General features: G+C 58.9%; 35 protein-coding genes, 17 pseudogenes and 1 riboswitch (1 of these 53 running past the window's edge). Of the genes and pseudogenes, 22 read left to right on the top strand and 30 right to left on the bottom strand.

Features of this window, described 5'->3' with window-relative positions:
* Positions 1–33, bottom strand: a riboswitch (SAM riboswitch) (it extends 87 nt beyond the left edge of the window).
* Between the two features lie 210 nt (positions 34–243).
* Positions 244–1,342, top strand: a pseudogene (locus MUBE_RS18125) (NADP-dependent isocitrate dehydrogenase); the annotation flags it as partial.
* A 67-nt stretch (positions 1,343–1,409) separates the two neighbouring features.
* On the opposite strand, the gene MUBE_RS10510 reads toward MUBE_RS18125, so the two are convergent.
* Complete coding sequence (locus tag MUBE_RS10510) at positions 1,410–2,204, bottom strand: alpha/beta fold hydrolase (RefSeq protein ID WP_165849817.1); 795 nt, start codon at positions 2,202–2,204, stop codon at positions 1,410–1,412.
* 213 nt (positions 2,205–2,417) lie between these two features.
* Here MUBE_RS10510 and trpS point away from each other — a divergent pair, with 213 nt between their 5' ends.
* Both trpS and yhjD read left to right on the top strand, forming a co-directional pair.
* On the top strand, positions 2,418–3,440 hold the full coding sequence (gene trpS, locus MUBE_RS10505) for a tryptophan--tRNA ligase (protein ID WP_116540483.1): 1,023 nt from the start codon (positions 2,418–2,420) through the stop codon (positions 3,438–3,440).
* A gap of 20 nt (positions 3,441–3,460) precedes the next feature.
* A complete protein-coding gene (gene yhjD / locus MUBE_RS10500) occupies positions 3,461–4,504 on the top strand; it encodes an inner membrane protein YhjD (RefSeq protein WP_116540482.1) in 1,044 nt (347 codons plus the stop codon).
* Between the two features lie 62 nt (positions 4,505–4,566).
* On the opposite strand, the gene MUBE_RS18120 is transcribed toward yhjD, so the two are convergent.
* The 5 genes and pseudogenes from MUBE_RS18120 to MUBE_RS10475 all read right to left on the bottom strand — a co-directional run.
* Positions 4,567–4,803 carry a hypothetical protein gene (locus MUBE_RS18120; RefSeq protein ID WP_243632995.1) on the bottom strand — a complete coding sequence of 79 codons (237 nt, stop codon included), beginning with the start codon at positions 4,801–4,803 and terminating at the stop codon, positions 4,567–4,569.
* Positions 4,804–4,936: 133 nt separating this feature from the next.
* Positions 4,937–5,071 (bottom strand): hypothetical protein, encoded by a 135-nt coding sequence (locus tag MUBE_RS19055; RefSeq protein ID WP_279386713.1) that lies wholly within the window; start codon positions 5,069–5,071, stop codon positions 4,937–4,939.
* Between the two features lie 1,264 nt (positions 5,072–6,335).
* Positions 6,336–7,751 carry a sugar porter family MFS transporter gene (locus MUBE_RS10490; protein WP_116540481.1) on the bottom strand — a complete coding sequence of 472 codons (1,416 nt, stop codon included), beginning with the start codon at positions 7,749–7,751 and terminating at the stop codon, positions 6,336–6,338.
* Between the two features lie 147 nt (positions 7,752–7,898).
* The gene (gene dacB1, locus MUBE_RS10485) at positions 7,899–9,137 is read right to left on the bottom strand and encodes a D-alanyl-D-alanine carboxypeptidase DacB1 (RefSeq protein WP_116540480.1); all 1,239 of its coding nucleotides are present in this window, start codon (positions 9,135–9,137) and stop codon (positions 7,899–7,901) included.
* Between the two features lie 667 nt (positions 9,138–9,804).
* Positions 9,805–11,123: pseudogene (locus MUBE_RS10475) on the bottom strand (aminotransferase class III-fold pyridoxal phosphate-dependent enzyme); the annotation flags it as partial.
* An 80-nt stretch (positions 11,124–11,203) separates the two neighbouring features.
* On the opposite strand from MUBE_RS10475, the pseudogene MUBE_RS10470 reads away from it, so the two are divergent.
* Positions 11,204–12,025, top strand: a pseudogene (locus tag MUBE_RS10470) (sigma-70 family RNA polymerase sigma factor family protein).
* Between the two features lie 1,701 nt (positions 12,026–13,726).
* On the opposite strand, the gene MUBE_RS10460 reads toward MUBE_RS10470, so the two are convergent.
* Genes MUBE_RS10460 through sdhC form a run of 4 tightly spaced genes read right to left on the bottom strand, consistent with a single transcriptional unit; the run spans position 13,727 to position 17,126 of the window.
* On the bottom strand, positions 13,727–14,518 hold the full coding sequence (locus MUBE_RS10460) for a succinate dehydrogenase iron-sulfur subunit (RefSeq protein ID WP_116540478.1): 792 nt from the start codon (positions 14,516–14,518) through the stop codon (positions 13,727–13,729).
* Positions 14,518–16,272, bottom strand: a complete 1,755-nt coding sequence (sdhA, locus tag MUBE_RS10455; protein ID WP_116540477.1) for a succinate dehydrogenase flavoprotein subunit — start codon at positions 16,270–16,272, stop codon at positions 14,518–14,520. Before sdhA ends, MUBE_RS10460 begins: the two co-directional genes overlap by 1 nt.
* A 36-nt stretch (positions 16,273–16,308) precedes the next feature.
* Complete coding sequence (locus tag MUBE_RS10450; RefSeq protein ID WP_116540476.1) at positions 16,309–16,791, bottom strand: succinate dehydrogenase hydrophobic membrane anchor subunit; 483 nt, start codon at positions 16,789–16,791, stop codon at positions 16,309–16,311.
* Positions 16,788–17,126, bottom strand: coding sequence for a succinate dehydrogenase, cytochrome b556 subunit (gene sdhC, locus MUBE_RS10445; protein WP_243632994.1), 339 nt, complete (start codon positions 17,124–17,126; stop codon positions 16,788–16,790). The genes MUBE_RS10450 and sdhC overlap by 4 nt, the downstream gene beginning before the upstream one ends.
* A gap of 366 nt (positions 17,127–17,492) precedes the next feature.
* Here sdhC and MUBE_RS10440 point away from each other — a divergent pair, with 366 nt between their 5' ends.
* The gene (locus MUBE_RS10440; protein ID WP_116540474.1) at positions 17,493–18,581 is read left to right on the top strand and encodes an adenosine deaminase; all 1,089 of its coding nucleotides are present in this window, start codon (positions 17,493–17,495) and stop codon (positions 18,579–18,581) included.
* Between the two features lie 280 nt (positions 18,582–18,861).
* Here the strand turns inward: MUBE_RS10440 and satS are convergent, their stop codons facing one another.
* Positions 18,862–20,130 (bottom strand): protein export chaperone SatS, encoded by a 1,269-nt coding sequence (gene satS / locus MUBE_RS10435; protein ID WP_116540473.1) that lies wholly within the window; start codon positions 20,128–20,130, stop codon positions 18,862–18,864.
* A 69-nt stretch (positions 20,131–20,199) separates the two neighbouring features.
* Positions 20,200–20,979 (bottom strand): annotated as a pseudogene (locus MUBE_RS20390) (alkaline phosphatase family protein).
* 179 nt (positions 20,980–21,158) lie between these two features.
* Here MUBE_RS20390 and MUBE_RS10425 point away from each other — a divergent pair.
* Positions 21,159–21,707, top strand: coding sequence for a uracil phosphoribosyltransferase (locus tag MUBE_RS10425; RefSeq protein ID WP_165849813.1), 549 nt, complete (start codon positions 21,159–21,161; stop codon positions 21,705–21,707).
* 12 nt (positions 21,708–21,719) lie between these two features.
* Here the strand turns inward: MUBE_RS10425 and MUBE_RS10420 are convergent.
* A pseudogene (locus MUBE_RS10420) lies at positions 21,720–23,305 on the bottom strand (phospho-sugar mutase).
* Positions 23,306–23,313: 8 nt separating this feature from the next.
* Positions 23,314–24,120, bottom strand: coding sequence for a purine-nucleoside phosphorylase (locus MUBE_RS10415; RefSeq protein WP_116540471.1), 807 nt, complete (start codon positions 24,118–24,120; stop codon positions 23,314–23,316).
* A 144-nt stretch (positions 24,121–24,264) separates the two neighbouring features.
* On the opposite strand from MUBE_RS10415, the pseudogene MUBE_RS10410 reads away from it, so the two are divergent.
* Positions 24,265–25,421: pseudogene (locus tag MUBE_RS10410) on the top strand (zinc-binding metallopeptidase family protein).
* A pseudogene (locus MUBE_RS19485) lies at positions 25,418–26,594 on the top strand (M20/M25/M40 family metallo-hydrolase). The pseudogenes MUBE_RS10410 and MUBE_RS19485 overlap by 4 nt, the downstream one beginning before the upstream one ends.
* 874 nt (positions 26,595–27,468) lie before the next feature.
* Here the strand turns inward: MUBE_RS19485 and MUBE_RS10395 are convergent.
* Positions 27,469–27,948, bottom strand: a complete 480-nt coding sequence (locus tag MUBE_RS10395) for a gamma-glutamylcyclotransferase family protein (RefSeq protein ID WP_116540470.1) — start codon at positions 27,946–27,948, stop codon at positions 27,469–27,471.
* A 134-nt stretch (positions 27,949–28,082) separates the two neighbouring features.
* Between MUBE_RS10395 and MUBE_RS10390 the strand changes: the two are divergent.
* From MUBE_RS10390 to MUBE_RS10375, 5 genes and pseudogenes are all read left to right on the top strand, one after another.
* A pseudogene (locus MUBE_RS10390) lies at positions 28,083–29,571 on the top strand (FAD-dependent oxidoreductase).
* Positions 29,572–29,579: 8 nt separating this feature from the next.
* Positions 29,580–31,325 (top strand): glycerol-3-phosphate dehydrogenase/oxidase, encoded by a 1,746-nt coding sequence (locus MUBE_RS10385; RefSeq protein ID WP_424399082.1) that lies wholly within the window; start codon positions 29,580–29,582, stop codon positions 31,323–31,325.
* A 51-nt stretch (positions 31,326–31,376) separates the two neighbouring features.
* Positions 31,377–32,182 (top strand): annotated as a pseudogene (locus MUBE_RS10380) (pseudouridine synthase).
* Positions 32,183–32,350, top strand: coding sequence for a hypothetical protein (locus MUBE_RS15920; protein WP_165849812.1), 168 nt, complete (start codon positions 32,183–32,185; stop codon positions 32,348–32,350).
* Positions 32,347–33,261, top strand: a complete 915-nt coding sequence (locus MUBE_RS10375) for an extracellular catalytic domain type 1 short-chain-length polyhydroxyalkanoate depolymerase (protein ID WP_116540468.1) — start codon at positions 32,347–32,349, stop codon at positions 33,259–33,261. Before MUBE_RS15920 ends, MUBE_RS10375 begins: the two co-directional genes overlap by 4 nt.
* Before the next feature lie 541 nt (positions 33,262–33,802).
* On the opposite strand, the gene MUBE_RS20385 is transcribed toward MUBE_RS10375, so the two are convergent.
* The 4 genes and pseudogenes from MUBE_RS20385 to MUBE_RS20380 form a co-directional block, all read right to left on the bottom strand.
* The gene (locus MUBE_RS20385) at positions 33,803–34,162 is read right to left on the bottom strand and encodes a PPE domain-containing protein (protein ID WP_424399081.1); all 360 of its coding nucleotides are present in this window, start codon (positions 34,160–34,162) and stop codon (positions 33,803–33,805) included.
* 463 nt (positions 34,163–34,625) lie between these two features.
* The gene (locus MUBE_RS10365) at positions 34,626–34,820 is read right to left on the bottom strand and encodes a hypothetical protein (protein WP_116540466.1); all 195 of its coding nucleotides are present in this window, start codon (positions 34,818–34,820) and stop codon (positions 34,626–34,628) included.
* A 160-nt stretch (positions 34,821–34,980) separates the two neighbouring features.
* Positions 34,981–35,141: pseudogene (locus tag MUBE_RS15915) on the bottom strand (DEAD/DEAH box helicase); the annotation flags it as partial.
* A 95-nt stretch (positions 35,142–35,236) separates the two neighbouring features.
* Positions 35,237–35,375 (bottom strand): annotated as a pseudogene (locus MUBE_RS20380) (hypothetical protein); the annotation flags it as partial.
* A 720-nt stretch (positions 35,376–36,095) separates the two neighbouring features.
* On the opposite strand from MUBE_RS20380, the pseudogene MUBE_RS10350 reads away from it, so the two are divergent.
* Positions 36,096–36,692, top strand: a pseudogene (locus MUBE_RS10350) (sigma-70 family RNA polymerase sigma factor).
* A 5-nt stretch (positions 36,693–36,697) separates the two neighbouring features.
* Here the strand turns inward: MUBE_RS10350 and MUBE_RS10345 are convergent.
* The 6 genes and pseudogenes from MUBE_RS10345 to MUBE_RS10320 all read right to left on the bottom strand — a co-directional run bounded on the left by MUBE_RS10345 (position 36,698) and on the right by MUBE_RS10320 (position 42,523).
* The gene (locus tag MUBE_RS10345) at positions 36,698–38,494 is read right to left on the bottom strand and encodes an acetyl/propionyl/methylcrotonyl-CoA carboxylase subunit alpha (RefSeq protein ID WP_116540463.1); all 1,797 of its coding nucleotides are present in this window, start codon (positions 38,492–38,494) and stop codon (positions 36,698–36,700) included.
* Between the two features lie 98 nt (positions 38,495–38,592).
* Complete coding sequence (locus MUBE_RS10340) at positions 38,593–39,012, bottom strand: SufE family protein (protein WP_116540462.1); 420 nt, start codon at positions 39,010–39,012, stop codon at positions 38,593–38,595.
* A gap of 10 nt (positions 39,013–39,022) precedes the next feature.
* Positions 39,023–39,913: a sulfurtransferase gene (locus MUBE_RS10335; protein WP_116540461.1), complete on the bottom strand. Its 891-nt coding sequence runs from the start codon at positions 39,911–39,913 to the stop codon at positions 39,023–39,025.
* 95 nt (positions 39,914–40,008) lie between these two features.
* Positions 40,009–40,650, bottom strand: coding sequence for a Maf family protein (locus MUBE_RS10330; RefSeq protein WP_116540460.1), 642 nt, complete (start codon positions 40,648–40,650; stop codon positions 40,009–40,011).
* Positions 40,647–40,865 (bottom strand): annotated as a pseudogene (locus MUBE_RS10325) (acyl-CoA carboxylase subunit epsilon); the annotation flags it as partial. The pseudogene MUBE_RS10325 and the gene MUBE_RS10330, both read right to left, overlap by 4 nt.
* A gap of 8 nt (positions 40,866–40,873) precedes the next feature.
* The gene (locus MUBE_RS10320; RefSeq protein WP_116540458.1) at positions 40,874–42,523 is read right to left on the bottom strand and encodes an acyl-CoA carboxylase subunit beta; all 1,650 of its coding nucleotides are present in this window, start codon (positions 42,521–42,523) and stop codon (positions 40,874–40,876) included.
* 60 nt (positions 42,524–42,583) lie between these two features.
* Between MUBE_RS10320 and MUBE_RS10315 the strand changes: the two genes are divergently transcribed.
* A complete protein-coding gene (locus MUBE_RS10315; RefSeq protein ID WP_116540496.1) occupies positions 42,584–43,396 on the top strand; it encodes a biotin--[acetyl-CoA-carboxylase] ligase in 813 nt (270 codons plus the stop codon).
* Positions 43,397–43,506: 110 nt separating this feature from the next.
* A complete protein-coding gene (locus MUBE_RS10310; protein ID WP_116540457.1) occupies positions 43,507–44,025 on the top strand; it encodes a PH domain-containing protein in 519 nt (172 codons plus the stop codon).
* Here MUBE_RS10310 and MUBE_RS10305 read toward each other — a convergent pair.
* Positions 43,980–44,666 (bottom strand): annotated as a pseudogene (locus tag MUBE_RS10305) (GtrA family protein). The gene MUBE_RS10310 and the pseudogene MUBE_RS10305 overlap by 46 nt on opposite strands.
* Before the next feature lie 98 nt (positions 44,667–44,764).
* Between MUBE_RS10305 and MUBE_RS10300 the strand changes: the two are divergent.
* The 3 genes from MUBE_RS10300 (at position 44,765) to MUBE_RS10290 (ending at position 47,860) form a co-directional block, all read left to right on the top strand.
* Positions 44,765–46,063, top strand: coding sequence for a 5-(carboxyamino)imidazole ribonucleotide synthase (locus MUBE_RS10300; protein ID WP_116540456.1), 1,299 nt, complete (start codon positions 44,765–44,767; stop codon positions 46,061–46,063).
* Positions 46,060–46,575: a 5-(carboxyamino)imidazole ribonucleotide mutase gene (purE, locus tag MUBE_RS10295; protein WP_116540455.1), complete on the top strand. Its 516-nt coding sequence runs from the start codon at positions 46,060–46,062 to the stop codon at positions 46,573–46,575. The genes MUBE_RS10300 and purE overlap by 4 nt, the downstream gene beginning before the upstream one ends.
* Before the next feature lie 115 nt (positions 46,576–46,690).
* Positions 46,691–47,860 carry an acyl-CoA dehydrogenase gene (locus MUBE_RS10290; protein WP_116540454.1) on the top strand — a complete coding sequence of 390 codons (1,170 nt, stop codon included), beginning with the start codon at positions 46,691–46,693 and terminating at the stop codon, positions 47,858–47,860.
* A 1,245-nt stretch (positions 47,861–49,105) separates the two neighbouring features.
* Here the strand turns inward: MUBE_RS10290 and MUBE_RS18105 are convergent.
* Positions 49,106–49,648: pseudogene (locus MUBE_RS18105) on the bottom strand (ATP-binding cassette domain-containing protein); the annotation flags it as partial.
* 378 nt (positions 49,649–50,026) lie between these two features.
* On the opposite strand from MUBE_RS18105, the gene pstS reads away from it, so the two are divergent.
* Together pstS and MUBE_RS10275 are read left to right on the top strand one after the other, a co-directional pair.
* Positions 50,027–51,142 (top strand): phosphate ABC transporter substrate-binding protein PstS, encoded by a 1,116-nt coding sequence (gene pstS, locus MUBE_RS10280; protein WP_116540453.1) that lies wholly within the window; start codon positions 50,027–50,029, stop codon positions 51,140–51,142.
* A 238-nt stretch (positions 51,143–51,380) separates the two neighbouring features.
* Complete coding sequence (locus tag MUBE_RS10275) at positions 51,381–53,360, top strand: serine/threonine-protein kinase PknD (RefSeq protein WP_116540452.1); 1,980 nt, start codon at positions 51,381–51,383, stop codon at positions 53,358–53,360.
* 11 nt (positions 53,361–53,371) lie between these two features.
* Here the strand turns inward: MUBE_RS10275 and MUBE_RS10270 are convergent.
* Both MUBE_RS10270 and MUBE_RS18100 read right to left on the bottom strand, forming a co-directional pair.
* Positions 53,372–54,584: pseudogene (locus tag MUBE_RS10270) on the bottom strand (CoA transferase).
* A 490-nt stretch (positions 54,585–55,074) separates the two neighbouring features.
* Complete coding sequence (locus MUBE_RS18100) at positions 55,075–55,251, bottom strand: class I SAM-dependent methyltransferase (protein WP_243632992.1); 177 nt, start codon at positions 55,249–55,251, stop codon at positions 55,075–55,077.
* 540 nt (positions 55,252–55,791) lie between these two features.
* On the opposite strand from MUBE_RS18100, the gene MUBE_RS10260 reads away from it, so the two are divergent.
* Entirely contained in the window at positions 55,792–56,403 is a 612-nt protein-coding gene (locus tag MUBE_RS10260; RefSeq protein ID WP_116540495.1) for a cation efflux transmembrane domain-containing protein, read from the top strand.
* Between the two features lie 13 nt (positions 56,404–56,416).
* On the opposite strand, the pseudogene ctpC reads toward MUBE_RS10260, so the two are convergent.
* Positions 56,417–57,671, bottom strand: a pseudogene (ctpC, locus tag MUBE_RS10255) (manganese-exporting P-type ATPase CtpC); the annotation flags it as partial.

Here is a 57,671-nt window from a genome sequence, read left to right as displayed (position 1 = left end):
GCAAGCCGGGGCTTGACGCTGGCACTCATGACCACTTTGCAGCCTATCGCATGGCACCGATCCGACGTCAACTATGATGGTCTTAGTTGGCCGTTTAACGGCCTTACTAGCCCCTCCACCCTAGCTAGTAGGCTGGTTGTGACAGGCATTAGCTGACACGGCCGGAGGATTCGAACCTAAGCATGTCCGGTGAACTCAAGATCTAAAGTCAAAGGTCTGGTAGTAGAGTTCGATGGTGATGAGATGACCCGCGTCATCTGCAAGCTCATCTAAAGATGTGCTGATCCTGCTGCCTCCGGACATCAACCTGGACTATCTATGACCCTGGGTATCGAGCCGCGTGATTGCACTGACGGCCAGGTAACGATCGACGCCGCCCATGCCATTAATGAAGCACGGTGTGGGTGTTAAGCGCCCGACAATCACCTCCGGCGAGGTCCGCGTTCAGGAATTTAATCTGAAGAAGATAGAATTGCCGCACAACGAAGTTGTAGGAAACATCTTGGTAAGTAAGGTATTCTGCGAATGATATAATTATATCCAATGCCCCGCTAATAGTTCTGTTCTGAGCGAGTCTAATCGTCATCGGTTGCAAAGCTTTTGGTAACCAATACTGGGTGATCAACTTCAATGTCGGCTAAACTGTAACGCTTACAAAGACTTGCATCCCTATCGATGGCGGTGAGCCAGTCGTGCACGATGTGGTGTTCCTCCGTCTAAGGTAGCGGTGTCGTGATGGGTATGTACAACTCCAAGGAATTCATCCGCGGTTTTGCGCGCGCCATTCTCTTACGGTCTGAAGGTTAAGTGGCCAGTGTACCTGTCGACCAATAACATCATCCTCAAGGCCTACGACGTCATGTTCAAAGACAAGTTCTAACGCATCTAAGACGAGGAATTCAAGGACAGGTTCGAAACCGCCGGGCTAACCTACGGGCATCAGCGAATCGATGACATGGTCGGCCGCCTGCCTCAAGTGAGAGGGTAGCTACGTGTGGGCCTGCAAGGACTACGATGGTGACGTGTAATAGGACACTATTGCGCAGGGCTACGGTTCGTTGGGGCTGATGATGTCGGTACTGATGACGGCCGACGGTAAGATGGTCGAGGTCGCGCACGGCACCGTCACCCGGCATTTACGGCAGTAGCAGGCCAGCAAACCGATCTCAATAAATCCGATCGCCGCGCTCTTCGCTTGGACGCTTGGCCTGCAGCACCGCGGCAAGCTGGACGGCCTTCGAGAAGTGGTCGACTTCAACCGAGACACTGGAAGGGGTGGTCATCGGCACGGTCATAGAGTGGGACGACGACCAAGGACCTGGCCATCCTCATCGTTTCAGAGTAAGATTGACAAAATAGTGAGGAATTTCTCAAATTTGATCGTCGACAACCTCAAGTAAAGCGTTCGGCTAACTCGCCGGGCTAGCAGTCTCAGTTGGCTTGCTACATTTGTCGACGAAGTTGGTGATAAGCTTGGCTATTATCTCGGGCGCTTCGAACATCGGAACATGCCCCATGCTGTTAAGCATGGTGACCTGGGTGTCTTCGGGCAGGCGGTCGGTGAAATAACGGCTGTATCTTGACGGGGGGAGCACTCGGTCTTTTTCGCAGAGCACCAACTGAGCGGGTACAGTGATCTGCACCAACTCCTGTAGCCCAGGCTGCAGCAGCGCTTTGATCAGCAGTAGGAAGTAGGCCGGGCATTGCCTAGCATCCTCGATGATGTCGTGCAGCTGGTGTTCGGTGAGCTCTCCGGGCGATCCGGTCAGCGGCAGGCTGGTCAACCGGCGGCTGAGCGGTAAGGATAACGCCCGTGAACCGAGCCCCTTGGCCACCGCCACCAAGGGCATTCCGGCGACGAACTTAGCGATCACCTCGAACTTGACCAGGCTCCAGCGTTCCCAACCGCCTGCCGGGGCGATGCCAGTGACGCTGCGTGCTCGTCCACGCCGCTCGAGTTCGAAGACAACCCAGCCGCCGAGCGAGTTGCCGACCAGATGGGCGGTCTCCCAGCTCAGTTCGTCGAGTTGCTGCTCGACGCGGTCGGCTAGCGTAGAGACGCTCATTAGCCAGCTACTCGGGGATGGTCCACCGTGGTGGGCAGCCATTGTCGGAGCGAATACTTCGTACCGGCCGGTGTTGGCCAACTGCGAGGCCACGGTTTCCCACACTATTTGGGACATCATGAACGGGTGTAACAGCAGGACCGGCTCTCCAGCACCAAGGTGAATCGGTGGTCGACACGAAGAAGACGACGGCGGGTGAGCGGAGTTCACGAGTACGTAGTCGAGTAGACGTCGCATGCTACTGACACTAAAGGTGATACCGGCGGTACCGCAAGCGACTGCTGGCTTATCTCGCCGGTGTTGACCAGGCCGACACGGGTGCAGAGGCTCACGTGAAAAGATCGGGACATAATGAGCACCACTACTGGATCTAGCCGGATTTTCTCCGGCGTGCAGCCTACTTCTGATTCGCTTCACCTCGGTAACGCACTGGGTGCCATTTCCCAGTGGGTCGCGCTACAGGATGACCATCCGGATGAATACGAAGCGTTTTTCTGTGTGGTCGATTTGCACGCTATCACCGTTGTGCAGGATCCTCAGGCATTGCGGCGCCGGACTCTGGTGACCGCCGCGCAATACCTGGCCCTAGGCATCGATCCTGGGCGCAGCGTAGTGTTTGTGCAAAGTCACGTGCCCGCCCACACACAGTTGGCGTGGGTGCTGGGTTGTTTCACCGGCTTCGGGCAAACGTCGCGGATGACACAGTTCAAAGACAAATCACTGCGACAGGGCGTTGACAGTACCACCGTCGGTCTGTTCACCTACCCGGTATTGCAGGCTGCTGACGTGCTGATCTACGACACCGATCTGGTGCCTGTAGGTGAAGACCAGCGGCAGCACCTGGAATTGGCGCGTGATGTGGCGCAACGGTTCAACAGCCGCTTTCCGAACACTTTCGTGGTTCCTAATATGCTTATCCCCAAGTTTACCGCCAAGATCTACGACTTGGCGGACCCGAAATCAAAAATGAGTAAATCGGCGGCCAGTGATGCTGGGTTGATTAACCTTCTAGACGATCCGGCGTTGTCTGCCAAGAAGATCCACTCAGCGGTGACCGACAGTGAACGGGAGATCCGATACGACCCGGATGCTAAGCCGGGGGTGTCGAACTTGCTGCGTATCCAGTCCGCGGTTACCGGGGTCGACGTCGACACCCTTGTCCAGCGCTACGCTGGCTACGGCTATGGAGACCTGAAGAAAGACACTGCCGAAGCCGTTGTCGAGTTTGTCAACCCGATCAAGGCCCGGGTCGACGAATTTATGGCCGACCTTACCGAATTGGAGGTCGTACTTGCGGTCGGAGCGCAGCGCGCTCAAGATGTGGCTAATAAGACGATGCAGCGGGTCTATGACCGGCTGGGCTTTCTTCCGTAACGAGGGTAAGGCGTACCACCATGACGGAACCGGCCAACACAGGTATCGTTAATAGGTTGCGATCCCGGTTCGGGTGGCTCGGCCATGTCGTGCGTGCCTACCATCGCTTCGATGAGCACAATGGTGGCTTTTTCGCGGCCGGCCTTACCTACTACACGATCTTAGCGCTATTTCCGTTGCTGATGATCAGTTTTTCGGTGGTTGGGTTCGTGTTATCCCGTCGGCCGGAGTTGTTGACCACAATTGACGAGCACATTCGGTCCGCGACACCTGGTCGGCTTGGGCAGGAGCTGGTCGACTTGATGAATCGGGCGATCGATGCACGCGCGTCTGTCGGCGTCATCGGTCTGGCTACTGCGGCGTGGGCAGGCCTGGGTTGGATGTCGCATCTACGTTCGGCGTTGACCGAAATGTGGTGGAAGCATCGTATCGATTCACCTGGTTTTCTACGTAATAAACTGTCGGATCTCTTGGCGATGGTGGGGACATTCGTGGTTATCCTGACCACTCTCGCGCTCACCGTTTTGGGCCATCGGGCGTCGATGACGACGATACTGAGATGGTTTGGAATACCTGATTTTTCAGTGTTTGGCGTGGTCTTTCAGGGTACTTCGATATTGGTGTCGACGCTGGTGTCGTGGCTGTTGTTCACTTGGATGATTGCTCGGCTGCCACGGGAGTCCGTCAGTTTGGCTGCTTCGGTACGAGGCGGGTGGATAGCCGCTGTTGGGTTCGAACTTTTCAAGCAAGTGGGATTAATCTACCTGCAGATTGTGCTACGCAGCCCGGCGGGCCGCGCGTTCGGGCCGGTGCTTGGCGTTATGGTGTTCGTTTATATTACTGCGTATGTGGTCCTGTTCGCGGCCGCATGGGCGGCGACAGCGGCAGCGGAGTCCCCAGCGAAGCCCGTCGAGCGTTCCGCTCCTGTGGTGATTTTTCCTCGGGTAGCGGTGAATGCGGGTCTGCGCACAAGCCAAGCGCTGGCCGCGGTGGTCGTGGGAGTCGTTGGTGCGCTGGCATGTTCCCGGCTAGTCCACAGAGCGCTCGGTTCACGGTTACCGTGACAGCGGCCAGGTGTGGGTGGCTATCAGCCTCAGTCGCCAGTTGCCGTGCACCATGACAGCTGTCATCTGCAAAGCACTATAAGACTGGCGTCTAAGTCTGCCTGTAGCCGGCTCACGCTGTCGGATCCGAGGGGCCGGGCCGGTGTCGCTGCGGTTATCTGGACCGCGGCAGCCAGTGCCGCATCAAAGTCCGAGCCTGACGCTGAGCCGAGCTGGAGAACACTGCGGAAGAACTGACCCATGACGGCAGTGCTGCCGGTGATTGTTGACGTGCCCTGAACTCGCGTTACATCGTACACGGGAACTGCTCCAAGCCGAAAAGCTCCATTGAGACAGCCGGACGCGGCGATTACATTTGGTATGACGACGACCCGATTAGGGTCCGTGGCCTGGATAACAGTGTGCATTGCGGTAAGATGGCATACATATAGTTTAGATTATGTGCTTACCGGTGACACCTGAGTCGGCTAGCAACGACAGCATCGCGTTGAACAGATGGGTGCCGGCGGTTACGTCCAGGTCGAGGGTTTGTTTTGTCTGCTCGCACTCCGCATTCGTATGTACCACGGCGACAACAACACCTGCATCACGAAAGCACTAAGTCACTGCATCGCTTACGCGTTGCTCGGGCACCAGCGTGACCATCTGTATCACGCTTACGTCGGCAGCGAACACGGTGTCGATGTAGGCGAGGCCTGGATCACATAGCTACGTGCGTTGGTGTGCTCCGCACTGGGCCGTGATCAACCACGGCCCCTCCGGGTGGATGCCTGCCACGATGTCCTGGTGTGCCATTGCGGCGAGTATCTTGTACCGAGCCTGCGAGTTCTTCAGGTGTGGTGGTGACCAAACTGGCCAGCGTCGTTGTGGTGTCGTGCCGCAGGTGTAATGCGGTGGCTTTGGCCGCCTTTTAGCGGTTTACGTTGGCGTACAATCCGCTGTCCGCCGTGTATGTGTATGTCGATAAAGCCAAAAAATACAATATAAATCATTAGGGAGATCACTGTTGTCTGGCCGGGGAGGTGCGCTGGTCCCGCAGGCTAAGATCTGTCGGCAGGTTTTCTGGAGCCAACTTAATCGGCAGATTTGTCCGTCGATGGCTACTGTTCCGGCACTGACCAGCGTCATAGAGTCCGAATTATCTTGTGCAGCCTGTGCGGACTATTGGGATCCTCGCCGCGGGCAATCGCTAGGTGGAGTGCGAGCTGCCGCAACTGTAAGGGTTTTCAGCAACGGCGAAGTGCGTCGGGCAGCCTGGCGGGAGACGCGATCTGACCTGCCACGTGTCCGGGTGCGGGGCCAGCGTCGATCACGAAAATGTTGGTCCATTGTTTTGTTAAGCGGGGCAACATCGACAGTATCATTCGGTCGCTATCGCCCTTGGGAACGATGGCCAACGCCGGCATCTGGGTGGTCTACTGCGGTAAGCGGGCCGTGTAGCAATTCGGCACACGAAAATTCCTGAGTAGAAAGGTGACACGTCTCCATCAGTTTGAGTGCTACCTCGCAGGTGGTGGGATAGGAGTAGCCGCCTCGGTAATGATCAGCCGCTGAGCGAACCGGTAGCGCTGAGCGAGGTGCTGACATCGGATGGCCGGTACGTGTTCACCCACTTCCGACAGCTGAGTCGGGTGTGCACCGCGGGAAACACGCTGCTGACCGAACAGCTAATACAGCACTAGCAACTCGGCTGTATCTGACTTGGTTGCGGCAACCAAATGCTCCGTCCCGGCGAGCACGTCTATGTGGATTTTGGCGCCGTCAGATAATAGCTGTCGTCACACCGTAGTTTGCTCGGAGATCTCTGTGGTCATCAGCCGACCCGAAGCGGTCACAATCGATTATTTGTTGCGGCGGGTGTCTCGTCAGGCCAGCGTCCGCCGGTTTCCCAGAAGTGCTGGATCTCCTCGAGCTGGCGACCTTTGGTCTCTGGTGCGTGCCGATAAACAACGGCGAAAGCAATCGCCGCAAATAGTCCAAACACCGCGAAAGCTCCTGCGACGCCGAGTGAGTGCAACATCGTCAAGAAGCAGGCAGCGACGATCGCGTTGGCTACCAGATTGGAGGTGATCATGGCGCTTGACCCCATCGACCGCAGCCGAGTTGGAAATGCCTCGCCAGCGTACACCCACACTAGTGAGCCGAAACCGAAGCGGAAGCCGATGCTGAACAGTAGCACGCCGCCGAACCCTAATATCGGCCCAGCGCCGCCGAATCCTTGGGTGAACACAGCAATCAGCACGACGTCGGCGGTGATCATGGCCGCGATGCCGGCTAACAGGATTGGGCGCCGTCCCCGCCGGTCGACCAGAACCAGTGCGGTACACACCGCCGCCAAACCAGCGAACTGCACCAGTGCCGGCAACGCCAGCAGCGCGAAGTTGCCCTGAAAGCCCATGGCCGCAAATAGCCGGGGGCTATAGTAGACTATCGCGTTAATGCCGGTGATTTGGGCTAGAAAGCCCAGAGTAATCACGAAAATGGTGGCCCACCGATATGGCCGTCGTAGCATTTCGGACACGCCACCGTTTCCTTCGTTGAGGACACGGGCGATCTCGGCAAGCTCTGTGTTGACGCGGTCAGGGGGCTCTACTCGCTTCAGTGTCCGGCGGGCGTCGGCGACCCGACCCTTCAACAGGTACCAGCGGGCAGTATCTGGCATGCGCGCCAACATCGGCAGCAACAGCACTGCGGGCACGACAGCGAGCCCCAGAATCCACCGCCAGCTGTGCGTACCGGCCAACAGGTAACTGGTCAGGTAGCCAAGGATGGCCCCACTGACGATCACCACTTGATAGGCGGTTAGCAACGATCCACGCACCGCAGCTGGTGCCGATTCCGCGACGTATACCGGTACGATCACCACGGTCACGCCGATGGTCAAGCCAATCAGCAGTCGCGCCACCAGGAGCATAGGCAACGAGACTGAGAGCGCACCCATCAGCGCGAATATCGCATAGCCGACGGCGATCAGCACCATTGACTTCTGACGTCCGATCGCATTGGCAAGCACGCTGGCACCGGATGCTCCGACGATCTGGCCGATCACCGCGATTGTGGTCAGCAGTTCTTGTTGCTGTGTGGTCAGGCCGAATTGGTCGGTGATGAACAGCAGCGCGCCGGCCATGCCGGAAAGGTCGTAACCGTAGATGACGCCGACGCTAGCCGCGGTGAGCCCAAGCAGTAGTCCGCGCTGCGACGAACGAGTCGGCTGACCGGCATCCGAGCGCTGCGCATTTAATGACACGGTCGGAGCACTCGGGGATAGTACACATCGAACATCAGAACACCGTGTCCGGGTTAAGGGCCTTCATCACGTCAGAGACGCTGCCACAGTTAAATATGGTGGGTCAAACTAAATATGGTGGGTCAAACCCGGATCGTGCAGTCCCATTCAGTGTTGCAGTCGGCGGTTTAACGAACGTGCAACCAGGATCAGCCCGAACACGATCAACGTGCCGACGATCGCCACGCCTACCCGAACCGGTAGTGCGTCGTTCGACGGCATTAAGCCCGCGGCGTCAAAGTGCCGACCCGCGGGACCGTCGTGCTTAGCGGCTACCGTGGGATCGGGTTCGATCAGTGTGCCGATCTGGGTACCGGCTGCGGTGCCAAAGCCATAGTCCAGCAAGTGCGCCGCTTGTTCCCACGGCGCAATCGGTTGCCGTGTCCCATGCAGCAGCACCGCCATCAGCCGTCGGCCGTTGTGGTTGGCGGCGCCCACGAATGTCTGACCGGCGTCGTCGGTGTAGCCGGTCTTGCCTCCCAGCGCGCCTGGGTAATTATAGAGCAGCTGATTGTCGTTTTCCAGTTGGTAGCCCGGGTTCTCGCCGTGACCGGGGAAGTTGAAGGTCCGGGTCGCGACGATGTCGCTGAACGAGGGGTTCTGCCAGGCGTACCGGTAGAATAAGCTGATGTCGTAGGCCGACGTGCTCATGCCCGGCCCGTCCAGTCCCGATGGTGTCGCCACTCGCGTATCCCGGCCGCCGAGCTTGGTGGCCAGTATGTTGATCTTTTCCAGCGCCTGCTGTATTCCGCCGAGCTGCATGGCCAACGCGTGCGCGGCGTCGTTGCCCGAGTGCATCAACAACCCGTGCAACAGTTGGTTGATGGTGTACGTGCCGCCGTCGTTGATGCCGACCTTGGTGCCCTCGACGGCGGCGTCCTCGGCAGTTCCGACGACCGATTTGTTGAGGTTGAGCGTGTTGATCGACGCCATGGCGACTAGCACCTTGATGGTGCTGGCTGGGCGGTGCCGGCCGTGTGGATCGCGGGCGGCAATGACGGCACCGCTGTCCAGATCCGCCACTAGCCACGCCTCAGCGGAGACGTCACCTGGCACTGGAGGTGTGTCGGGAGCGGTGATAATACCGCAGCTGCTCAGAGCCTCACCGCCGACCGGTTTGGGAGGCACCGCCAGTGGTATCGGTGGGTCCCCGGCCTGGGGGACCTCCGACGAGTCCACCGCCGGCGGAGTAGACACCTGGTACGGGCACGTTGCTGGACCGGCGTTGGGTCCGGCATTCGGCTCGGCATGTCCGACTGGTGCGGCGGTCGGCAGGCTCAGCGCAACTGGTCCAGCGAACATCAAAACCACTGCTGCCAAGCATGATACGGAACGTAAAAGAGACATCGTGGGTGCAGAATAGGTGATTGAGCGCCCGAATTCCCTAATGCCACGCTGTGACTGATAGGGCAGAAGTTGTACGGTGTAGCTAATCCACTTGGGGAAGGCGATAGACGGAAACGTGCGAACGGGACTCCACGTTAAACGTGGCGCCCTACCAGTCTGCGTGCCGACTCGCCAACTGGAGTCTGGTGAGTTGCGCCATCAGGTCAAGCTTGACGGGCCAGATATAGATGAGGTGTGGACTACGCAACCGGTGAGCCTGGTTACCCTCGTCGAAACGAAAGTGATGCAAGCCCTACCGGCTGGTGCAGGACGTTGCAGATGTCCAGGCTGATGTAGCCAGGTTCGCAACCGCACACCGTCGCCTGCTGTCCGGGCGGGAGCGTGCGCAACTCGGGTACCCACAGCTCGATCCCGGTAACTGACACACCGTGCTCGGTTAGCGGGATGCCTACTCGGGGCGAATTCCAGCGTCTGGTTATCGACCGCGAGGTCGACGAAGAGCTGCTCCAGTACCCCAGGCTCGAACATGCCGGTGCCTAGGGTGTCATACTGCTGGGCTGCGTCAGCCGCCCCAAATTTTCTGCTGGAGCACGGCGCTGATTCTGCCGGGCCGGCCCATCGCGACGTCCAGCGATGGCCGTGTGCGCCTTACAGTCGCTTGCACGCCTTCGGTGAGTATGCCGCGCAAGATGGATTCGATGGTGTCGAACCTAATCCGGCCACTTAGCAGCGGCGACGACTAGACGAGACGGCATCGCTGCGGTCGTCGGTGCGACAATACAGCCCGGTCACAACACAAAGAGCGCCGACGATACGCTGCCCAGCAGCGAGCGGCGTTCCTCACCGGTGAAGGCCTGACTGGTCGCCTAGCCCTTGACCAGTTCGGTGCCGAAAAAATATCCTTCGTCGCAGACACCACCAACGATTGGCAGATTGCACAATTTCTCCACGGTAGCTCGCAAGGCGAGCCAGTGCTGTTTAGTCTGGTTGTTGAGACTCTCGTGTTCGAAGATGTCGAGATTGGCCAGCGCGACGGCCGCCAACACCGGGTAGCCGCCGAGCGTGTGGCCATGCTCGAACAACGCCATAACGTTGTTGAACGGTTCGAACAGCCAGTTGCTGGCGAGCGTAGTGCTCAGCGGCGAGTAGCCCGATGTCAGCTTTTAGCGCAGGTGGTCATGTCGGGCACGTAGCCGAAGTCGTCACAGCCGAACGTCGACCCGATCTGGCTGAACGCACAGGTCACCTCGTCGACAACCAGGAGCACGTCGTACTCGTCGCAGATCTGGCGGACCTGCTCGAAATAGCCGAGGGAGGAGGCATGGAGCCGCCCGCGTTCTGCACTGGTTCCAAGAACACCGTGGCGATGGTATTCGGGTCTTCGCACTCGATCGCCTCGACGGTCCGGTGGTCGGCTCACTGTCTGAAGGCCTTGATATTGGTGTCGAATGGTTTCGGTGCGCGGTAAAAATGCGTGTTGGACACCCGGCAACTGCCGGGTGCCACCGGTTCGAAAGATGCCGTGAATAAGCAGTAGCCTGATAATAACCAGTGCCTCTTGTATGGCGCCGTGGTAGGTGATCGAGCGGGAAATGACCTTATGTTTTTTAAGTCTTATGTTTTTTAAGTATTACATGGCCAGTTTCCACGTGGCTTCGATCGCTTAGGAGCCGCCGGTGGTAAAGAACACCCAAGTTCAAGTCGCCCTGCGCTTAGGGAGCGGGCGGCTCAGTGAGTTCGATCGTTGGCGGGATAGCGCGTATCCCCACAGTGGAAAGAAAACCCCAGTGTGCCGACTTGCCGAGCGGCTGTCTCGGCGAGCTCGGCGCGGCTGTGGCTGACCTACACCACGAACAGCCCGGACAGCACGTCGAAGTAGGTCTTACCGCGGTCATCGAAGATGGTCACACTCTCACCACGAGTGATGATAGGCAGCTTGATACCAACGCCGTGCTGGGCGAAATGCGGCCAGAGATTGTCAGTCATGTCATTCGCGAGCCTAACGCTAGGCTGGCGATATGATCTTAATGTAGGTCGCCGAATTTTAGGAACTGCGATCACAGCTCATGCCAGTCGCTTACCGGTTAAACCGGAACTGTGGCCGACGCCGAGACCGTGATCGAGGATTGCAAGGCCTGGCTGATCACGATGGCAAGCAGGCTCGACCTCGACCGACTGCGATCGGCTGACGCACCGGCGCGAGAAACTGGCTGCCTGAGCTCGTGATCGTCAGTTTGGACGGTGTTCACGGCATCGATCCGTTGTTCGCCGTGGTGGCCTAAGTAGGGACGCGTGGTTTGTGGCGATGGTGGTGCCGGAGCAACTCAGCCCCGATCGGCGGGTTGCTTTCGTGCTGCATGACGGGTTCGCTGTACTGTTCGCCGACATCGCCGGACTAGTTGCTGGGAATCAACGAGGCCGCCGCGCGACAGCTGGCCCCGTGGGCCCGTAAAGCTATTGCCACAGAGTTGCAGCTGGGACCCGATCTCTCTCATAACGAGGTGGTCAGCCAGCTGATGGCAGTCATGGCCGCAGGTGGCCTGGAAGCTGTGGTGTCGCTGCTTCATCCCGATGTACCTTCATCGGAGGGTCAAACGGCAAGGTGACTAACATATTTCATGTCGTTAGCGGAGCTGACAAGGTAGCTTGGTTCATATTCGGCCTGGCCCGCTGCTATGGCTCGGCGTTCTTTACCGTCAATCAGCTGGCACTATTCAACGGTGATCTAGGCGCCTACATCGAAGGCCGACCCGGCGTCGATAGCTATCCGAGAGATGACCCCGCGGATCACCGTGATGACGGTACACAATGGGGAAGTTTGTGCTCTATGGTCTATTAGCAATCCATATAAATCCATCGGCTCCTCGTTGCGGCATATTCTTCAATAATTCACTGAATCTATCCTTCTTCAACGCAATTGATGCTTTGCATCGGTGATGGCTAACGCGGTGTAGATGCGTGCCCGTATATTCTCGATGCCGATCTGTTAGCTCAGTTCGATCACGTCGGTGTCGCTGACGTGGGCGTGTCGGTCACCAAGCACGGGTCGGTGGTTATTGCGTTGGTGTATGCGCTGGCAGTGTGATTGCCGTCGGTGAAATACGCATATGTTGTAGAATCATTCACGTCCTGCAATCGCTCGCTGTCCATGACGTTAAAAACTATGGTGCAATGCTGAAGTTGACATACCACAAGCAACTGACGGTGCGGGCGATACATTACACGACTAGCCTACGAACACTGGCCGTTGGCTTGCGTGACGCCTGTTCTAGAGCGGTTTCATAGATGGTGCTAGTATAAGGCTCGATCGGGATTATGCGCATAGACGGCAAAAGGTTCGGGTACCTCGCTGTAGCGTCGTTTGACGATGCGGTATTCAACCGGACAATAAGCGGTGCGTTCTGCGAGGGCAGCGGCTCGATGCGAATTTTGTGTCATGCCCATGGGCCTAAGACATTCTGCTACAACGTGATTGCCTAATGAGAGAGCACGAGTTCGGATGTTAGAAAGCAATTTCGTTACAGCTCTCCGTTTCTCCTTCAGTGTGTTTGTGGTAAAGCTATTCGGCACATTCGTCGCTTCCTGGTAGCATGCCTAAAAGCGTTGTTAAGAAGTCATTTTCGCCGCTGATCGCCTTGGAGTGCCGTCGTCGTTTTCACTCTGGTTGTATCCGACGCGGCGACTAGAGACTGGGTACGGGTTGGCGCTTTGGTGCTCAACACTGGGTTCTGGGGCCCTATATTGCTAGTTCGCGGTATCGTCATTCGATGTTTTGACAAACGGTCGTTTGGACGTCGGTCTGAGCAGCAGACACATGAAATGGGAATACGACGAGGACCAACATCGGCTTTGACGCGTTCGCTGCCCGAGCGCGATGGCTACGCGCAACCATCGATAAACTTATCCGCCAGTTCGGCTTTGACGGCTATCCGCAACATAGTGAAATGTGAGCGACACGTCACATTCCCGTCCTTCGGCTGACTCAACGTCGCGGCTTCAACGGTTCCGGACTGCCGCTAATTACCGGCGGCATTGGCAACCGGATGCTGCAGCTGGTCGCCGAGCGCGTCGATATCGCCGGCATATACCACATCCACGGTCAGGACCAGGGTCGATGCGACTCGCTACTCTCGCCGAGATCGATGACCGCATTTCATACGTCCGCAACTGCGCCGTTTACCGTGCCGATCAACTCGAATGGTGCACCTTGGTTCAAGCCGTGGTGCCCATCGAAGATCGCCACGGTGCAGCCGAAAAGATCGTCCGGCAACACGGCAACTGCGTGATAACAGATAGAGATATTGCAGCTGTCCCAGATTCCTACGGCACCGTTCCTCAGATGGCCCAACACCGACGCTCCAGTTGCGATCGCTACGGATACCACGCACTACACCATTCACCAGCCAAACCTGGACAGCTTTGCCCGAGTCATCCAGCACACGGCCTGCCGATAGCAGCGCGAGCCTTAGCCTGCAGATCGACAGGTGACCTTCGAATGCGATATTGCATGCGTCGGTCGTGTGGCGGTGTTCGCAGCTTGGCACTCCTGAGGTGCATGTTGCTGCAGGGACCGTCAAGCGTCAGCGCGATTAACGTGAGAACATTAACGCGCGCTTGACCTCCTGGATCGCCTTGGTTACCTCGATGCCACGTGGGCAGGATTTGGTGCAGTTGAACGTGGTTCGGCACCGCCACACTCCGTCGACCTCGTTGAGGATGTTGAGGCGCTCACCGGCGCCTTCGTCGCGGCTGTCGAAGATGAAGCGATGCGCGTTGACGATCGCGGCTGGACCATAATAGGTGCCCTCATTCCAGAACACCGGGCAGCTGGTGGTGCAGCATGCGCACAAGATGCACTTGGTGGTGTCGTCGTAGCGGGTGCGGTCGATCGGGCTTTGGATGCGTTCTCGGGTAGGCGGGTTACCGCTGCTGATCAGGTAGGGTTTCACTGCACGGTAGGCGTCGAAGAACGGCTCCATGTCGACCACGAGGTCCTTCTCCACCGGCAACCCGCGGATTGGTTCGACTATGATGGTTAGCGGTTTGCCCGGCTTTTTGGGCAGCAGGTCGCGCATCAGCACTTTGCAGGCCAGCCGATTGACACCGTTAATCCGCATGGCATCGGAGCCGCACACCCCGTGCGCGCAGGATCTCCGGAAGGAGAGCGTACCGTCTAGGTAGCCCTTGATGTAGATCAGCAGGTTCAGCAGCCGGTCGTTGGGCAGGCACGGCACCCGGAAGCTCTGCCAGCCACCGGTTTCCGCGAATGCCTCAGGGTCGTCCGGGTTGAACCGTGCGATTTTCGCGGTCACCATCACTGCGCCATCCGGAATCGGCGGCAAGGGCGGATCTCCGGGTGTGACCTCGGTCTCAACAGTCATCAATACTTCCGTTCCTTGGGTTCATAACGAGTTTGCACGACGGGTTTGAAATCCAGCGCGATATCGCTGAGCAGATCAGTACCCTGCTTGTAGGCCATGGTGTGGCGCATGTAGTTGGCATCATCCCGGTGCGGATAGTCTTCGCGAGCATGCCCGCCGCGGGATTCCTTACGGTTCAGCGCGCCGACCACCGTTACCTCGGCTAGTTCCAGCAAGAAGCCTAGCTCGATGGCTTCCAACAAGTCGCTGTTGAAACGTTTTCCTTTGTCGTGCACGGTGATTCGTGAGTATCGTTTTTTGAGCGCGTGAATGTCGGTGAGCGCCTGATTGAGCGTTTCCTCGGTACGAAACACCGCGGCATTTTTGTCCATCGTCTGTTGCAGCGCGCCACGAATATCGGCGACGCGCTCATTGCCGTGCTCGGAGAGGATGTCGGCCACCCAGCTTACGACCATTCCCGCTGGGTTCGGCGGCATGTCGACGAAGCCGTGGGCTAAAGCATAATTGGCGGCTGCGATGCCGGCTCGGCGGCCGAAAACGTTGATGTCCAGCAGCGAGTTGGTGCCCAGCCGGTTGGCGCCGTGTACGGACACGCACGCACACTCCCCAGCTGCGTACAGGCCGGGGACGGTCGAGGTGTTGTTCCGTAACACCTGCCCGATCACGGTGGTCGGGATGCCGCCCATTACATAGTGACACGTCGGGTAGACCGGGACCAGTTCGTGCGCCGGGTCCACGCCCAGGTATGTGCGGGCGAACTCGGTGATGTCGGGCAGTTTGGACTCCAGCACGTCTTCGCCGAGGTGACGGACGTCGATATAAACGTAGTCCTTGTGCGGGCCCGCACCGCGGCCTTCTAGGACCTCGAGCACCATTGAGCGGGCGACGATGTCACGGGGCGCCAAGTCGACGATCGTCGGGGCGTAGCGCTCCATGAACCGTTCGCCCTCGCCGTTGAGCAGCCGTCCGCCCTCGCCACGCACCGCCTCGGAGATCAAGATGCCCAGGCCGGCCAGGCCGGTCGGGTGAAACTGGTGGAATTCCATGTCCTCTAACGGAAGTCCCTTACGGAACACAATACCGATGCCGTCGCCGGTCAGCGTGTGTGCGTTGGAGGTGGTCTTGTACATCCGGCCCGAACCGCCAGTCGCGATCACGACGGCCTTGGCGTGGAAGACATGAATATCGCCGGTCGCCAACTCGTAGGCGACCACCCCGGTGGCCACCGGAGTGGTCGGGGTTTGGGTAAGGGCCAAGTCGAGTGCGTAGAACTCATTGAAGAACTCCACGTCATGCTTGACGCAGTTCTGGTAGAGTGTCTGCAGGATCATATGGCCGGTGCGGTCGGCCGCGTAGCAGGCCCGGCGAACCGGAGCCTTGCCATGGCCGCGGGTGTGACCGCCGAAGCGACGCTGATCGATGCGGCCTTCGGGGGTGCGGTTAAACGGCATCCCCATCTTCTCTAGGTCAAGCACTGCGTCGATGGCTTCTTTGCACATGATCTCCACAGCGTCCTGGTCCGCGAGGTAGTCGCCACCCTTGACAGTGTCGAAGGTGTGCCATTCCCAGTTGTCGTCTTCGACATTGGCCAGCGCTGCACACATGCCGCCTTGGGCGGCACCGGTGTGGCTGCGGGTCGGGTAGAGTTTCGTCAAGACCGCGGTTCGCACCCGGGGGCCGGCCTCGACGGCTGCCCGCATACCGGCACCGCCCGCGCCGACGATCACCACGTCATATCGGTGTTGCTGGATCAAAGCTTGCCTTTCGCCGCTGTACTGGAGATATTCGGGTCAGGAGATGTTGGGGTCGAATGACAGCAGTACGTAGCTGCCCAGCATCAACGTGAACCCCATCGATAACAACAGCAAGCTATTGAGCCAGAACCGTGTGCGGTCTTTGCGGGTGTAATCGTCGATGATGTTGCGCAGACCGTTGCCGCCGTGGACTTGCGCCAGCCACAACAGCGCCAGATCCCAGAACTGCCAGAACGGCGACGCCCAGCGCTGCGCCACAAAGTTGAAGTCGATACGGTAAACGCCGTTGTCCCATATAAGCATGATGAATAGGTGCCCGATCACCAGGAAGATCAACGCGACGCCGGAGAATCGCATGAACAGCCAGGCGAACTTCTCGAAGTTGGGGATACCGGCGCGTCGGCGCGGCGAGCGAGGGCTGTCCAGGCTGGCTGGGCGAGTGTAGCTACGCTGCCGCACCGGGGCTAGTGGACCTCGTTGAAATTGAGGGCTGAGCTGAAGATTGGGGCTGCTGCTCATCGGAAGTGCTCCCACATGTGGATGCTAATTACCACCCCGGCCGGCACCAAGAGCAGCAAGAAGATGACACCGACGGCCCACAACATCAGCCGCTGGTAGCGGGGGCCTTCGGACCAGAAGTCGATCAGGGCAATCCGGATCCCGTTTAATCCGTGGAATCCCACCGCGGCCACCAGACCGTACTCCATCAAGCCGACGATCGGGGTCTTGTAGCTGGAAAGCACCGCGTTGTAGGTCTGTGGGTTCACTCTCAGCATCGTGGCGTCCAGCACGTGGACGAATAGGAAGAAAAAAATGGTTGCGCCGCTGATGCGATGCAACACCCACGACCACATACCAGGATCTCCTCGGTACAGGGTGCGAGGTGGTCGCCGCTTGCGTGCTGATTCCCCTACTGGCCTCGATACAGTCGGATCCGCGGGTGTTGCCGTTGTCCTCACCTCTTTAAATACCGCCATTTAATACCGCCATCAAAGTAGCTAGTTGGGCAACCGAGCTTAACGTGGCGAGAATGTGCACGGTACCAACAGACCGATTCATACCCGTGTGTGTGTGGAAAATGTCTCATCTGAGCGGGGTCTTCGTAAGGGCGAGGATCTGTGTGCTTGAGTGCAAGCTGCAAAGGCTGAGCTGCAGTGCGGACGTAACGTTGGTGGCACACCGCCGGCGCGGCGGCTGTTGGCCATCGATAGAGTCGCCCGATGAGTACGCCATTGCACCTGGAGAACATCAAGCAAGCGCCGAAGGCCTTGCTGCATGACCATCTTGACGGCGGGCTGCGCCCGGCGACTGTGCTGGATATTGCCGGTCAGGTGGGCTACGATCGGCTGCCTGCCACCGATGTTGAGTCACTGGCGATCTGGTTTCGCACCGCGTCGCATAGTGGCTCGTTGGAGCGCTACCTGGAGCCGTTTTCGCATACTGTCGCGGTGATGCAGATGCCAGAGGCGTTGCACCGGGTTGCCTACGAGTGCGTGGAAGACCTCGCCTCCGATTCGGTGGTCTACGCCGAAGTCCGGTTCGCTCCGGAGCTGCACATTGACGAAGGGTTGTCGTTTGATGAAGTCCTCGACAGTGTGCTGGCAGGTTTTGCTGATGGTGAAAAGGCTTGTGCCGCGAAGGGCCACTCCATTACAGTACGCTGCTTGGTCACCGCGATGCGACACGCGGCAAGGTCGCGGGAAATCGCCGAGCTAGCGATCCGGTTCCGGGACAAAGGGGTAGCTGGATTCGACATCGCCGGCGCTGAGGCTGGGTACCCTCCGACCCGGCACCTTGACGCTTTTGAGTACATGCGTAGTAGTAACGCGCGCTTCACTATTCATGCGGGTGAAGCGTTCGGACTGCCATCCATTCACGAGGCGATCGCGTTCTGCGGTGCTGACCGGTTAGGTCACGGGGTGCGGATCGTCGATGACATCGACGTCGATCCCGATGGTGGCATCCGGTTGGGCCGCTTGGCCTCGATCCTGCGCGACAAGCGAATACCGCTGGAGCTGTGCCCCAGTTCGAACCTGCAAACCGGTGCGGTGGCAAGCATCACCGAGCACCCGTTCGATCTGCTGGCCCGGGCTCGCTTCCGGGTGACCGTCAACACCGACAACCGGCTGATGAGTGACACGTCGATGAGCCTCGAGATGCACCGCTTGGTGGAGGCGTTTGGCTATGGCTGGAGTGATCTCGAACGGTTTACCATCAATGCCATGAAGTCAGCGTTCATTCCATTTGATCAGCGGTTGGCGATAATCGATGAGGTGATTAAGCCGCGGTTCGCGGTTCTGGTCGTGTAGCGGCAGCAGCGGAACGCCCTTGGCGGACATGAGGCTATGCGGTCTGAGGGTATAGACATGAGGTCGCTCTTGTTGGGTCTAATGTCGCTCTGAAGTTAACTCACCGCCGGAGTGCGTCAGTTCGGTGATGAGAGGCGGTGAAGGCCCGTCGCCCGCGCGGATCTTCTTGGTGTTTGACGGCGTTGAAAAGGTACTGCTAGACCTCAAGTACCGTAGGGGGTTTCCTAATTTGGCCGACGATCAACCTGTTGGCGGACGCTGCTGTCAACAGAACTCGCTATCATTCGCGCCGTAGCCGTGACTCTATGAACTGCTCCAATTTCTCCCATTCCCGTACCGCCGCGGAATGCGGGGTGACTGGCTTGCCAACTGAGCCGGGGTCCAACACATGGGCCACCAGCTTGCCTAGCGGTCGGTCCGTTTGCAGCGCCATGTCTACCGTGCTTTCCCCAGAGTACTCGCCAATATCGCGGAGCAGCTCGACGGCCAGGTCCAGCTGGTCACGATCCACGGAGTCCGGCCCATCGGCCAGGTCCTCGCTTAACCCGGTGAGTACGTAGATGTTGTCGTCGGTGATGTCAACTGCCAGCGAGCCATCTGTAGCGGCGGTACGGATTTCGTCGTAGGTGCTCAGATCGGACAAGTCATGGTCGTGTTCGTCGGCGAGGTAGCGGGCCAGCGCCCGCTCCGAGCTGAACACGCTGATCCGACCGTTGCGGCCCAGGAAGATCGGGCGATCGTCCAGGTAGCAGCGTAGTGTGTAGAACGTGCCGGCCGCCGTCATGATCCGGACCGGGTCGATACCCACCTTTAGCCAGAAGTCTTCGTCATTGCCTAGCACGACGCTATCGTCGGCCTCACGGGCCTCGTTTTCGTTGTCGGTGTTGTCAGAGTAGTCTGCCTGAACGGTCGCGCTGTCCTCGTCGTCTGGCTCTGTTTCCGCTTCGACGGGCTCCTCGGCTAGCTCGTCGACGACCTTGGCCGACATCGCGGCGTTGACCTCTGGGGTGCTGATGACCTTGTCAATTGCGTTTAGCACGTCGTCCCAGCTTCGTCCGATGACTTCGGCGATCGAATTCCAGCGTTTCTGCCCGCCTCTGCCGGTGAAATGTTCAATTCCGCCTGAAACCATACCCAGGCTAGGGTTACTGTTGAAGAATTTCGATACCGCGGGTAGCTCACATACCGATCCGATGGAGGCCACGACTGACAGCGTCGCTGCCAACGTGGTCACCGACTCGGCGGTGGGTTTCTCAGCGACCAGTTCCTCAACAGCGACCAGATCGAATTGCTTGTCTTCGCCAGGATCGAGGTTGTGTGCGTGCGTGACGGTCAGGTCTTTCCACGCGGGGTGGTCAACCAGATCGTTGTCGGAATCGGTGCGTACAAATGCGACCAGGTCAGCGACTGTCTCAAAGGCATAAAGGTCGTCGTCCTTGCCTAAAAACGCCTCCCATTCATCGCCGGCGTCGCGCCAGCGAGGCGCCCACACGGTGTAGCGATCACCAGCGGGCAGGCTCAAGCGTATGGGCACGAGATCTGCAACCATGCGGCACAGAATAGCGACGGCCTGCTGTGGCTTTGGATCTAGTACACGGGTAACGTAGACCGCCGGTGACTACTCAACCCAAATGTCGATGATTGCCGCAGCGTTGACCGCGTTACCCGTTTTGGGTAGCCCGTACATCTGTTTCAGAGTAGAAGCACACTGTAGTGGCCTGATCTGCTTGTTGTAGGTTCCGGGCCGCACATGCGCACCGTAGAACACAGTTGGGACTTGGTTGCGATTGGTGTTGTCGTACTTGTCCCAGGTCGCGGTAAGCAGGCTATTGTTGGCCACCGCCCAGTTGGCCGTATCTGGAAAGGTTGCGGTTGAGCCAGGTGTTGGCTACCGTGATCAAGCCACTATGTAGGTTGTCGTTCGTCATTGGGTAACGACGAACGACGCGGTCAGCGGCCATGACCGGCGCCAAGCCTTCGGTGAACCCCGTGAGTGTGTAACTGGCGGCCAGTAGTTCAGAATCTAGGTTGGACAAGGTATCGTCATTGAGCGGGCATAAGGGTTTCTCCGCATACCGAACGTGTCATTGGCGAACAGCGCCTGGTAGTACGGTTTGTTCGGGTGTGCCTCCGCGAATGATTGGGCCATCATTGCGCCGTTAGCTGCCAGCGCGTTGATGAAGAGAGCTGACTGGTTGTTGTTGCTGATGATGATTGGCCTAACGAGTGGTTTTCTTCCACTACGGTGACCACGTTGTGCGGAGGTCGGAAGGCCTGCCGTGGCCAGGTCGACACCGGGGACCGATGGGCGGCCGATAAGCTCGCACACCTGCACAGCGCTGAACAGCTGGAAAGTCCGATACGCTCGGTGCGTAAGCCTTCTCGGGAGAGCAGTCAGGGAGTATATGAGGCGGGGGTAACCCCCCGAGGACGGTGTCAGCTGGGCGAGTTCCGATTATTATACTGTACTAGAGTCAAACCCCGGTGGATGTCCATGTCATCGACCAACCCCTAGCCGTTGCTCGGCTGGCGGTGCTTGCAGGACGAACGCACCGGCACGCCGCGTTCTAGGACGCGTTGCGTGGACTGACGTTGATGCTGGTCTATAGAGGCCAGCCAGGGCCAGGATACGCCCTGCGAGACATTTGCGATCCGCACGCCTTGACCCAGACGTTGGGTGTCCGGTTGGCCAGGCCGCTGCTGTTAGTTCTGGTGCTGCGCGCTGGCCCGAGTATAGTCGACGAGGCGTATGTCGCGCTATCCAAGGCCCGGGTCGGGTTTGTCGGTATTGTCTGTGACGAGGGTGACGCACCAGCCGATCCCGTATTTCGAATTGCTGCTCGACAACCTGACGGCCAGTTGGTAATGGATCTCGACCCGATGCTGACCACTGGCGGGTCGATGACACACACTACCGATCTGTTGCTGCTTTGTTGCTGCGTCGTTAGGCAACAGAGGTCACCGTTCTCTGTAATGCTGGCTGTGACGGAAGGCATTGCAGCAGTTGGGGAAGTAGCGCTCAACACATGGCTCTTCACCGCCGTCATCAATGAAGGGCTCAACAAAGCAAAATATATCATGCCAGGTCTCGACGATGCCGGCGATCGCCAATCCGGGTTCCGTTGACTCGTCTGAGAATCACCATTGCCGCACCGATGCAACCAGCTCGTCACGCAGTGCACTAGTCCGTTTCCTGGCGGATTGTAAGTTGCCAGCCGTCGAGCAGCGAACCTCTAAGTAGCACTTCAGTTTCGGTTCGGTCCCTGAGGGCCGCGCCATTACCTGGACCCACATGTCGTCGTCGGTGAAGATCAGCGCGTTGGTGATATCAGTGGTCGTGGTGAATCCGGCCAGCCGACTCGGCGGAGTTGCGCGTAGTCGCTGCATCCGGTCGGCAACCCTGTTGGCGTTGACGTCGGCGACGCGATACCGACGCCACGTCGTGCACGCCGTGGCGTCGGGCGAGTTGGTCAAGCATGTTAGGCACCCAACGGCCATTATTGTGCAGTGCGGCCACCAGATCGCACACCAACACCGCGGTGCCGATACCGTCTTTGCTTTGCTGCGTACGGCGGTAGAGTCGACGCAATACCCGATCGCTTCCTCATAAGCGTATACGAGGGTGCCTGACAGGTTGGCGGTCGGCGTGTGCCAACCACTTGAAACCGGTAAGGGTTTCGGACGTGGACCGCGTGGTAATGTGCTGCGATCGTTGCTAGCATCCGCGACGACACCACGGTGCTGGCTAATACGACGGCTTCCGGCTTGTTGGCATGTTACAAAATGTAACGGCCTAGTAACCAGCCGGTTTCGTCTCCAGACAGCATCCGCCATCCCGAGCTGGTGGGTACCCCGACTGCGCAATGGTCGGCGTCGGGATCCAGTGCGATCGCGACATCGGCCCCGACTTGGGTGGCCAGGGTCAACAGTGCGTCGGTGGCGCTGGGCTCCTCCGAGTTTGGGAACACGACAGTGGGAAAATCGGGGTCGGGTGCGAACTGTGTCGCAACGGTGTGCATGTCGTCGAAGTCAGTGCGTTGCAGTGTCTCGACGGCAACCGCACCGCTCACCCCTGTGTATTGGTGTCAGTGCAACCCGAACTGAACCGGTGCAGCGCCGCACCACGGCTGTTCGCTGAATATAACGGTCAACCAAATCGGTATCAGTTAGGTTCGACGGGCTTCTTGGCGATCTGGTCAGCCAAGGGAGCGGCGGTGATTGCGGTTTCGATCTGGCGGTCGGTGTGAGAGATGATCTGGATGCCGCCGTCGAGATACACTTTGTATTCGTTATCGGTTGGCGGGTTGTGCGGTGCCGTGGTCTGGATTCCGGCCGCGGCGCCGGTATTGCGCACCGCGAACACTGTTATCGGTGTAGGCGCAGGATCGGGGAGCAGCAGCACGGAAAAGCCTTCAGCGGCAAGTACTTCAGCAGTCGAAGCCACGAATGTTGCCAAGCCGTGCCGAGTATCGCGCCCCACGATTACCGGTGTGGACAGTGAGCCCGCTCGTGCACCGAGTAACTTGCGCCAGGGCCCAGGCCGCCTACAACACGACTGCGAGGTTCATAGAGTCGGGACCGCCGCGCACTGGTCCGCGCAAGCTCGCGGTGCCGAAGCGCAGTGCACGGGCGAACCGCGCCGCAAGTTCGTCGGGGTCGCACGTGGCCAGCTCTGCGGCTGTCCGTGGGTCGGGAGCGTGCTTGATCCACTCCTCGGGTGTCACGGCAGCCTTCAGAACCGGGCTATGACGTCGGCCAGCAGTGACCCGATCCGGCTCGCTGACGTAGCCCCCACGGCAAGCACCTCAGCATGGCTCAGTGGTTTACTGGTGATCCCGGCCGCCAGGTTTGTAACCAGTGACACGCCCAACACTTCGGCGCCCGCCGCCCGCGCGGCGATGGTCTCATGCACCGTCGACATGCCCACCAGGTCGGCGCCCAGCATCCGCAGCATCCGGATTTCCGCGGGCGTCTCATAGTGCGGACCGGGTTGGGCCGCATACACGCCTTCGGTCAACGCCGGGTCGGTGTCGCGGGCGAGTTCTCGTAGTCGTGGTGTGTACGCGTCGGTTAAGTCGACGAAGTGCGCGCCGAACAACGGTGAACGTGTCGTCAGGTTCAGGTGGTCACTGATCAGCACCAGTTGGCCGATTGCCATGTCCGCGTGCAGTCCGCCGGCAGCGTTGGTGAGGACAATGGTACGTGCACCGGCGGCACACGCCGTTCGTACTGGATGCACGACGTGCCTAAGGTCATGCCCCTCGTAAGGGTGGATGCGACCGGCCAGCACCAGCACACGATGCGTGCCGATTCGCACCGATAACAGCTTACCGGGATGCCCGGCTGCGTTGGGTGGTGTGAACCCGGGTAGCTCGGCCTGAGGGAACACGGCGATCGGTGAGTCTAGCGCTGCAACCGCCGGCGACCACCCTGATCCGAGGATGACCGCGACGTCGTGCTCAAGGATCCCTGTGCGCTCACCGATCACCTGAGCCGCTCGCCGAGCGAGTTCGTCGGGATCGAGTAGGGGTTCGGTCACAATGGATGAACTTAGCCGGGCGACAGTGTGCGCCGGAACGGCGTGAGTGAGAAGTGGGCTATCGTTACGATCACAGCAGCTGCTGGTCGGTGCGATACTGGATTAGGTGCCCAACTATAATCGCATTGATTCAGTTTTGAGGATATGGTGCAGCGTCGTGGTGCCGATTTTATTCAATTACCACACGCAATTTATGCTGAGCCGGAGCTGGCGTTCGCCGAACGTCGCAGCTGCTCTAAGATATACCCGTTAGTCGCCGCCGAACGTGGTTTCGCAATCGCAACGCCTGTTGCTGGTCTAGATACGGCGTTCCGTGCTGACTTTGGTAGTCGACTCCCGGCCGTCGGGGTATGCGCAGAGTATGGTGCGTTGCCTGAGATCGGACATGCCTGCGGCCACACTATCATCGTGGCGTCGGTGGTAAGCGCTGCGATGGCGCTTGTTGAGGTAGCCGACGACTCGGGTCTCACCTTGGACTTGCCGGGAATTTCCGCCGAGGAAGCTGGGCAGTGGTAAAATGTTGATGGTTTGTATTGCAAGCCGGGACGTTACGGCGATGTCATGGTGGCGGTGAAAGCGTACCGGGGGCCGACTGATAGCGCTGCGGTCTGTTCATTAGCGTTGTCTGAGGTCACGGTCAAATACCGGGGTAAGGAATCGCATGCTTCCGTGCGCGCTGTATCTGGAGGTCAACGTGGCCGGCGCCGTCACTGTCGCACAGGTGGCCATTGCGGTAGTGCGGCAGCAGCTGGGGTCCGGTCAACTGGTGCATGGCATGGTCACTAAACGGCGTGCAGGCGATCAATGTCATCCTCGGGCACGCGACGTTGCAATATCCGATGCGGGTGGTCTAATCGGGTTTGCTTCATGAGCGGGAAGCCAGAATGGCAGTGTGCTTTGCTGCGAGTGTGTTAGCCGCCGACTGTGAATATGAAATTGCTCATGCAGTATCGGCATATGCGGAGTTTAAACTCGGCCGATGGCTAGCCGACATGTGCCGCGAGGAGTTTAGGCCGACTCGGACGTGAGCTGGTGGTACCTGACGTCGAGGCGCGGCTTCCGCTGGGCAGTACTGATATCGGAAACGTCACATAGGTGTTGCCGGGGATCTCGGTATCGACGCCGCTGGTGCCACGGTGCATCAGTGTGCTTTCGCCTTGGCCGTCGCTGGTCTCAGCACCGATCGCGCAGTCATCGACGGCGTGATCATCCTGGCGTGCGAGATTGTTCGCCTCGCCGAAACTACTGATTCAGTGTGGACGGGGTGTTGGCAGTGCAGACGTGGCAGGGCAGTGCTTTGAGCCTTGTCTACACAGCCGAATCCTGGCGCGCCGCCCACTAGCATTGATGACCTAGTCACCTGGCGTTGCCATATCTACCGCTGGTCGTGGCTGAGTCACCAGGAGTTCGCCACCATACCAGTTCGTTGCCGAACGGCTGGCCGATGCCCGATTGACACCCAAGGTGCTGCTCGGTGGAACCGGATTGGCCTGCGTTTTGGGCTCTGAACACGAGCCCAGGATCACACTGTGCGCCGATATGGACACACTACACTTTAGCGGAAGGCGCCGACACTCTAAGTTATGTATCGATGATGCCTAATGTCGCGCATGTCTGTGGCGATGATGCGTATATTGCCATCTTGTTGGCCACTGTGGTGGCGTTAGTGTCGGTGTAGGAGCTGCCGGTCGGCGTGCGATTGATCTTTTAGGCTGCCAAAGAGCTGATGCGCCGGCGGCGCGATCGATGCCATCGCTGTCGAGGTGTTGACCGAGGTGACCCGCATCTTCGCCTTGCACTGCGATTCTCGGCTCAAAGTGGGCAAGATCGCGGTCAGACACGGCTCCATTACTTCGGAGACCGAGTCGCTCGAGATCATGCTGTACTCAACTGGCGGACACATGCCCCGACCGCCGACCTGACTTACAAGTTAGACACGCTCATAACCGAGCTGTCCGGGGTGACTGTATGTAAATATACCACATCGATCCGAGAAACAGCACTGTGTTGGTGCGGGACGCGGCCAACACGGACGTAGCCGCTAAAGTGATACTCCAAGCCAGAATGTTATCCGATACCGTGCGCACCGCCAGCCGGCAGACCTGGGTCGACCTCGACGAAATCATCCGGCCAGTCTGTGTCCGCGCTGCTGTCACCATTGGAGATCGAACACACCCTGCAGTACTGGCGTGCCGTCCCTGTCCATCGTCCAGGAGGATGTCTCGACACACAATTCTGACCCACAGGCTTGAAGCCGTTGATCCTGATATATTTGGCTATTACTCGGCGGTGAGGAGGGTTTTTCCTGGTTACCTGGAGTAAATTCCCGGGTGTGGTGGCGTGACTGGCCGTGTGGTCTGGTGGGGAATCTACAGTTGGATCTGCATGAGCCGGCGTTCAGCCTCGGCGAGCTGGCGTTGGCGATTGAGCTGCGGGTGATCGTAAACGCCATCGAGCAGGCTGTGACCTTCTGATCGTGAGAGTGCGTGTCTGCATAACGACACGCCGTATTGTTTGGCATTTTGTGGGCACTCATGAGGTGACTTGATTGTGGGCATGGGCGCCTGACTTGACGATTGTCAGCATGCACGTAGAGTTCAGTCGGCTATTCGACGTCCAAAGTGAAGTGGTTACCTCAAGCTCAGGTATTGACATTACTCATCCGTTGCGGTCTGAGAGGAACACGTGGACCACGTTACGCTGGAGAGGGTTTGGCGTGGAATCATATGGTGACGGTGAAATGACCACGGCATTAAGGCTGTGCCAGCTGGATGTGACGGCTGGCACGACGGTGGCGGCGTGTCTAGGCGCTATTGCCGCTGCCTAAGGCTTTGACACCGAAGGAACCACGGATGTGCATGTGCTGAATCCGGGCGGTCACTGCCTGCGTTCGACCTACAGTCTGGCTGGCGTGGTAGCATCGCGCTACGCGAGTTGTCGAGTATGGCTTTGTCGCAGGTGGAGAGCAAGGCGCGGTTAGTCACTTTCAATGGTGGATTGTCTCAGCCGGTACTGCAGTATGAGATCGAGGGCCTGAGCGGGCGGGTCTGTTGATTTCACTTCGCCTGGCCTGAATACCGCGTTGTGACCGAGCATAACGATCTCGACTGGTACAGCGGCCCGGACGCATTTCTGTGGCACTGATGACGTGTCGGTGCACTACACACACTACCGGATTTGTGCCTGGGTGTGGTGGTGCCCATCATCGCCGATGACGTCAAATAGCGGCCAAACGAACTTATCTGTTAGCTTCAGACGACGTTGTGCCGGGCGGCGTGAGCGTGTCTGCGAAATGACGGCCGCAACGGTGTGTCGCTGTAACAGACACGCATGCTCGCAGGCAGAGAGCTAGGCGGTGGTTCCTGGACCAATGTTACGGGCAGGGCGCGTCCGCAGATCGTGGACATAATTGCTTGGAGCGCCGGCGATTTCGGCGGCATCGGCCATGACACCCAGGTATCGCGCCGACGGCAATCCGCCCTCCCAGGCATCCAGCACGTATAGCCACGCAAGCACCGGGTCGATCGTGGTGTCGGAGGATTCGCGCTCTACTCGGCATCGAATCTTCTTGTGGACGCCAAACTCGGAGCCTTCCCACAGGTCCAGGTTTATCTCGTCCGCTGGCGTCATGTCGTAGAGGACGACGAAAACTCTCGAATCTGGGTCTTCGACGACCGTGGCTAGTGCGCCTTCCCACCCGATATCCTCGCCTCCGAAGGTCAGGCGCCAACCGGGCAGCCAGCCTGTTCCGGCCATCGGCGAGTGCGGTGCGCGCTTGAGCATCTGATCGGGATGCATGTTCGATCCGTAAGCGGCGTAAAGCGGCACGAGGAAAGCTTAAACGGCACACGCCCGTCTGGCGTTCAACCAGTGGTTTGGCTGAGTCGCAGGGTCGTGCCGTGCGCTCACTCCGCGCGGCAGAGTGTTCGCCTACTTGGAGTCGCCAAACTAGGCTACGGGCTGTGGTGACCCGCATCATGATCTTCGGTAGAGGTCCGGCCGATTGACGAAGCTGCATTGGTGGCGGCGACCACCTCACACTCGCAAAAAGTTCGAGTCATCGTGATCGACTCCGATGGCATCAATGGAGCGACCGTACTGGACGACTGCACGCCGTTCAAAAATTTAGCGTATTTATCATACTGCGCCGAGTACAACCGCTCGGCTTCAATATCGATATCGATGATGCCAAAATTTCGTTGCCCGAGATCCATGCCCGGGTAAAGACACTGGCCGTGGCGCAGTAGGCTGTCGTAACCACCCAGTTGCGCAACATGGGAGTGGACGTGATCGCTTGCCAGGATGAGCTGGTTGCCCCCCCTGGGTCTGGCTCATCACCACATTCAAAGCGACCGCCGCAGATGGGTGCGTCAGCGAACATGACACCGACTTTGTGTTGGTTGCCACCGAGGCCAGTCCGCGGATCCTCCTGTCGGTTGTTCCATACGGCGAACGCATCCTGAACTGGCGGTAACTTTACGACTTGGCGGCGTTGCCCGACCACCTCATCGTGGTGGGCTTAGAGGTCACCGGCGCGGAGTGCGTCAACGTCTACACCGAACTGGGTGTGCCGGTGGCGGTGGTGGTCAGTCAGGACCCCGTGCTGCCGTACAAGGACACCGACGCGGCGTTGGTCCTGGAAGTGGCATTCGCCGAACGTAGCGTCCGGTTGTTCAAGAACAGGTGCGGAATCGGTTACTCGCATCGACGCTGGTGTCCTGTTGGCGATGACCGACGGCCATACCGTCGAAGGCAGCCACGCCCTGATGAACATTAGGTCGGTCCGCAACACCAGTGGCTTTGCCCTGAAATCGGTCGGTATCGCGCTGGGGTGGGGCAGCTAACTGACCGTGGACCGGGTATTATGGATATCAGCACCCAGTGTTTATGTAGCAGATGATTACAGCGGCTCGCTAGCCATTGGTGTAGGTGGTGGCTGTATAGATCCGGATGGATGCCTAGTACGCGTTGGGTGAGAGCTTCAACTCTGATCCGGTTACACACCATCGTGGTGATGGTGTTCACCAGGCCCTAGATCGCAGCGGTAGGGGTGCCGTAATTGGCGATAGACAACGGCTCGGTGTTTGCCCGGACCACCATGCTGCCGTTGCGGGCCAATGCGCGTGCAAAGATGTCCGCAGTGCGTCATGGGTTCGTCAAGATGTTTGCTGCCCGTCCACTGGTGTAATAATCGGCGACATGGTGGCGCCGATCGCCTCTGAGTTGAACCTGCCGATCGTTGTGGCGGGGCAAAACCGGATCACCGTCAATGGGTTGACGCAAACGCTCGTTGTTTCCCCTTCATTTTCATTATCCGATTCAATCGTAGAGGCCGCGTGCCGGCTGAAGGCACACGATGAATCTGGACTAAGACCTGATCCGTGGCCGACTGAGGAACTAGCTTTGGTGGAGCACCCTTACCAACGAGTTACTGAGGAGTCCTGGTCGTGACTGACCCGATGCACGCACCGGAGAGCGGGCAAACATGGCCGGATTCCGCGCTGGGACCGCAGCAACGCGTGGTGGCCTGGGAGCGGCTTGGTACTGAGCAGTTTGACGTGGTGGTTATTGGCGGCGGCGTGGTGGGGTCTGGATGTGCACTGGATGCTGCCACGCGTGGCCTCAAAGTGGCGCTGGTTGAGGCGCGGGATTTGGCCTCGGGCACGTCTAGCCGCTCGTCGAAAATGTTTCACGGCGGGTTGCGTTACCTCGAGCAACTAGAGTTCGGTCTGGTGCGTGAGGCACTCTATGAGCGTGAGCTGTCGTTGACCACGTTGGCACCGCATCTAGTCAAGCCGTTGCCGTTCTTGTTTCCGCTCACCAAACGCTGGTGGGAGCGCCCGTACATGGCGTCCGGCATCTTTCTGTACGATCGCCTTGGTGGTGCACGATCTGTTCCGGCGCAAAAACATTTGACTCGTGCGGGTGCGCTGCGGCTGAGTCCTGGCCTAAAACGTAGCTCCTTGATCGGTGGTATTCGCTACTACGATACTGTCGTCGACGATGCCCGACACACCATGATCGTTGCACGCACCGCTGCGCATTACGGCGCAGTCGTGCGGTGCTCTACCCAGGTGGTCGCGTTGCTGCGCGAGGGTGATCGGGTAGTCGGTGTGCGGGTCCGTGATTCGGAAGATGGCGCGGTTACCGAGGTCCACGGCCACGTCGTGGTCAATGCGACCGGGGTCTGGACCGACGAAATTCAAGCGTTGTCCAAGCAGCGTGGACGATTTCAAGTGCGCGCGTCGAAGGGTGTGCACGTGGTAGTACCGCGGGACCGAATCGTCAGTGATGTCGCGATGATCCTACGCACCGAGAAGTCCGTGATGTTCATCATCCCGTGGGGTAACCACTGGATCATCGGAACGACTGATACCGAATGGAATCTCGACCTGGCCCATCCTGCGGCCACCAAGGCGGATATCGACTACATCCTGCGGACTGTCAACACCGTGTTGGCTACTCCGTTGACCCACTCCGACATCGATGGGGTGTACGCTGGGCTGCGCCCGTTGCTCGCTGGCGAAAGCGACGACACTTCCAAGCTATCCCGCGAACACGCGGTCGCAGTGCCGGTTGCGGGCCTGGTTGCTATCGCCGGCGGTAAGTACACCACCTACCGGGTGATGGCCGCCGACGCAATTGACGCTGCGGTTGCATTTGTTCCGGCCCGAGTCGCTCCGTCGATCACCGAGAAAGTGGGCCTGCTGGGTGCTGATGGTTACTTTGCGCTGATCAATCAGGTCGAACATGTAGCCGCGTTGCAGGGTCTGCACCCGTACCGGGTGCGTCATCTATTGGATCGCTACGGTGCGCTCATCGGTGACGTTTTGGCCTTGGCGGCAGAAGCACCCGACCTGCTCAGTCCAATTAAGGAAGCGCCGGGCTATTTGAAGGTGGAAGCTCGCTACGCAGTAATCGCCGAGGGTGCCCTGCATCTCGAGGATATTCTGGCCCGCCGGATGCGGATCTCTATCGAATATCCACACCGCGGCGTTGCCTGCGCCCGGGAGGTGGCCGATACGGTTGCCCCGGTGTTGGGTTGGACAGCTGAGGATATTGGTCGGGAGGTAGCGAATTATAACGCGCGGGTGGAGGCCGAGGTACTGTCACAGGCCCAGCCCGACGACGTCTCGGCGGACATGTTGCGGGCCAGCGCGCCCGAGGCGCGCGCCGAGATCCTCGAGCCGGTGCCGCTAAATTGAGCGGACTATTAAGTGTCGCGGAGACCCGCGCCGTTGCCAGTTAAGGATGGCATGGACTCCGGCTGGGTGCGGCTGCATGGCGGACCAGTGCTGGCTGAGCTGACCACTCAGTTTGGCCCGCAGGCTCGCACGAAAATGCTAGCCGGAGAAGTTGTCGACGCTGGCGATAGGGTGGTTGGTGAGGTCACCGTGCTGTCAACCGGGGTCAGTGTCTACCTCTATCGTGACCTGTCTGAAGAAATGTTCGTGCCTTTAGAAATCCTGGCGCTGTATAGAGATGCGGATATCGTTGTAGCCTACAAGTCACATTTCTTGGTCACCATGCCGCAGCGGCGACACGTCGCGCACACCGTTCTGGTGCGGCTGAACCGAGAACTAGGGTTATCGGAGCTGAACCCGGCGTACCGACTTGACCAGCTGGCAGCTGGGGTGCTGCTGTTCACCACCCGGCGTGAGTTGTGTGGCCGGTGCCAGACGTTATTCTCCCGTGATGCGGTGCGCAAGATTTACCTAGAGCAGGTGGCGGTTGATCCGGCCCTGGTATTGCCGCGTCTAATCCAAGTTCGCATCGTCAAACGCCGGGGCAACTTGAAGGCGGTCTGCGAGCCCGGTTTGTCTAACGTGGAGAAGCTGGTGAAGCTGATTTCGCCGGATGGGCTGTATCGGCTGACTCCGCGTACCGGACACACCCACCCATTGCTGCTGTGCATGGCGTCCTTGGGCATGCGGATTGTAGGTGATCCTTTATATTCTAATATTTGCAGTTTTTGGCGCAGCGCGTCGAGTTCAACGATCCGGTCACTGGGTCGTGTCGCGAGTTTGTCAGCCGCCGAGAACTAACGGACGTCTCGTTATGAGTGCAGGACGTGGTCGACCCGGCAACCCCTGGCTCGCCGATGAGATTGAGCGGTACGATCTGCCGCACTATGGCGAAGTCGGTGGGTGACTGGGTGATCGTTCCCGGCCCCACGGTGCTCGACGAACATGCAGCGGCCCAGGTTGTCGGACAGGGCGCAGCAGCTTGAACACGGCGCGATGGCTAGTGTCCGCTGTTCTCGCGGTCTGCCTGGTTGGATGTGTCGGGCGTCAAGTATCGACCAGCGCTCGCGATCAACCTGGGATATTTCCATTTGGCGGCTTGAATCGGACCTACGTACTGCACGTTCCGCCGGGCCCTCCTGTCGGCCTGGTGCTCAATCTGCATGGTGGCGGTGGCACTGGAGCTGGGCAGCAGGGCCTTACCGACTTTGACGCTGTCGCCGACGTCAACAACCTGCTGGTGGCCTATCCCGATGGCTACGACAAGAGCTGGGCCGACGGACGAGGAGCGTCGCCGGCGGACCGTCGGCACGTCGACGACGTCGGTTTCTTGGTTGCGCTGGCGGCCAAACTGCAGAACGATTTCGGTGTTGCTCCCGGGCATGTCTTTGTTACCGGCATGTCCAACGGGGGTTTCATGTCCAACAAGCTGGCGTGTGATCGTGCCGATGTGTTCGCCGCGATCGCCCCAGTGGCCGGTACGTTGGGCGTTGGCGTGGCCTGCCATCCGTCGCAGCCGGTGTCAGTTATAGATGCGCACGGAACTGATGATCCGCTGGTGCCGTTCAATGGTGGGGACGTGCATGGTCGCGGCGGGGTCAGTCATGCGGTCTCGGCGACCAACATGGTGGACAAGTGGCGCACGGCCAATGGGTGCCAAGGTGATTCGTCGCAACAGGAGTTGCCTGACGTTGGGGACGGAACTTTCGTCCGCCGCTTTGATTACACTGCGTGTGCCGATTCTGCTGAAGTGGTCTTCTACAAGATCGACAAAGGCGGTCACACTTGGCCGGGCGGCAAGCAATATCTACCCAAGGTGGTCATCGGGTCCACCACTCGCGCGTTCGACGCGTCGGAAATTATTGCGCAGTTTCTCCTGGCGCATGCTCGCGGCTAATCTTCATGCAGCGTCCGCGAGCGGTGCCATCACATCTCGGGAACGTGCTAAAACGGGATCGACCGGGCCCCGCTAACTTATCCATCTGAGCCGCACTCGCGGCGTAGGTCCGGTGCGTACCGGCGCATTGTTGGACGATTGCGGTTAGGTGTGGCAGTCGCTGTCGCTACTACCGGCCGCCACACTAAGGTCACGACAGCACAGTTGACAGTCTAGATAACGAAATATGCTATGCCATAACCTATTTCCTTACAGAGACTGATACCGAGCCAGCCTGATTCTGCCCTAGCTGCTACTTGAGAAGCAAGGCGCTACAGACCCGCCAACTCCTGTGGTGCTCGCCGCCGTATTGTTTGTTGCCGGACCGGTGCGGTTGAGCGTGGTCTTATGGCTGGCCGGCTAGACCGTGGTGGCTTGCTGGGCCAACTCGATTGCGGTGATGATCGGTGGCCGCACCTACCGAGGCATTGCTGACAACGTGTCGAACACGGCCACGTCATAGGTCTCCATCACCGTGAAGCCTTGTTCTAAGTATTGTTTCTTAAGATTTGCGCTTTCTGTGGCATGTTGCCTGAACGCGTTGTTCGCTAACAGTTTCTGTACCCGAGTGCGGTTTGTGTCGATCACTTGCGAGCACAACATCATACGAAGCGTATTTGGGATATTCCGTGCCGAGGTAAGCGATCTCTTTGAGGGGCACGTCGAGTTGGTTTTGAAGCTTAAACAGCCAGCTCAAAAACGTCCTGGCCGCCTCAACCATTTGCATTGCTGACGGATCTGAACACCGCTCTTCCAATCCCTCGAAAACTTGGGTAAACGACTCAATTAGGGGATACATCTCCTCCGTCACTGCGTTCCACATCCAGGCGGTGGCAAAAAGAGTAAGGTCCCGGGCCGCCAGCTATGTTGACGGAGTTGACTTCGGTTGGTAAGGCTTCCTACTTAATAGGTATCGTTTTTTGTTGTTTCTTCCTCGGTCGCCTGCAAACTGCTCAAGGATCGTCGGCTTAGCGATGGTTTGTTGGTCCGTTGTCGCGGTCCCGACCAGGTACGCTACTCCCTTTGTCGAAGGCCCCTCGATCACGGAGGACACGACAGCAGTTGTCAGCCAGGCCGTGTGTGGTTCGATGGCAACCACATGAACGCGAATCTGTCGTACCCGTCATGGCCAACTTCGCTTCATGGTGAACGAACCCGTACACGCGCATGGGGGATGGCTAATTACCGACTCCTTGCACTGTTGACTCCGCCATTATGGCGAAATCAGCAATAGATTAACTCCTGATAAACTTTAGGCGACCGATAGGCAAACTATGTGTCAGCGTGCGACAGGCTAGGTGCTCGCGCAGCGTGGCCGCGATATGTCATACGGTGTTACTTCGGGGGGCCTTGCTTAGCGCGGCCGCAACGCGCGTGGGATGCGGGAGAAACCAGCGGCGGCAAGTGCGTCCACCACCGGTTTGGACCCGGCCGGGGTGCAGGGTCGGCATCCCGTTGATGCGCTCGGCCAGGGCCATGGCCGTGGCGTGCTCAGCGGTGGGACCGTTGGTGAATGTCACACGATTGCTCGCCGTATTCGGCGAGCCAGGTCAGTTGGCCATCCACCAAAACGACGATCACCCCGGCCTTGCGGCTCGGTCGAGCCGCTGGCCCCGAGCTCTCACCGTTGCAGGTGGGTCAAGGCAGTGCCGTGCTATTAGGGGTTGGCCGGGTAGGTGAATTGGCCGTGCCCATGTCGATGTTCAAGTCCAGACTCGAGGTCGCCACCACCGCCTTGAGCTGTTCGGGTTTGATGCTGTCTTCGATCTGAGCGCACTGTTCGTTGCTCACCGAGTCATAGTGAGCGCGGCATAGTTACCCGGAGGAGCACCGAACGCCTGGCACCAGGCCAACAGGTACCCCGGGTGCGTCATCGGGAACCTGGGGGATAGCAGATGGTGCCGGCAAGACATCACATAGTTTAGCGTGGACTGTTTGGCAAGTCGCTCTGCGATCCGGCGCAAGTTGGCAAACACGATGGGTGAGCTGTGTGGTTCGATCAGGTCGACCAGACGGGCCTCGCCGTCGGGCTAGATGGTGTTGTTCATAAAATTGGCCATACCAGGCACCGTCACAGTGAGTTCAACTTGAGCTACTGATCCCTGTGCGGGCCTTGTTCAACCGGGTGAACAACTTGTAAGTGGCCATTTGCGCCGCTCCGCACGTATCGCTTGGCTCTGCATCGTTTTGTAGGTGCGGGTCGACACGTTTGACCGGGGTGCCACCTTGGAAAGCGCTTCATGTAGTGCGTACAGGTTGTGAATATAATGGCCGATAGCCCCAGCTAACCACCCGTGTCGTAACCGGAACTGTCGGTGGCGTCCCCAGTGGGGGTATCGCGATCCAAGCTGGACCGAAAAATGCCAGCTGCGGGCGCAGGAAATCCTCGTAGATAATCTAGGTTGATGGGTCGCCATCGACGGATAGTAGGTAGCTCCTTGGGCGGTCATCCTTATAATCGGTCTGTGGGAAATATATGGCTCCACACTGCGGCAAGTTCAACAACTGCCATCACAGCATCGTAGCATTTATGGTGGTGCGGCGTCGGTGCGACACCGCGCGCCTTGACTTCGTCGAACTACACTCGAAGTTGTCCCTGGGTGAGGGCGGCTTACAGCCCTGGACAGTACTAGTGGAACAAGCTCGACTCGGCGAGTCCGCGAAACGAGTTCTGGCATAATAGCACATTGAGTATGCCGCTGTGGGGCGGGTACTGGATGGCATCAAGCATGGTGATACCGAGCGCAGTCATCCGATCTGTATAGATCGTCGATGTCGAGGATTTTCGGAGTCAGGTGATTGATGTGGGTGGAGCAGACGCCAGCGACTCAGCGGAGTTTCACCGCCAGCCGGACAAGGTAGTGAAGCGTCACTTGTCGCTGGCTGACTACATTGCCCGGTGGTTCCAAGGCCGAAGCGAATCACGTGATGATTTGGTTCAGGTCGCGCGAGTTGGATTGGTCAACGCGATAGTGCGTTTCGACACCGGAACTAGGTCGTATTACATTTTGTTTGTGTTGCTTACAATCGTGGGAGAGGTCCGACGTTACTTCCGCGACAACAGCTTGGTCGGACACCCACCTGCATCCGAACTCGCCAGCGCACTTGGTATGGAACGCGACGAGGTCGTCGAGAGCTCGGTGGGCGGCGACGCCAGCGTTATCGTTGATACGTTGGGTGACCTGAACGCCGGCCTTGAATGAATCGAAAATCGGGAGGCGCTACGTCCACTGCTTGATGTGCTGTTTGAGTGGGAACGAATGGTGTTGGTAATCAGGTTTTTCGAGTCGACGGCATAAACACAGATCGCTGAGAGGGTTGACATCTCGCAAATGCATGTGTCCCGGTTGTTTGCTAAATCGCTTGTGCGGCTGCGGGATCAGCTGGAGTAGCTGCCTTACTTGATCTTGGCGAGCACTGTTCCTTGGGTTATGGCCACGCCGGTGTCGACCGTTAGCCCACTGATGATTCCGTCCTTATGCGCCATGACCGGGTTTTCCATCTTCATCGCCTCGAGGACCACCACCAGATCGCCTGTGCGGACCTTCTGCCCCTCCTTAACGGCGACCTTCACCACGGTGCCCTGCATGGGCGCGATTACTGCGTCACCGGAGGTTACCGCGCCGATGTGCGAACCTCGCTTGCGTGGCTTGGGCTTTTTTCGGATGCTCCCAGCGGGGTCGTAGCCGGCTCCGTTGGCTAACACGAGATTGGCGGGCAACGAGACCTCGAGTCGGTGGCCGTCGACCTCGACGACTACCGTCTGCCGCGGCCGGATGTTCTCTTCGTCGAGGAGATGACCCCCGGGGAAAGGTTCGATGGTGTTATTCCACTCGGTCTCAATCCAGCGGGTGTGTACCGAGAAGCTATTGTCATCGCCGATGAACGCTGGGTCGCGTACCACTGCGCGGTGGAACGGGATAACCGTGGCAAGGCCTTCGACCTCGAATTCGTCCAATGCGCGTCGGGCGCGCGCCAGTGCCTCCTGTCGGGTGGCCCCATGCACGATCAACTTGGCTAGCATGGAGTCGAACTGGCTGCCAATCACCGAGCCGGTCTCGACACCGGCATCCACCCGCACGCCGGGGCCGGCGGGTGGATGAAACTTTGTCACAGGCCCCGGCGCAGGCAGGAAGTTGCGTCCCGTGTCTTCGCCATTGATCCGGAACTCGATGGCGTGACCGCGTGGTGAGGGATCCTCGGTCAGCTCGAGCTTCTCACCATTGGCGATCTTGAACTGCTGCAGAACCAGGTCGATGCCCGCGGTCTCTTCGGTGACTGGGTGCTCAACTTGAAGGCGGGTATTGACCTCCAGGAACGAGATCAGGCCATCCTGACCGACCAGGTATTCGATGGTCACGGCGCCGTAATAGTGGGCTTCTTTGCAGATCCGCTTCGCGGATTCGTGGATTTCCTTGCGCTGGGTGTCCGTAAGAAACGGCGCTGGCGCCTCTTCGACCAGCTTCTGGAAACGTCGCTGCAGAGAGCAGTCCCGAGTACCGGCGACAACGACGTTGCCGTGCTGGTCGGCGATCACCTGCACCTCGACGTGTCGGGGTTTATCGAGATAGCGCTCCACGAAACATTCCCCGCGGCCAAATGCGGCAGTGGCTTCACGCACCGCCGATTCGTAGAGCTCGGGAATTTCCTCGAGGGTGCGGGCCACTTTCATGCCCTTGCCGCCGCCGCCGAAGGCGGCCTTGATCGCGATCGGCACCCCATGCTCTTTGGCAAAGGCCACCACCTCGTCGGCGTTGCGGACCGGATTCGGGGTGCCGGGCATTAGCGGTGTTTGCGCGCGGGCGGCGATATGGCGTGCGGTGACTTTGTCGCCGAGGTCGCGGATCGACTGCGGGCTGGGCCCGATCCAGATCAGGCCGGCGTCGATGACGGTCTGGGCGAAATCGGCATTTTCTGCCAGGAACCCGTAACCAGGATGGATTGCGTTGGCGCTGGATTTCGCAGCGGCGTCGAGAATCTTGCCGAAGTTCAGGTAGGACTCTGCGGAAGTTTGACCGCCCAGCGCGAACGCTTCGTCAGCCAGCCGCACATGCGGCGCCTCGGCGTCAGGCTCTGCGTACACCGCCACGCTGGGCAGCCCCGCATCGCGGGCCGCGCGGATCACCCGGACAGCAATCTCGCCGCGATTGGCAACGAGAACCTTGGCGATCCTCGAGCTGGCGTGACTGGCCACTGCGCCTCCTGTTTGGCGGTATCTCTAAGAGACTTTCTTACAACTGTGTCGGGGGAAGTCTAAGCGCCGCGTCGGCGGTGCGACCAGGTGGTGGGGATTTAACCGACCTGCCGGAGTCGACGTTTGATCCGGGCAAGCATCGCCGACATTCCACGTAACCGCAGCGGGCTTATCAGAGCCGCCAAGCCCAGGTCGGTATAGAAATTGTCGGGTACTGCTAAGATGGCGGCAGTAGATTGTTGGTCTAAGCCGGCTGCTAAGATAGCCGCGAACCCACGGGTGGTCGGTGCTTCGACAGGCGCGCTGAAGTATAGGCGCACCCGGTTTGGGTCCTGTGCGTCGACGTGCAGAAAAAGCGGGGATTGGCACTCTGGCACCGGCTCCATCGCAGCTTCGGCGAGGTCAAATGGTAGCACGGGAAGTTCATTGGCAAATTCCAACAACAGTTTCAGCTTGTCTTGGCCCTCGATTTCGGCGAAGTAGGACACCACTTCAGCCAAGGGCGTGGGCATACTCATGAAACGGCCATTAGACGGGTACGTCTCCTGGGCTTTCGCCTACAGCGATCGGTACTCGTACGGTGTTCCCCCACTCAGTCCATGACCCGTCGTAGTTACGCACTCCCGATTTGCCCAGCAGATGGGTGAGCACGAACCATGTGTGGCTGGATCGTTCGCCGATGCGACAATAGACGATGGTCCTGTCGTCTAAGTTTAAGAAATCGTAGAGCTGTTCCAATTGTTCGCGGCTACGGAATCGACCGCTTTCGTCAACTGCCATTCCCCACGGGATCGACCTAGCGGTGGGGATGTGGCCGGCTCGCAGCACACCTTCCTCGGGGTAATCGGGCATGTGGGTGCGTTTGCCAGTATATTCGTCAGGAGAGCGCACGTCGATCAGTGGCTGGGTGCCGAGGGTGGTTAACACGTCGTCTTTGAATGCGCGGATAGGCGCGTCGTTGCGACTTACCACGGGGTAGGCGGTCGATGTTGTGGTCGGTACGACCAGGCTGGTATCCCGGCGTTCAGCAAGCCATAGATCCCGCCCGCCGTTGAGTAGTCGCACGTCGGGGTGGCCGAATAAGGTAAAGACCCATAGCGCATAGGCCGCCCACCAGTTGCTTTTGTCACCGTAGATTACCACGGTGTCGTCGCGGGCGATGCCCTTGCGGTTCATCAAGTCGGCGAATTGCTCGCCAGTGATGTAGTCACGCACCCTTGGGTCATTGAGGTCTGTGTGCCAGTCGATCTTCACCGCGCCTGGAATATGTCCGACGTCGTAAAGCAGTACGTCCTCATCAGATTCGACGATAGACAGACCGGGTTTACCCAAATGGAAGTACAGCCAGTCGCCTGTGACTAGTCGTTCGGGATGGGCGTAAGCCGACAGGGAAGGACTCGGATCTATGGGTAGTGACATACCTCAGAGCCTACTCATCCCGATGTTGTTGGTGACTATGCGCAGATACCAACTAACGCCGCTGAGGACTGCGGCGAAGGTGTAACGGTCGAATGCTAGATAACCGGGTTGGCTACCCACAGCGCGGCGATAGACAACCCCACACGGCGCAGTAGTGACCGTGTCAAAGGCAGTCCGATCCCTACGACGGCTGACGGGTCGCCGTCGACGCCGTCGATGAACCAGCCACCCAGTCCGTCCAGTGCGAACCCTCCAGCAACCTGTAACGATTCGCCGCACGCCAGGTAGGCTTCTAGCTCTTCCGCCGATGGATTTCCGAAATATATTGTGGTTATTGATGTTTCATCAACGGAATAAGCGATTTCATTGTTTGACAGCCGGATAACGCAGTGGCCGGTATAGAGTTGGCCGGCGCGCCCTGCCATCGACTGCCACTGTTGCCGTGCGTTGGTGACGGACTGCGGCTTGTTGCACAGCCGGCCATCGAGGTAGAGTAGTGAATCACATCCAATGACAACACAATCGGCTGCGACCGCGGGGGGCAGAGCTGTCGCGACTTGCATGGCTTTCGTCTGGGCGAGTGTGCATACCACGTCGCTCGGCGAAGCGTCTGACCCGAGGCTCTTGGTGACCACATCTTCATCGACACCGGAAGCTACGACCAGTGGGTCAATGCCGGCCTGGCGAAGAACTTTGAGTCGGCCGGTGGAGGCGGACCCTAGTACCAGCCGGGTCATCGGCGCATATGCGCCATTTCGTGCAGGGTGATGCGCTGCCAACTGAAGGCCGAATACCGCAACTTGTCGACCGGCAAGCCCCATCGGGTGTGCTCGCTCTGCTCGGCCCGTGATGCACCACCGATGCTGCTCAGCACCGCGATCAGCGCCGCCAATTCCTCGTGAGTGGGTTGGCCCTTGAGTATCTCGATATGAGGTTCGTGCGGGTGCTCCATCTGTTTTGTCATAGCGGAATATTCCCGTGCTTCTTGGGGGGCAGTTGTGCGATCTTGCGTTCCAACAGGCGAAGCGCAGTGGCGATGTAGCCGCGGGTGTGCGACGGCGGGATCACCGTATCGACGTAACCTCGTTCGGCGGCGACATACGGGTTCACCAGGGTGTCCTCGTACTCTTGCTGCAGCTGCAGTCGTAGCTCATTAACATTGGCGCCGCTCTCAGCCGCTTGGGCCAGTTCCTTGCGGTATACGAAGCCCACCGCACTGGAGGCACCCATCACCGCAATCTGTGCGGTCGGCCAAGCCAAGTTGACGTCACAGCCCATATCTTTAGAGCCCATCACACAGTATGCGCCACCATAGGCCTTGCGGGTAATGACAGTGATCTTGGGGACGGTAGCCTCACCGTAAGCGAAGAGCAGCTTGGCACCGCGCCGGATGATGCCGTTGTATTCTTGTTCGGTGCCTGGCAGGAAGCCTGGGACATCCACCAGCATCACGATTGGTATATTGAAGCAGTCGCAGGTCCGCACAAACCGGGCTGCCTTTTCCGAGGCGTTGATATCCAGGCAGCCGGCGAACTGAGTGGGCTGGTTGGCGACGATGCCCACCGGTCGACCGTCGATGCGTCCGAACCCGACGATTATGTTGGTGGCGTAACCTGCCTGTACCTCGAGGAACTCGTCCTCGTCGAGGATATGGGTTACTACCTGGTGCATGTCGTAGGGTTGATTGGGCGAGTCCGGGATCAGCGTATCCAACTCCAGGTCCTCAGCGGTCAGATTGTCTTCAATGGAACCGTCCGGAGTGGGTTCGGCATACCGGGGTGGGTCGGTGAAGTTGTTAGGCGGCAAGTAGCTCAATAAGTCGCGCACCCAATCGAAAGCGTCCTGTTCGCTCGATGCGACGTAGTGCGCGGTACCCGACTTGGCCATGTGAGTATGGGCACCACCCAGCTCCTCCATGGTGACGTCCTCACTGGTGACGGTCTTGATGACGTCGGGTCCGGTGATGAACATCTGGCTGGTCTGGTCGACCATCACCACGAAGTCAGTCAGCGCCGGGGAGTACACGTGTCCACCGGCAGCAGCCCCCATAACTAGCGAGATTTGTGGGATGACACCGGAGGCCAGGATATTGTTGCGGAAGATCCGGCTGTACAGGCCCAGCGAGACGACGCCCTCCTGGATACGTGCGCCCGCACCGTCGTTGATGCCGATCAGCGGGCGGCCGGCTTTGATCGCCAGTTCCTGCACCTTAACGATTTTTTCGCCATAGACTTCGCCCAGGCTGCCGCCGAACACTGTGGCGTCCTGGCTGAAGATACACACGCTACGGCTGTCGATAGTGCCGTAGCCGGTGACCACGCCGTCGCCGACCGGGCGGTTTTCACTGAGGCCGAAGTTGGTGCTGCGGTGTCTGGCCAGCGCGTCGAGTTCGACGAATGAGTCGTCGTCCAACAGGGTATCGATACGCTCACGGGCGGTCAGCTTGCCCTTAGCGTGCACCTTCTCGACGGCGGTTACACCGACCGGATGCAGTGACTCTTCGGTCCGCTTGTGCAGTTCGGCCAGCTTGCCTGCAGTGGTGTGGATATCGATCGTGTGCTCGGCAGCGCGTTCCGCCGAATGAGCCGAGTGGTCGATAACGCTTGCCATGGAGTCGATGTTATCGACAGCTGTGGTGGTCGTTACGCTGGGCTGGCAGGGAGATTTAGTTTGGACCGTGATCTATTCAAGCTGCCGCTGGACCCAGCGGCACTACGCGCTGAGCTAATTGGGACGGGACTCCAGTGGCGTCAACTGGACGTTGTTGCACAAACTGGTTCCACGAACGCTGACCTGTTGGCGCGGGCAGCGTCAGGTGTCGACATCGACGGAGCGGTGCTTATTGCCGAGCACCAGACCGCTGGTCGCGGGCGTCACGGTCGCGGTTGGTTGGCCAGCCCCCGCGTACAGATCACGATGTCAATCGGTGTGGGTGTCGCCGATATCCCGGTTGCCACATGGGGCTGGTTGTCGCTGGCCACCGGGGTAGCGGTGGTGGACACGGTGACCCCGATGATTGACACGACCGGAGTCAACGCCGGCCTCAAGTGGCCAAACGATGTGCTGGTTGGCGGCGGCAAGCTCGCGGGCATTCTAGCCGAGGTCGCCCGGCCAGTCATCGTCGTCGGTGTGGGACTAAACGTCACGCAGGCTCCTGAAGAGGTTGATAGTCCCGGGGCGACTTCGCTGTTTGATCTCGGCGTGCCGACACCCGATCGGGACCAGCTGGTGCGCGGGCTGTTACGGGCGCTTGATGCGCGGGTTGGCCAGTGGCGAAATACCGACCCGCAGTTGAAGGCCGACTATCGGGCGTGCAGCCTGACACTCGGGACACGTGTGCGGGTGGAGCTCCCTGGCGGCAAGGACGTGGTCGGAACCGCACGCGGAATCGATGAACAAGGAAGATTGTGCTTGGAAACTGAGGGATCGGCCGAGGGGCAAACTGTCGTGATTTCTGCTGGTGACGTGGTGCATTTGCGCTAGCGTTGAGCCGATAGTTGGCGAGATTTTATGTCGCGCTTTCTCGCGCCAAGCTATAATTTTCGGCGCGGACGGCAGCGGGCTCCGACCAAACGACGGCTAATGTCGTGACCATGAGGTATCCGGATAATGCCTTGGCCGCCGGTGAGCAGGTGGTCGTGCATCGCCATCCACACTGGAAGCGTTTGATCTGGCCCGCTGCGGTGTTTGTCTTGGCGACCGGGTTGGTCGCGTTTGGTTCCGGGTACATCAACTCGATGCACTGGGCGCAGGTCGCCAAGAACGTGATCTATGATGTCTTTTGGGGCGTCTGGTTGGTGATCGTCGGCTGGCTCACGTTGTGGCCGTTCCTTAGTTGGCTGACTACACATTTCGTTGTCACCAACCGGAGGGTGATGTTTCGACAAGGGGTGCTGGCCCGCAGCGGGATCGACATTCCGCTGGCGCGCATCAACAGCGTGGAGTTTCGGGACCGGCTTTTTGAGCGGATGTTTCGCACCGGAACGCTGATTGTTGAATCTGCGTCACAAGATCCATTGGAGTTCTACAACATTCCGCGCCTGCGCCAGGTGCATGCCCTGCTGTATCACGAGGTTTTTGACAACCTAGGGTCCAAGGAGTCGCTCAGCTGAGACACGGGACAATAGGTGTTAGGCGTCGGGAGGATTGCGCCAGGCGCGCGACAGGGTGACGTTGCCGTCTTCGAAGCCGCGCGCTGCGGTGTCCCCGAAGACTTCGGCTACGCCACCCGCGGTAAGGGTGGATTCCAGAGCTTTTCGGGGTTGCGGGCGAACGCTTCGGGAAAAACCCAGCGCCGGAACGCCCAGAAGCGAAATGCCATCTGCAGCAGGTTGCCGATGATGTAGGCTGAGAGGAAGTCGGCGAGGTTTTCCACGGTCAGTGACACCGTGGGTGCCCGTAGCTGCAGCACATAGCTCGAGAACCATAGCGGCGCCATGCTCAGCAGCACCCCCACACCGCTGAAAGCGAAAAACAGCAGTGCCTCGTGATGGCGCTCGCGGCCGCCGCGGTCCCGAAAGCTCCATTCCCTGTTCAACACGTAGGACGTGATAACCGCGACTATGCCGGCGATGACCTTGGCCGTTACCGGTTTGGGCTCGAGAATCGTCAGCTTGAGGGTGTAGAAAATGGCTGAGTCGATGATGAATGTGGTGCCGCCGACTATGGCAAATTTAATGAGTTCGTGGTGGCGCTGCGCATACGGCTGGAGTACGGAGGGCAAGCACGCGACCGTGGCATCGGCAAAGGACACAACACGTCAGTGTACGGATTGACGCAAAATCGACGCAAAATGCTACTTAGCGATTAGGTGTTGCTGCGGGTCAATATGTTATCCGTCGCCATGACACCATTATGGCTGTGCCAAGTACACGTCCACCAGGAGTTGCCCCATTGGTTGCTATGGTCGGCGGTGGTCAACTTGCCCGGATGACTCATCAAGCCGCGATAGCGCTGGGGCAGAACCTGCGGGTATTGGCCACCGCCGCCGACGAACCTGCCGCGCAGGTTACTCCCGACGTAGTGATCGGCTCGCACACCGATCTTGAAGACTTGCGCCGTGTCGCCACCGGAGCCGATGTGTTGACCTTCGACCACGAGCATGTCCCGACTGAACTGTTGGACAAGCTGGTGGCCGACGGCATCAATGTGGCACCACCGCCGCACGTTCTGCTACACGCTCAAGACAAACTGGTCATGCGGCGACGATTGGCGGCGCTGGGAGCCGCGGTGCCCCGCTTCGTGGCATTAGACAGCGTGGACGACTTGGCCGAAATCGACGCGTTTGCGCAGCGCCTGGCGGGTTCGAAAGATGCCTCGATGGTGGTCAAGGCGGTCCGCGGGGGGTATGACGGCCAGGGGGTGCGGATGGTCCGCGATCTGGCACACGCCCGCGAGATTGCCGTCGGATATTTGGCCGATGGAATGCCGGTGCTGGTTGAGGAGCGATTGGAACTGCGTAGCGAATTGTCCGCGCTGGTAGCGCGCTCGACGTTCGGCCAGGGTGCGGCTTGGCCGGTCGTGGAGACGGTGCAACGGGACGGGATTTGCGTATCGGTGGTTGCACCGGCCCCGACTTTAGCCGACGACTTGGCCGTGGCGGCGCAGCGGCTGGCGTTGTGGTTGGCCGCTGAACTCGGCGTGGTCGGTGTGTTCGCGGTCGAGCTGTTCGAAACCACCGACGGCGCTTTGCTGGTTAACGAGCTTGCAATGCGCCCGCACAACTCCGGACACTGGACCATGGATGGTGCTCGTACCAGCCAGTTCGAGCAACATCTGCGTGCGGTGCTGGACTATCCGCTTGGCGAGACCGCCGCTACCGCGCCGGTGACCGTGATGGTTAACGTACTAGGTGCCCTCCAACCGCCGGCGCTGAGCGCTATGACTATGGACGAACGGCTGCACCATCTGTTTGCACGGATGCCCGATGCCCGGGTGCACCTCTATGACAAGGCTGAGCGGCCTGGCCGCAAGGTCGGGCACATCAATTTTCGCGGCACCGACAAAGACCTGAAGGACCCAACTAAGCTGCGTGAGCGCGCTGAGCTGGCGGCGCATTGGCTATCACATGGGCAGTGGACGGACGGGTGGGACTCCCACCGCGCCAGCGACGATAAAGAGCGAAGCGATAAGGAGGAGCGGCGCACATGACCAGGCAGCCCCGGGTCGGAGTGATCATGGGCAGCGACAGTGACTGGTCGGTGATGCAAGATACGGTCCATGCACTGGTGGAGTTTGATATCCCGATCGAGGTTCGGGTGGTGTCGGCGCATCGCGCCCCCGCTGAGATGTTCGACTATGCGCACGGTGCTGCAGACCGCGGCCTTGAGGTGATCATTGCCGGTGCCGGCGGTGCCGCTCACCTGCCTGGAATGGTCGCCTCGGCGACTCCGTTGCCGGTGATCGGGGTGCCGGTGCCGATGGCCAGGCTCGATGGCCTGGACTCGTTGCTGTCGATTGTGCAGATGCCAGCGGGGGTTCCGGTGGCCACAGTGTCTATCGGCGGCGCTCGCAACGCGGGTTTGTTGGCGGTGCGCATTTTGGGATCGTCGGACTTGCAGCTTCGAGCGCAGCTGGTCGCGTTCTCCGATCGGTTGGCCGATACCGTACGGACCAAGGATGCGGATGTGCAGCGGTTTCAGGGTAAGTTGACTGGCGACTAATGTCGAATTCTCTGATTCTCCCCCGCACGTGGGTGGGGGTGCTTCCCTCTGGGGGTGTGCCTCTACCTCGGACCGTGAGTGGTCCGCATCGTCGTCAGACTAAAAGGAGGTCGTGATGGTTGGGTGGTCCGGAAAACGGTCGTTTGATTTGTTCAAGTTGCCAGAAGAACACAATGAATTGCGAGCAGTGATCCGATCGTTGGCAGAAAAAGAGATCGCTCCGCACGCCGCCGATGTGGACGAGCGTGCTCGGTTTCCCGAGGAGGCACTGGCCGCCCTGAATGCATCCGGTTTCAACGCTGTCCACGTCCCTGAGGAGTACGGAGGTCAAGGTGCGGACTCGGTCGCGGCTTGTATCGTGATCGAAGAAGTAGCGCGCGTCGACGCTTCTGCGTCGTTGATTCCTGCAGTTAACAAGCTTGGCACTATGGGCCTTATCCTGCGCGGTTCGGAAGAGCTCAGGAAGCAGGTGCTGCCGTCGTTGGTGGCGGAGGGGGCGATGGCGTCCTACGCATTGAGTGAGCGCGAAGCCGGCAGTGACGCCGCGTCTATACGGACCCGTGCCAAAGCCGACGGGTATGATTGGATTCTCAATGGTTCCAAGTGCTGGATTACCAACGGCGGCAAGTCGACCTGGTACACAGTGATGGCGGTGACCGATCCGGACAAGGGTGTCAACGGCATCTCGGCGTTTGTTGTGCACAAGGACGATGAGGGGTTTCGTATCGGTCCGAAAGAAAAGAAGCTCGGGATCAAGGGGTCACCAACCACTGAGCTCTACTTCGAGAATTGTCGCATTCCCGGTGATCGCATTATTGGTGAGCCCGGCACTGGCTTCAAGACAGCGCTGGCCACGTTGGATCATACGCGTCCCACGATTGGGGCCCAAGCCGTGGGCATTGCGCAGGGCGCGTTGGACGCTGCTGTCCTTTATACTAAGGATCGCAAGCAATTCGGCGAATCGATCAGCACCTTCCAAGCTGTTCAATTCATGCTTGCCAATATGGCGATGAAAGTTGAGGCGGCGCGGCTGACTGTCTACACTGCAGCTGCCCGTGCCGAGCGCGGTGAGCCGGATCTGGGCTTCATCTCAGCGGCGTCGAAATGCTTTGCCTCCGACGTCGCGATGGAGGTCACCACTGACGCCGTGCAACTGTTTGGCGGCGCCGGTTACACTACCGACTTCCCCGTTGAGCGGTTCATGCGTGACGCCAAGATTACCCAGATCTATGAGGGCACCAATCAAATTCAGCGTGTGGTGATGTCGCGGGCATTGCTGCGTTGATCCCAATATAGGTTTGGCCCAGCGAAACCGCCTGCTTGACAGGCAATCACAACCAGGTCGAGCATGCCCAATCCCGGGCAGACTAATTGGCCGCAGGTCCTAAAAAGCAAAGCGGTGCAGTACAAGGTTGTACTGTCCGCACAGCTATACGGTGAGCGGTGTGATCGAGATGGCTGATCGTGCTGCCAACTTCTAACCGTAGTCGCCGCGCGAGGTTGAATTCCTTGAGGTAACATTACGGGTGTTGCAACAACACGGATACAGCCGGTTTACGCGGTGGACGCGGCGAACTCCGAACCAGCAAGGCTGCTGTATACTGGCGTTAGCCGTCTAAAGCCAAATTTAGTGTTGGCCGCCTTCGTCTAAAGGTATTATCCGGTCCAGGTCGCGGTTCTGCCCGGAGACCGACTTTACTGTCACTGGGCGAGCTCATCTGGGCCTCATCCAGTCCCTTCTGGTTGGCGTGGTTGAGGAAGCTGATGCCGATGTAGGCGACGCAGCCGGGAGTCTCGGAACAGCCAGTCAGCATGCTCCCTTTGCCGTTTTCACCCAGCACGCTCGGCACGGCCGGTAAGTCGACGGTGGTGTCGAAGCTGGACGACTTACCCCAGCCGTGTCGGGGTCTTGCTTGGCCAGATACTGGGTGAGCAAGTAAAGTATTACTCGGTCTCTCGGAACGGTGGAGTGCAATGGCAGCGGTGTCAGGCAGGTTTAAGTAGGGGTTGAATGGCGGCGCTCTCCGGGTTGTTCCAGGTTTTGATCGCGCCCTGGTACCTACCCCTCGATACGGTTCAATTCAGTTTGAGTTGATCACTGGCACTGGGCAGGCTGTATTTGATCTGCTGGGCAGAATGGGCTAACGCGATGTTTCATCAATCCTTTGTGCGTTGGCCATGTCACCGTATGACGGACCACGCGGTCGGAGGCGCTGATGTCGACCGCTCCGGCAGTGACCTGCGCGATCCCAGTTCCTGACCGGTGATCGTGACGTTTAGGTACTTCGATTTGGTAGGCTGGACCTCATAGATTCTATAGAGGGGTTTTAAGCAATGTGCTGCCGGTCTCTGACAACGTGGCCTTCGACGGCGCGAGCGCGGTGGCGACGTTACCGGCCGGCCTTGGGACTCGACGAACCACTTGTTGCGTTCGAACCGCAGGCTGCCACCCAAGATCAGTAGTACAGTAGCCAACAACGTACGTAAGCGAGCCATCACACAGCTGACCCTATCTATTGCCATTGCCGGTTTATGCCGGGTTTCCGTCATCTGCTGCTGTGGTTCTGACTTGCTGTTTTCTGGCACCGAGGAGTCTGCGGTCGCCGAACAGTCCGGAGATTGAACGGACCTTTTCGGCCTGTTTGGGTGATGGGAACAGCTGTTCGGTGGGTTCTTCTTGGATCAGTTTATCGTCGATAAATAATTCCGTCCGGTGATCAATCCGGGTGGCCTGGGCAAGATAATAGGTCACCACGATAACGGTCAGCCGATTGGCCAATGGTTGAATGAGCTACTCGATCTTTTGGTCGTGGTCGAGTTCAGTGAAGAAGTGGGTGCGTTAAACAACAACACCTCCGGTCCCTTTGACAAGCGCACGGGCCAGACACAACAACTGCTGCTGACCACCGGAGATTCAGGACGGTGAATCACCAAGCCGATCCTTGACCACATCCTAAAACCCAACCTCGGCCAGCCGGGCTTCAGTAACGTTTTTGAATTCTTTGCGCGGCACCATCTTGTGAGTACGCACGCCGACAACCACGTTATCCAAGATTGACATTGGCAACGGATTGATAAGCTACAATATCAGCCCCATGCGGCAGCGAAAACGAACGTTAGGTTCACCGTCGCCATGGCAGGTGGAACAGCATCAGCAGCACCAGTTTTCGGGGTACCGTTTGAGCGTCAACCTGTTCAGGGCTCATCAACATCCCACCGAAGTTACTTCGCGACCCCGCGCACGTCGTCACACAGGCTAGCTTATAGGTATCTGCAAAAACCCGCTTAGTATCTGCTCACTTGCACCGCTGCGGCTAGACTCTTCTAGTCTTTCCAGAAAATCTTCAAAGGCGCCTCTAAATCTTGCTCCTAATTGGCCAGGCTTGTATGTACACAAATCTACGGTGGCGGAATAAGTGCGTTCGTCGTCTTGACTCGTGAAAGGAGTTCCGTGAAGTCCACCCGATCTGGCGTTGTACGGAGTCTGTTGGCTGTCAGCGCGCTGATATTAACGGCGTGTGGGAACAACAACACCATCACCTCGTCATCTGGATCCAGTACTTCGCTGGTGTCGGTGCACTGCGGCGGTAAGAGACAGCTTAAGGAAGCCGGATCGACCGCCCAAGAGAACGCGATAGAGCAATTTGTCTACGCCTATGTCCGGGCCTGTCCAGGCTATACGTTGGATTACAACGCAAACGGCTCCAGCAGTGGGGTGACGGAGTTCATCAACAACGAAACCGATTTGGCGGGGTCTGATATCCCGTTGGATCCATCAACGGGTCAGACCGAGAACGCGGCGGCACGCTGCGGTTCGCCGGCGTGGGATCTGCCGACGGTGTTTGGCCCGATCGCGGTCACTTACCACATCAACGGCGTGGCGTCGTTAAAGTTAGACGGACCCACCACGGCAAAGATCTTTAACGGCAGCATCACCACGTGGGACAACCCGGCGATCACCGCGCTCAACGCGGGAACCCTGCTGCCATCAATACCCATCCACGTCATCTTTCGCAGCGACAAGTCCGGCACCACGTACAATTTCCAGCAATACCTTGATGCTGCATCTAACGGTGCGTGGGGTAAGGGTGTAGGCGAGACGTTCAACGGGGGCGTCGGTGTCGGTGCCGCGGGAAACAATGGCACATCGGGGGCCCTGGAGAACATCGACGGGTCGATCACCTACAACGAGTGGTCGTTCGCTGTGGGTAAGCAGTTGGATATGGTCCAGATCATCACGTCAGCGGGTCCGGATCCGGTGTCGATTACTATCGATTCCGTCGGCAAGACGATTGCCGGGGCCAGAATCGTGGGGCAGGGCAATGACTTGGTGTTGGATACGTCGTCGTTCTACAAACCGACCCAGCCCGGTGCATACCCGATCGTGTTGGCAACCTATGAGGTCGTCTGCTCGACGTATCCGGATTCTGCCACCGGCACGGCGGTGAAGGCGTTTATGGAGGCCGCAATTGGCGCGGGCCAAGATGGTTTAGAGCAGTATGGGTCGATTCCACTGCCGAGCTCGTTCCAATCTAAACTGGCAGCAGCGGTGAATGCTATCGCTTAATTTGCGTGTCCGGACCGGATTCTTTGTACATGTACATGCCGGACAGTAGCCATTCCTATCAATTTCATAGGGCTCTAGTAACTTTGGAAGGTCCATCGACGAACCTGCAGAGAGGTCTCGTGTTGCGCAACTTTATTGTAGCCCGGTTATTGGGGATTTACCGCGTGGTAAACACCGGTTTCGACGCAGCGGGACTGGGAGAGTCGGAATTGGCGGCCAATGGAAGGGAGCGTCGACGGTGAGTGACGCTATTACGCGGGCAGGGTCGCAGTTTGGGCCGTATCAGCTGATGCGGTTGCTTGGTCGTGGCGGTATGGGCGAGGTCTATGAAGCAGAAGACACGCGTAAGCGCCGGGTGGTGGCGCTGAAGCTGATCTCACCGCAGTATTACTCCGACAATTCGGAATTTCATGCGCGTATGCAACGTGAGGTTGACACGGCGGGACGTTTGACCGAGCCGCACATCGTTCCTATCCATGAATACGGCGAGATCAACGGGCAGTTCTATGTGGAGATGCGCCTTATTGACGGCGTTTCGCTGCGCATCATGTTGTCACAGTACGGTCCGCTGAGCACGGTGCGAACAGTGGCAATCGTTCGCCAAATCGCAGCTGCGCTGGATGCTGCACACGCGAACGGCGTCACACACTGCGACGTCAAACCGGAAAACATTCTGGTCACCGACAAGGACTTTGCTTACCTGGTGGATTTCGGGATTGCACGTGCCGTGTCTGACACCGGTCCGACTCAGAGCAGCATCTCCAACTACATTGCTCCGGAGAGGTTCACAGGCAGCGAGGTCAATTACCGTGCTGATATCTATGCACTAGCCTGCGTGTTGGGCGAGTGTTTGGTCGGATCGCCGCCCTATTATGCCGACACCGTCGAACGACTGGTTGCCGCGCATCTGCTCGAGCCTGATCTGCAGCACTGCCAACTGCGAATGGGAATGGTTCCAGCGGTGTTCGACGAGGTGATTGCTAAAGGCATGGCCAAAAACCCTATAGAGCGCTATGCCACCGCGGGTGATCTGGCTAAAGCCGCCCACTGGGCGCTGAACGCATCCGAGCAGCACCAGGAAGCCACGATTCTGCAGCGCGGCGACAACGCGACTCTGCTTGGCAACGCTGGCTGTGCCCATTACCCGGGCTCGGGCACCGACTCCAGATCAATGGTTGCTTCAGCGCAGTTGCCCGGCGAGGTGATCATGGCTCGTCCAGTAACTACCGACAGCAGCGGTGGCGGTTGGCGTCCAACTGGGCCGCCGTACTCTGCCAGTCTTGCTGGACCACCAACGGTTAGCCAACCACTCGTTGTGCCCGACCCAGACTTTTCTTGGCTCCGTCGGAAACGCATGCGATGGATCGCCGCCGGTGCTACGGTGGTCGTGCTTGTCGCCGCCATCGGTATCACGCAGGTTCTGAAATCGCGCCTCTCGTCGTCGTCTGGGCAGGCGACCGGGCAAATCGTGTTGCCGTTCAATGGTATCGACTTTCGTTTGTCTCCTGGTGGGGTGGCGGTAGACAAGGCTGGTGACGTGTATGTCGCCAGTGAAGTCATGTATGGGCGGGTGGTGAAGTTGGCGCCGAGGTCAAGTACCCCAACGGTGCTGCCGTTTTCTGGTCTCTATCAGCCTCAAGGGCTGGCTGTGGACGCCGCAGGTACCGTGTATGTCACCGATTTCAACAACCGGGTGGTGTCGTTGGCGGCCGGGTCAAGCCATGAGATTGTGCTGCCGTTTTCTGATCTTAATTACCCCGAGGGTATTGCGGTGGACGCTGCCGGCGATGTCTATGTCGCCGACCGGGGTAACAGCCGGGTTGTCAAGCTCGAAGCCGGGTCCGCCGTGCAGACTGTACTGCCGTTCGCCGGTCTGAGGAACCCCGATGGTATCGCGGTGGACAGCGCTGGCAATGTCTATGTCGCCGACACCGACAATAACCGGGTGTTGGAGTTAAATGTCGGGACAAACACCCAGACCGTGCTGGCGTTCACCGGCGTCACGGTGCCCTGGGGTATTGCGGTGGATACCGCCGGCGACGTCTACGTCACTGAACACGACAATAGCCAGGTGGTGAAATTGCCGGCTGGGTCGAACACTCCGATCGTGCTGCCGTTTAACGACCTCAACACTCCCATGGCAGTCACGGTGGACAAAAACGGGACCGTCTACGTCGCCGACCGTGGCAACGACCGGGTAGTCAAGCTGAAGCCCTAAGGCGTGGATCGTCACGAATCGTCCTGTGGTGCTATCAGAAACACGTCGTGGTGCTGCCCCGTGGCCTGCGGGTTGTCGGTGACAACGGCGTTGAAGTTGGAGTAGCGGGCTGGTATGCGGATCGCCGTTGTAGCTCTAGTCTGCGGGCCACCGCTGCCGATGTGCAGAGTGAGGTCGTTCTCCGCGAACAAAAGGAGTGTCGACGCGGCCTGCTTCCGGTGTAGGCCAGGCAGGTCATGAGAGAGCGCTGGTGTAGCAGCTCAACCCATTCGGCAACGGTCTTGGCGGCCAGTGCTGCTTGAAGTTCGTCGGTCAACTCGGGGTAGTTGACCGCTCAAGCGCGTTGGTACCTGGATCGCTCGTCGTTAATAAGACCGGGTCGGCCTATGATGTGGAACATCTTCTGCCAGTTCCTGGGCGCATAAGCGCTGACCACAACGTATCCGTCGGTGGCTCAGAAGGCGTCCGATGGTTGGCTGGAAAAGCTAACTATCTTGGTTGCTTAGCTTCCGGGTCCTGCTTCGGCGCTGGCTTGGCGGCTGTACGGGTGCTGTCCTTCTGGTTGAGATGTATTGTTAATTGGTTGATCTGTGCTACTATCACTACGTCGTAGACCGCGACTGGGACGGTGTCGGATACCCCGTGCTGTTTGCGGTTGAGCAGCTCCGCCAGTACGGCTTGGACCAAGCACGTGGCTGACTGGAGTTGTCGACGAGTTGCAACAGGATGATCTGTGGTGTGCTGTCCGGCGCGGGCATTCCGGTGGTAATATAGGCCTTGGTAGCGACTAGCAGATCAATGTCCTAACCGGTTGCTGTGTGTGCCGTTGCCGTCGAATGCCGTCAAGCGTATGTAGATCAACTTGGGGTTGCGCGACTGGAAGTCGTTGGAGCCCAAGCATATTCGCTCCATAACCCCAGGCCGAAAACCGTCCAGTACGACATTGGTGGTATCGGTGAGGCGCAGTATCTGTTGTTTGGCTTCGTCGTTAGTCAAGGTCACCGTTACCGACTTCTTGCCGCGGTTGTTGGACAGAAAATTATGTCGTCAGCGGTGGGTGTCTGGGCAGTACTGTGATGATCTGGTAGGCCGCTTCAATACTTACTTGATGACTTCGGCGTCTAGCTATGCCAGCGTCTGTCCGGCGAACGGCCTGGCCACGTTTTGAGTGAAATCGAGTATCTGAAAGCCGTCAAGTGTTTTGGCGGGGTTGTTGTTTAGCATCGACGTACTCCTCCTAGCTTGATCTGGTGGAGTCTGTTTCTAGTTAGGTATCGGCTCCTAGGTGTAGTACCGCGGTGGAGTAGTGTACTAGCGAAAACTGTTGAAGCAGGTTTTTCTTTTGTAGGTGGAATCGGTAATCTGTTATGGGCGAATAGCTGTTCTAGCTGCGTGCCTGTCACGTTCCAGCCGCGCACGTCTAGGTAGATTGCGACGTCATTGCGCTCGCCGGGGTAGCCCAGATTGTTGAGCACGGCGTCCAAGCCGTGTTCGTATCCCCTTTCGATTCGCGGTTTCCAACGCCTGTATGGCATCTGGGGAGTTGAGGAACGTATCCGTTACCAAATCTACTATCGTCGGCACTGAGCGGAACGCGGTTATATCATCCAGCAAGCGATCCTGTGCCTGCGGCGGACAGGATAGGCGAGCAGGACCTTGGCGAGCCGCACGGAGGGCGTCCCGGGTCGAAGCCGGCTTGGTGCAGTGCCGCTGGTCAGTCGTGGCGGAGGTCGATGATTGGCATCGCCCGAAGGTCAGTCGTCGGAGCAGTACCGAGCACGGTTAGTGTGGTGCTCTTGAATGCGATGACTCGCAGCTGGTCGATCTCGCGTACCGCCATCCCTGTCGGCCAGGCAAGTTGATAGCCGAGAGTATTGAGGCCAGAGGCCATAATGGCCGCCTAGTGGGTTCCAGGTGCCTTGGTAAACCATGGCGTCGTCGAAAAATGCATGGATGTAGCGAGTACGCACTACCAGCATATCGGTCATCCGCTGCATGCTCTAGGGGACGCCGAGGATATCGACCGCAGCGGAGCTGAGTTCGTCGATCGCTCATCGAGTAAAAAAATCGATGCCGACCCGCCCATACCAGCGGTTATATAAACCGGTCGTCAATATCAGGGTATCCCTGGTGGCCCTGGCCTGTCCCGCGACCACCCTAGGCGCAGTAGTACCCACGCTTGTCGCCGCGTCTCAGGTGTCATTTTCGGTGCGTTCCATCCGTGTTCCCTTCATCTACTGCGCTTGTAGTCATTGTTACATTAATCACCCATCTGTGGCCGGCGTCCGTTGGTGCAGCGATACAGCTGCCGGTGAGTACAATTGAAAACGCATGTAGGGAAAACGGCATTTAGCATCGCTGGATGCAGATGATTTCCCGCACGGTTGGCGATTTGGTCGGATCAGTTGCTCATGTCGATTGCGGCACCTCCATGCGTGATGCCGGGTGGCAGCGGAGCGCTCGGTGGGCGCGGTGGCTGGCCTGGGTCAGCCTCGCCGTGTTGCTCATCGAAGGTGCCGTTGGGCTGTGGCAAGGTTTGGCAGTCGGGTCCGTCGCATTGACCGGGTGGGCGCTCGGTGGCGGATCTGAAGGACTGGCCAGTGCGATGGTGCTCTGGCGTTTCACAGGCGCTCGCACGGCGTCGGAGACCGCTGAGCGGTGCGCACAACGTGGTGTGGCGGTGTCGTTTTGGCTGACTGCCCCTTACATCGTTGTCGAATCTATCCGTGACCTGATCGGCAAGCACCACGCCGAGGCGTCGGTAATCGGCATTGGGTTAACGGTCCTCGCCTTGGTGTTGATGCCGATTCTTGGGTGGGCCAATCATCAGGTGGGTGCCCGGCTGGCATCGGCAGCCACCGAGGGCGAAGGCACTCAGAACTATCTATGCGCCGCCCAGGCCGCCGGGGTGCTGATCGGCCTGGCGATCACCGCCTGCGGGCCTGACGGCTGGTGGGTTGATCCCACGATCGGCCTGGCCATCGCCGCCGTAGCGGTGTGGCAGGGCATCCGAGCTTGGCGTGGCCACAACTGTGGTTGCTGAGCCCCTAACCGTGTTAGCCTAGACGGTAGCGGATGAGCCGGGAGCTGTTAGCCACCACCGCGACCGATGATGCGTTGTGCAGAACTGCGGCCAGCACGGGGGAGAGTACCCCGCCTGCCCCAATAAGCAGCCCGGCCGCATTGACGGCGATGGACATCCCGTAGTTCTCGCGGATCACATCAACTGCCCGGGCGCCCAGGTCCCGCACGTCGAGTAGGCGGTTGAGATCGTCGTTGGCTAGTGCCACGTCGGCGGTCTCGACGGCGACGTCGGTTCCGGCTAGGCCCATGGCGATTCCGATATCGGCGGTCGCTAGCGCTGGGGCGTCATTGACGCCGTCCCCAACCATGCCAACGATGTAGCCTTCCTTCTGCAGATTGCGAACCACCTCGAGCTTGTCTTCGGGCATCACCTCGGCGCGCCACTCGTCGATGCCTAGCTCGTTGGCGACGACCTCGGCAATGTCTGGATGGTCCCCGGTTAGCATGACGATCCGTCGGATACCGCTGGCTCGCAATTTGGTCAGTACCTCGGCTGCCTCAGGCCGCACTTCGTCACGCAGACTGACCAGCCCCACCAGTGTCCCGTCCACCGCGAGCAGCAGCGGAGTCTCCGCCTGGTGCCGCAGTTTGTCGACCCACTCCGCTGCCTTCTTCGACACCTTTACCTTTTCGGTGCGCAACAGCGACGGGCTGCCCAACAACAGGGTTCGACCGTCGGCCCAGGTCCGCATGCCCAGGCCCACCAGCACCTCGCACTCCTCGTGCGGCGGGATGTTGATGTGGCGCTCTTCGGTTGAGCGAATCACCGCTTCGGCCAGTGGATGCCGAGAGTGGATCTCTGAGCTGGCCGCATAGGCCAACACCTGCTCTGGCTCCCAATCTTTACTTATGGCAACGATATTGGTGACCACAGGGCGGGCGACGGTTAGAGTCCCGGTTTTATCGAACACGATCGCATCGACCCGGCCTGCCTGTTCGAGATGCGATCCGCCCTTGATGAGGATGCCACGGCGGGCGCCGTTGCCGATCGCGGCGCTGATTGCGGTCGGCGTGGCCAGTCCCACTGCACAGGGACACGCGATCAGCAGCATGGTCATTGCGCGGCGGACATCTCTGGTGATCGTCAACGTAATCATCGAGACAATGAACGAAGTAGGCCCGAAGCGGCGGGAGAAATTCTCGCCGACGGTCTGGATGGGTGCTCTATCGTGTTGAGCCTCTTCGACTCGAGTAATGATGCGGCCAATCGTGGTGTGCTTGCCGACG

This window comes from Mycobacterium uberis (assembly GCF_003408705.1).
GTDB lineage: Bacteria > Actinomycetota > Actinomycetes > Mycobacteriales > Mycobacteriaceae > Mycobacterium > Mycobacterium uberis.
This window is presented reverse-complemented; position numbering and strand designations above follow the sequence as displayed.

Bases quoted from the DNA above. Each gene is read 5' to 3' on its own strand.
- trpS (WP_116540483.1), top strand. From the start codon at position 2,418: ATGAGCACCACTACTGGATCTAGCCGGATTTTCTCCGGCGTGCAGCCT.
- yhjD (WP_116540482.1), top strand. From the start codon at position 3,461: ATGACGGAACCGGCCAACACAGGTATCGTTAATAGGTTGCGATCCCGG.
- dacB1 (WP_116540480.1), bottom strand. From the start codon at position 9,137: ATGTCTCTTTTACGTTCCGTATCATGCTTGGCAGCAGTGGTTTTGATG.
- MUBE_RS10460 (WP_116540478.1), bottom strand. From the start codon at position 14,518: ATGACTGTTGAGACCGAGGTCACACCCGGAGATCCGCCCTTGCCGCCG.
- MUBE_RS10450 (WP_116540476.1), bottom strand. From the start codon at position 16,791: ATGAGCAGCAGCCCCAATCTTCAGCTCAGCCCTCAATTTCAACGAGGT.
- sdhC (WP_243632994.1), bottom strand. From the start codon at position 17,126: ATGTGGTCGTGGGTGTTGCATCGCATCAGCGGCGCAACCATTTTTTTC.
- MUBE_RS10440 (WP_116540474.1), top strand. From the start codon at position 17,493: ATGAGTACGCCATTGCACCTGGAGAACATCAAGCAAGCGCCGAAGGCC.
- satS (WP_116540473.1), bottom strand. From the start codon at position 20,130: ATGGTTGCAGATCTCGTGCCCATACGCTTGAGCCTGCCCGCTGGTGAT.
- MUBE_RS10385 (WP_424399082.1), top strand. From the start codon at position 29,580: ATGCACGCACCGGAGAGCGGGCAAACATGGCCGGATTCCGCGCTGGGA.
- MUBE_RS10340 (WP_116540462.1), bottom strand. From the start codon at position 39,012: ATGAGTATGCCCACGCCCTTGGCTGAAGTGGTGTCCTACTTCGCCGAA.
- MUBE_RS10335 (WP_116540461.1), bottom strand. From the start codon at position 39,913: ATGTCACTACCCATAGATCCGAGTCCTTCCCTGTCGGCTTACGCCCAT.
- MUBE_RS10330 (WP_116540460.1), bottom strand. From the start codon at position 40,650: ATGACCCGGCTGGTACTAGGGTCCGCCTCCACCGGCCGACTCAAAGTT.
- MUBE_RS10320 (WP_116540458.1), bottom strand. From the start codon at position 42,523: ATGGCAAGCGTTATCGACCACTCGGCTCATTCGGCGGAACGCGCTGCC.
- MUBE_RS10310 (WP_116540457.1), top strand. From the start codon at position 43,507: ATGAGGTATCCGGATAATGCCTTGGCCGCCGGTGAGCAGGTGGTCGTG.
- purE (WP_116540455.1), top strand. From the start codon at position 46,060: ATGACCAGGCAGCCCCGGGTCGGAGTGATCATGGGCAGCGACAGTGAC.
- MUBE_RS10290 (WP_116540454.1), top strand. From the start codon at position 46,691: ATGGTTGGGTGGTCCGGAAAACGGTCGTTTGATTTGTTCAAGTTGCCA.
- MUBE_RS18100 (WP_243632992.1), bottom strand. From the start codon at position 55,251: ATGGCCTCTGGCCTCAATACTCTCGGCTATCAACTTGCCTGGCCGACA.
- MUBE_RS10260 (WP_116540495.1), top strand. From the start codon at position 55,792: ATGCGTGATGCCGGGTGGCAGCGGAGCGCTCGGTGGGCGCGGTGGCTG.